56 protein-coding genes (1 of these 56 running past the window's edge) are annotated in these 57,671 nt (G+C 44.0%); 29 read left to right on the forward strand and 27 right to left on the reverse strand.

Annotation, left to right across the window (positions count from 1 at the left end; genetic code table 11):
* Positions 1-105: flagellin (locus tag R7E38_RS15195; RefSeq protein ID WP_254661342.1), on the forward strand; the 105-nt coding region annotated here is incomplete at its 5' end.
* Positions 106-221: 116 nt separating this feature from the next.
* Complete coding sequence (locus R7E38_RS15200; protein ID WP_017819971.1) at positions 222-1,346, forward strand: flagellin; 1,125 nt, start codon at positions 222-224, stop codon at positions 1,344-1,346.
* A 96-nt stretch (positions 1,347-1,442) separates the two neighbouring features.
* Here the strand turns inward: R7E38_RS15200 and crr are convergent, their stop codons facing one another.
* The 5 genes from crr to cysZ all read right to left on the reverse strand — a co-directional run bounded on the left by crr (position 1,443) and on the right by cysZ (position 6,373).
* Entirely contained in the window at positions 1,443-1,952 is a 510-nt protein-coding gene (crr, locus tag R7E38_RS15205; protein ID WP_005382041.1) for a PTS glucose transporter subunit IIA, read from the reverse strand.
* A gap of 121 nt (positions 1,953-2,073) precedes the next feature.
* A complete protein-coding gene (gene ptsI, locus R7E38_RS15210) occupies positions 2,074-3,798 on the reverse strand; it encodes a phosphoenolpyruvate-protein phosphotransferase PtsI (RefSeq protein WP_005389298.1) in 1,725 nt (574 codons plus the stop codon).
* 140 nt (positions 3,799-3,938) lie between these two features.
* Positions 3,939-4,196 (reverse strand): HPr family phosphocarrier protein, encoded by a 258-nt coding sequence (locus tag R7E38_RS15215; RefSeq protein WP_005382043.1) that lies wholly within the window; start codon positions 4,194-4,196, stop codon positions 3,939-3,941.
* Positions 4,197-4,496: 300 nt separating this feature from the next.
* Positions 4,497-5,465, reverse strand: a complete 969-nt coding sequence (gene cysK / locus R7E38_RS15220; RefSeq protein ID WP_005382045.1) for a cysteine synthase A — start codon at positions 5,463-5,465, stop codon at positions 4,497-4,499.
* Between the two features lie 164 nt (positions 5,466-5,629).
* Positions 5,630-6,373, reverse strand: a complete 744-nt coding sequence (gene cysZ, locus R7E38_RS15225) for a sulfate transporter CysZ (RefSeq protein ID WP_025767003.1) — start codon at positions 6,371-6,373, stop codon at positions 5,630-5,632.
* Between the two features lie 251 nt (positions 6,374-6,624).
* Here cysZ and zipA point away from each other — a divergent pair, with 251 nt between their 5' ends.
* From zipA to R7E38_RS15240, 3 genes are all read left to right on the forward strand, one after another.
* Positions 6,625-7,581 (forward strand): cell division protein ZipA, encoded by a 957-nt coding sequence (zipA, locus tag R7E38_RS15230; RefSeq protein WP_017819969.1) that lies wholly within the window; start codon positions 6,625-6,627, stop codon positions 7,579-7,581.
* A 90-nt stretch (positions 7,582-7,671) separates the two neighbouring features.
* The gene (ligA, locus tag R7E38_RS15235; RefSeq protein ID WP_017819968.1) at positions 7,672-9,684 is read left to right on the forward strand and encodes an NAD-dependent DNA ligase LigA; all 2,013 of its coding nucleotides are present in this window, start codon (positions 7,672-7,674) and stop codon (positions 9,682-9,684) included.
* 509 nt (positions 9,685-10,193) lie between these two features.
* A complete protein-coding gene (locus tag R7E38_RS15240; RefSeq protein WP_005382055.1) occupies positions 10,194-11,603 on the forward strand; it encodes a hypothetical protein in 1,410 nt (469 codons plus the stop codon).
* Positions 11,604-11,643: 40 nt separating this feature from the next.
* Here R7E38_RS15240 and R7E38_RS15245 read toward each other — a convergent pair whose 3' ends face one another.
* From R7E38_RS15245 to R7E38_RS15275, 7 genes are all read right to left on the reverse strand, one after another.
* Positions 11,644-11,826 carry a hypothetical protein gene (locus R7E38_RS15245; protein WP_021707681.1) on the reverse strand — a complete coding sequence of 61 codons (183 nt, stop codon included), beginning with the start codon at positions 11,824-11,826 and terminating at the stop codon, positions 11,644-11,646.
* A gap of 113 nt (positions 11,827-11,939) precedes the next feature.
* Positions 11,940-12,119: a hypothetical protein gene (locus tag R7E38_RS15250; protein ID WP_213905430.1), complete on the reverse strand. Its 180-nt coding sequence runs from the start codon at positions 12,117-12,119 to the stop codon at positions 11,940-11,942.
* A gap of 324 nt (positions 12,120-12,443) precedes the next feature.
* Complete coding sequence (locus tag R7E38_RS15255; protein WP_005382058.1) at positions 12,444-12,905, reverse strand: NfeD family protein; 462 nt, start codon at positions 12,903-12,905, stop codon at positions 12,444-12,446.
* A 3-nt stretch (positions 12,906-12,908) separates the two neighbouring features.
* Positions 12,909-13,826 carry an SPFH domain-containing protein gene (locus R7E38_RS15260; protein WP_005382060.1) on the reverse strand — a complete coding sequence of 306 codons (918 nt, stop codon included), beginning with the start codon at positions 13,824-13,826 and terminating at the stop codon, positions 12,909-12,911.
* Between the two features lie 159 nt (positions 13,827-13,985).
* Positions 13,986-14,840, reverse strand: a complete 855-nt coding sequence (locus R7E38_RS15265; protein ID WP_064376312.1) for a co-chaperone YbbN — start codon at positions 14,838-14,840, stop codon at positions 13,986-13,988.
* Positions 14,841-15,312: 472 nt separating this feature from the next.
* Entirely contained in the window at positions 15,313-16,140 is an 828-nt protein-coding gene (locus R7E38_RS15270; RefSeq protein WP_226083833.1) for an SDR family oxidoreductase, read from the reverse strand.
* 44 nt (positions 16,141-16,184) lie between these two features.
* On the reverse strand, positions 16,185-17,099 hold the full coding sequence (locus tag R7E38_RS15275) for a TIGR01777 family oxidoreductase (RefSeq protein ID WP_226083834.1): 915 nt from the start codon (positions 17,097-17,099) through the stop codon (positions 16,185-16,187).
* A 255-nt stretch (positions 17,100-17,354) separates the two neighbouring features.
* Between R7E38_RS15275 and R7E38_RS15280 the strand changes: the two genes are divergently transcribed.
* The 6 genes from R7E38_RS15280 to yfcE all read left to right on the forward strand — a co-directional run bounded on the left by R7E38_RS15280 (position 17,355) and on the right by yfcE (position 20,601).
* Positions 17,355-18,089 carry a DUF1538 domain-containing protein gene (locus tag R7E38_RS15280; protein WP_005382077.1) on the forward strand — a complete coding sequence of 245 codons (735 nt, stop codon included), beginning with the start codon at positions 17,355-17,357 and terminating at the stop codon, positions 18,087-18,089.
* The gene (locus tag R7E38_RS15285; protein ID WP_064353703.1) at positions 18,086-18,877 is read left to right on the forward strand and encodes a DUF1538 domain-containing protein; all 792 of its coding nucleotides are present in this window, start codon (positions 18,086-18,088) and stop codon (positions 18,875-18,877) included. The genes R7E38_RS15280 and R7E38_RS15285 overlap by 4 nt, the downstream gene beginning before the upstream one ends.
* Entirely contained in the window at positions 18,867-19,217 is a 351-nt protein-coding gene (locus R7E38_RS15290) for a P-II family nitrogen regulator (RefSeq protein WP_005382084.1), read from the forward strand. The genes R7E38_RS15285 and R7E38_RS15290 overlap by 11 nt, the downstream gene beginning before the upstream one ends.
* Entirely contained in the window at positions 19,214-19,621 is a 408-nt protein-coding gene (locus R7E38_RS15295; protein ID WP_005382085.1) for a CBS domain-containing protein, read from the forward strand. Before R7E38_RS15290 ends, R7E38_RS15295 begins: the two co-directional genes overlap by 4 nt.
* 149 nt (positions 19,622-19,770) lie before the next feature.
* Positions 19,771-19,980: a hypothetical protein gene (locus tag R7E38_RS15300; protein ID WP_005382086.1), complete on the forward strand. Its 210-nt coding sequence runs from the start codon at positions 19,771-19,773 to the stop codon at positions 19,978-19,980.
* Positions 19,981-20,055: 75 nt separating this feature from the next.
* Complete coding sequence (gene yfcE, locus R7E38_RS15305) at positions 20,056-20,601, forward strand: phosphodiesterase (RefSeq protein ID WP_054728933.1); 546 nt, start codon at positions 20,056-20,058, stop codon at positions 20,599-20,601.
* A gap of 38 nt (positions 20,602-20,639) precedes the next feature.
* On the opposite strand, the gene R7E38_RS15310 is transcribed toward yfcE, so the two are convergent.
* The 4 genes from R7E38_RS15310 to R7E38_RS15325 are packed head-to-tail and all read right to left on the reverse strand — an operon-like array spanning position 20,640 to position 23,146.
* Entirely contained in the window at positions 20,640-20,918 is a 279-nt protein-coding gene (locus R7E38_RS15310; RefSeq protein WP_226083835.1) for a SelT/SelW/SelH family protein, read from the reverse strand.
* Positions 20,919-20,939: 21 nt separating this feature from the next.
* Positions 20,940-21,695, reverse strand: a complete 756-nt coding sequence (locus R7E38_RS15315; RefSeq protein ID WP_054728937.1) for a sulfite exporter TauE/SafE family protein — start codon at positions 21,693-21,695, stop codon at positions 20,940-20,942.
* A gap of 45 nt (positions 21,696-21,740) precedes the next feature.
* Positions 21,741-22,256 carry a transmembrane regulator ToxS gene (gene toxS / locus R7E38_RS15320; protein ID WP_005382091.1) on the reverse strand — a complete coding sequence of 172 codons (516 nt, stop codon included), beginning with the start codon at positions 22,254-22,256 and terminating at the stop codon, positions 21,741-21,743.
* A gap of 11 nt (positions 22,257-22,267) precedes the next feature.
* Positions 22,268-23,146 carry a transcriptional regulator gene (locus R7E38_RS15325; protein ID WP_017819958.1) on the reverse strand — a complete coding sequence of 293 codons (879 nt, stop codon included), beginning with the start codon at positions 23,144-23,146 and terminating at the stop codon, positions 22,268-22,270.
* Between the two features lie 271 nt (positions 23,147-23,417).
* On the opposite strand from R7E38_RS15325, the gene htpG reads away from it, so the two are divergent.
* The 3 genes from htpG to hemH all read left to right on the forward strand — a co-directional run bounded on the left by htpG (position 23,418) and on the right by hemH (position 27,417).
* Positions 23,418-25,322: a molecular chaperone HtpG gene (htpG, locus tag R7E38_RS15330; protein WP_053303298.1), complete on the forward strand. Its 1,905-nt coding sequence runs from the start codon at positions 23,418-23,420 to the stop codon at positions 25,320-25,322.
* Positions 25,323-25,642: 320 nt separating this feature from the next.
* Positions 25,643-26,287, forward strand: coding sequence for an adenylate kinase (gene adk, locus R7E38_RS15335; protein ID WP_005382094.1), 645 nt, complete (start codon positions 25,643-25,645; stop codon positions 26,285-26,287).
* A 167-nt stretch (positions 26,288-26,454) separates the two neighbouring features.
* The gene (gene hemH, locus R7E38_RS15340) at positions 26,455-27,417 is read left to right on the forward strand and encodes a ferrochelatase (RefSeq protein WP_017819956.1); all 963 of its coding nucleotides are present in this window, start codon (positions 26,455-26,457) and stop codon (positions 27,415-27,417) included.
* A gap of 49 nt (positions 27,418-27,466) precedes the next feature.
* Here hemH and R7E38_RS15345 read toward each other — a convergent pair whose 3' ends face one another.
* Positions 27,467-28,855: a peptide MFS transporter gene (locus R7E38_RS15345; protein WP_005382097.1), complete on the reverse strand. Its 1,389-nt coding sequence runs from the start codon at positions 28,853-28,855 to the stop codon at positions 27,467-27,469.
* A gap of 333 nt (positions 28,856-29,188) precedes the next feature.
* Between R7E38_RS15345 and rfaH the strand changes: the two genes are divergently transcribed.
* Positions 29,189-29,689 (forward strand): transcription/translation regulatory transformer protein RfaH, encoded by a 501-nt coding sequence (gene rfaH, locus R7E38_RS15350; RefSeq protein WP_005382098.1) that lies wholly within the window; start codon positions 29,189-29,191, stop codon positions 29,687-29,689.
* Between the two features lie 115 nt (positions 29,690-29,804).
* Here the strand turns inward: rfaH and asnB are convergent, their stop codons facing one another.
* The 4 genes from asnB to nagA form a co-directional block, all read right to left on the reverse strand.
* On the reverse strand, positions 29,805-31,469 hold the full coding sequence (gene asnB / locus R7E38_RS15355; RefSeq protein ID WP_005382100.1) for an asparagine synthase B: 1,665 nt from the start codon (positions 31,467-31,469) through the stop codon (positions 29,805-29,807).
* A gap of 230 nt (positions 31,470-31,699) precedes the next feature.
* The gene (locus tag R7E38_RS15360) at positions 31,700-33,289 is read right to left on the reverse strand and encodes a cation:proton antiporter family protein (protein WP_005384981.1); all 1,590 of its coding nucleotides are present in this window, start codon (positions 33,287-33,289) and stop codon (positions 31,700-31,702) included.
* A gap of 81 nt (positions 33,290-33,370) precedes the next feature.
* The gene (nagC, locus tag R7E38_RS15365; RefSeq protein WP_005382105.1) at positions 33,371-34,585 is read right to left on the reverse strand and encodes a DNA-binding transcriptional regulator NagC; all 1,215 of its coding nucleotides are present in this window, start codon (positions 34,583-34,585) and stop codon (positions 33,371-33,373) included.
* 2 nt (positions 34,586-34,587) lie between these two features.
* Complete coding sequence (gene nagA / locus R7E38_RS15370; RefSeq protein ID WP_318081856.1) at positions 34,588-35,724, reverse strand: N-acetylglucosamine-6-phosphate deacetylase; 1,137 nt, start codon at positions 35,722-35,724, stop codon at positions 34,588-34,590.
* A 489-nt stretch (positions 35,725-36,213) separates the two neighbouring features.
* Between nagA and nagE the strand changes: the two genes are divergently transcribed.
* The gene (gene nagE / locus R7E38_RS15375; RefSeq protein WP_005384985.1) at positions 36,214-37,707 is read left to right on the forward strand and encodes an N-acetylglucosamine-specific PTS transporter subunit IIBC; all 1,494 of its coding nucleotides are present in this window, start codon (positions 36,214-36,216) and stop codon (positions 37,705-37,707) included.
* A 276-nt stretch (positions 37,708-37,983) separates the two neighbouring features.
* Positions 37,984-39,654, forward strand: coding sequence for a glutamine--tRNA ligase (gene glnS, locus R7E38_RS15380; protein ID WP_005382124.1), 1,671 nt, complete (start codon positions 37,984-37,986; stop codon positions 39,652-39,654).
* Positions 39,655-39,861: 207 nt separating this feature from the next.
* On the opposite strand, the gene fcrX is transcribed toward glnS, so the two are convergent.
* Positions 39,862-40,311: a ferric iron uptake transcriptional regulator FcrX gene (fcrX, locus tag R7E38_RS15385; RefSeq protein WP_005382141.1), complete on the reverse strand. Its 450-nt coding sequence runs from the start codon at positions 40,309-40,311 to the stop codon at positions 39,862-39,864.
* 200 nt (positions 40,312-40,511) lie between these two features.
* Here fcrX and R7E38_RS15390 point away from each other — a divergent pair, with 200 nt between their 5' ends.
* Positions 40,512-41,015, forward strand: a complete 504-nt coding sequence (locus R7E38_RS15390; RefSeq protein WP_005382144.1) for a DUF4442 domain-containing protein — start codon at positions 40,512-40,514, stop codon at positions 41,013-41,015.
* A gap of 52 nt (positions 41,016-41,067) precedes the next feature.
* On the opposite strand, the gene fldA is transcribed toward R7E38_RS15390, so the two are convergent.
* From fldA to R7E38_RS15405, 3 genes are all read right to left on the reverse strand, one after another.
* Complete coding sequence (fldA, locus tag R7E38_RS15395) at positions 41,068-41,601, reverse strand: flavodoxin FldA (RefSeq protein WP_005382146.1); 534 nt, start codon at positions 41,599-41,601, stop codon at positions 41,068-41,070.
* Between the two features lie 48 nt (positions 41,602-41,649).
* The gene (locus R7E38_RS15400; protein WP_005393038.1) at positions 41,650-41,871 is read right to left on the reverse strand and encodes a DUF2788 domain-containing protein; all 222 of its coding nucleotides are present in this window, start codon (positions 41,869-41,871) and stop codon (positions 41,650-41,652) included.
* Between the two features lie 112 nt (positions 41,872-41,983).
* Positions 41,984-42,751, reverse strand: coding sequence for an alpha/beta fold hydrolase (locus R7E38_RS15405; protein ID WP_017819953.1), 768 nt, complete (start codon positions 42,749-42,751; stop codon positions 41,984-41,986).
* 92 nt (positions 42,752-42,843) lie between these two features.
* On the opposite strand from R7E38_RS15405, the gene seqA reads away from it, so the two are divergent.
* Both seqA and pgm read left to right on the forward strand, forming a co-directional pair.
* Positions 42,844-43,386, forward strand: a complete 543-nt coding sequence (gene seqA / locus R7E38_RS15410) for a replication initiation negative regulator SeqA (protein ID WP_005382149.1) — start codon at positions 42,844-42,846, stop codon at positions 43,384-43,386.
* Positions 43,387-43,478: 92 nt separating this feature from the next.
* Entirely contained in the window at positions 43,479-45,125 is a 1,647-nt protein-coding gene (gene pgm, locus R7E38_RS15415; protein WP_226083836.1) for a phosphoglucomutase (alpha-D-glucose-1,6-bisphosphate-dependent), read from the forward strand.
* A gap of 61 nt (positions 45,126-45,186) precedes the next feature.
* On the opposite strand, the gene R7E38_RS15420 is transcribed toward pgm, so the two are convergent.
* Entirely contained in the window at positions 45,187-45,960 is a 774-nt protein-coding gene (locus R7E38_RS15420) for a DUF1853 family protein (RefSeq protein ID WP_047102887.1), read from the reverse strand.
* A gap of 232 nt (positions 45,961-46,192) precedes the next feature.
* Here R7E38_RS15420 and R7E38_RS15425 point away from each other — a divergent pair, with 232 nt between their 5' ends.
* Positions 46,193-46,951 carry a Nif3-like dinuclear metal center hexameric protein gene (locus tag R7E38_RS15425; protein WP_025766984.1) on the forward strand — a complete coding sequence of 253 codons (759 nt, stop codon included), beginning with the start codon at positions 46,193-46,195 and terminating at the stop codon, positions 46,949-46,951.
* A 92-nt stretch (positions 46,952-47,043) separates the two neighbouring features.
* Here the strand turns inward: R7E38_RS15425 and R7E38_RS15430 are convergent, their stop codons facing one another.
* Positions 47,044-48,333 carry a citrate synthase gene (locus R7E38_RS15430; protein ID WP_005382163.1) on the reverse strand — a complete coding sequence of 430 codons (1,290 nt, stop codon included), beginning with the start codon at positions 48,331-48,333 and terminating at the stop codon, positions 47,044-47,046.
* 396 nt (positions 48,334-48,729) lie between these two features.
* On the opposite strand from R7E38_RS15430, the gene sdhC reads away from it, so the two are divergent.
* The 8 genes from sdhC to sucD all read left to right on the forward strand — a co-directional run.
* Positions 48,730-49,122, forward strand: a complete 393-nt coding sequence (gene sdhC, locus R7E38_RS15435) for a succinate dehydrogenase cytochrome b556 subunit (RefSeq protein WP_226083837.1) — start codon at positions 48,730-48,732, stop codon at positions 49,120-49,122.
* Positions 49,116-49,460: a succinate dehydrogenase, hydrophobic membrane anchor protein gene (gene sdhD / locus R7E38_RS15440; RefSeq protein WP_005382169.1), complete on the forward strand. Its 345-nt coding sequence runs from the start codon at positions 49,116-49,118 to the stop codon at positions 49,458-49,460. Before sdhC ends, sdhD begins: the two co-directional genes overlap by 7 nt.
* The gene (sdhA, locus tag R7E38_RS15445) at positions 49,461-51,227 is read left to right on the forward strand and encodes a succinate dehydrogenase flavoprotein subunit (RefSeq protein WP_005382172.1); all 1,767 of its coding nucleotides are present in this window, start codon (positions 49,461-49,463) and stop codon (positions 51,225-51,227) included.
* Between the two features lie 15 nt (positions 51,228-51,242).
* Positions 51,243-51,953 (forward strand): succinate dehydrogenase iron-sulfur subunit, encoded by a 711-nt coding sequence (locus R7E38_RS15450; protein WP_005382174.1) that lies wholly within the window; start codon positions 51,243-51,245, stop codon positions 51,951-51,953.
* A gap of 171 nt (positions 51,954-52,124) precedes the next feature.
* Entirely contained in the window at positions 52,125-54,950 is a 2,826-nt protein-coding gene (gene sucA, locus R7E38_RS15455) for a 2-oxoglutarate dehydrogenase E1 component (protein WP_005382176.1), read from the forward strand.
* Positions 54,951-54,978: 28 nt separating this feature from the next.
* Positions 54,979-56,187, forward strand: a complete 1,209-nt coding sequence (gene odhB / locus R7E38_RS15460) for a 2-oxoglutarate dehydrogenase complex dihydrolipoyllysine-residue succinyltransferase (protein ID WP_154204757.1) — start codon at positions 54,979-54,981, stop codon at positions 56,185-56,187.
* Between the two features lie 212 nt (positions 56,188-56,399).
* The gene (sucC, locus tag R7E38_RS15465; protein WP_226083838.1) at positions 56,400-57,566 is read left to right on the forward strand and encodes an ADP-forming succinate--CoA ligase subunit beta; all 1,167 of its coding nucleotides are present in this window, start codon (positions 56,400-56,402) and stop codon (positions 57,564-57,566) included.
* A protein-coding gene (sucD, locus tag R7E38_RS15470; protein ID WP_005382181.1) for a succinate--CoA ligase subunit alpha crosses the window boundary here: on the forward strand, positions 57,566-57,671 show its 5' end (the start). The gene runs 767 nt beyond the window's last position; the window shows 106 of its 873 coding nt (coding positions 1-106); the start codon lies at positions 57,566-57,568; its stop codon lies beyond the right edge, outside the window. Before sucC ends, sucD begins: the two co-directional genes overlap by 1 nt.

Genomic DNA, 57,671 nt, shown 5'->3' on the forward strand with positions numbered 1-57,671 from the left:
GAAACGACGGCAATGACCAAATCACAAATTCTATCGCAAGCGTCAAGCTCAATCCTTGCGCAAGCGAAACAAGCGCCTAACTCAGCGCTAAGTCTGCTAGGTTAATCAATTTAACAAAGCAAGAAACCAAAGCCAGGCTCATCCCTGGCTTTTTGCTTATTGGCTATAACGATTCAGATGTGTCCTGACAGTATGTTCGATAAGGCATTCATATCGATTAGATGATCTCTTTAAATTCCAATGTTTCTGCGATGGTGGCGCAGAGACACCTGAGTCAAGCAGCTGCGCAAAATGTTGAGTCACAACGCAACCTAACTTCGGGGTTTCGAATCAACTCGGCGAGCGATGATGCGGCAGGTTTACAGATATCGAATACTCTCCATGTACAAACGAGAGGGCTTGATGTCGCCTTAAGAAATGCGCACGACGCTTTTTCTGTTGCTCAAACAGCGGAGGGAGCATTGCACGAAAGCAGTGACATATTGCAACGCTTACGCTCTCTGGGGCTTCAAGCAGCAAACGGCAGTTATGACTCAAGTGATCGGCAAAGTATTCAATATGAGGTCGTAGCGCTGCAAGATGAGCTTGATCGTGTCGCGATCACGACAACATTTGCGGATAAAAACCTGTTTGATGGATCTTACGGTTCACAAAGTTTCCATATTGGCGCGAACGCTAATTCAATCTCTTTGACGTTACGTAACATGCGTAGCCATATCCCAGAGATGGGAGGGCAGCATTATGTTGGTGATGCGGTCGATAAAGATTGGCGAGTCACTAAAGATAACCAAACCCTAAAAGTCGAATACCAAGACAGTAAAGGGCAAACCCAAACGGAATCCATTGGACTCAAATTGGGTGACCGCATAGAACAGGTCGCCACTTACATCAATGCTCAACAATCGATAGTGAATGCTTCAGTAACGGAAAACAACGAACTGCAATTCTTCGCTTCTACGATGAAGGCGCCAGAGGGTGTGGTTCTCGAAGGGAGTTTAGCGGATGAGCTTGATGTGAGCGCTGGTCAATTAGTCACAATGGATGACATCGATATGTCGACGGCAGGTAAGGCGCAGCTTTCAATTGGGGTGATTGATGCAGCAATTAAGTATGTTGATTCGCACCGGAGTGAAATTGGCAGCTTTCAGAACCGTGTAAACGGCTCGATGGATAACTTAAATACTGTGAATCGGAGTGTTACAGAATCCAAGAGTCGAATAAGAGATACAGACTTCGCAAGAGAATCTACGGAAATGGTGCGTTCTCAAGTGCTCCAAGATGCGACAACTGCATTACTCGCTCAAGCGAAGCAAAGGCAGAGTTCGGCACTTGGATTACTTAGCTGAGCGGATTTCATTGATGTAAGTCGATCAGAAACAAAATTTCAGGTAATAAAAAACGCTGCCAATGGCAGCGTTTTTTCGTGTTCGATTAAGTAAAAATTACTTAGTTACACGTAGAACTGGAGTTTCACCAACAGTTACAGAACCAGAAAGCTTGTTTAGCTCTTTGATTTCGTCCATGTTAGAGATAACAACTGGAGTTAGCGTTGACTTCGCTTTCTCTTCTAGAAGAGCTAGATCGAATTCAATTACAGTGTCGCCAGCTTTAACAGTTTGACCTTCTTCAGCGATACGCGTGAAGCCTTCGCCTTTTAGTTCAACTGTGTCGATACCGAAGTGAACGAAAAGCTCAACACCGTCGTCAGACTCGATAGAGAACGCGTGATTAGTTTCGAAGATCTTACCGATAGTACCGTTTACAGGAGCTACCATTTTGTTGCCTGCTGGCTTGATAGCAATACCGTCACCAACGATTTTCTCAGCGAAAACAACATCTGGCACGTCTTCGATGTTTACAATCTCACCAGAAAGTGGCGCGATGATTTCGATAGCACCAGCGTCAGCGCTGTCATCAGATACAAGCTTCTTAAGTTTGTCAAACAGACCCATTGTGTCATGCTCCTAAGGTTTGGTTTTATTCTGTCGAATTATAGTATACCAATATAGCTCATTAGACGACTTTTTTCGCCGTCTAATGGCCATTAAGTATTGAATTACTTGGTACTACCGATTACTGAGCTTTCTCAGCAATAAACTTTTCTACCACGGCTTCGATTTCTTCTGCTGTCGGTAGAGAAAGGGCTTCTTCAGCCATTGCTTTCACTTCTGCGAAGTTAGAGTTACGAACAACTTTCTTCACTTTAGGGATTGAAATGCCGCTCATTGAGAACTCGTCCAGACCCATACCTAGAAGTAGAAGTGTTGCACGCTCGTCACCTGCAAGTTCACCACACATACCAGTCCATTTACCTTCTGCGTGAGAAGCGTCGATAACTTGCTTGATCACTGTAAGTACAGCTGGTGATAGTGGGTTGTATAGGTGAGAAATCATCTCGTTACCACGGTCAACCGCTAGCGTGTACTGAGTTAGGTCGTTTGTACCGATAGAGAAGAAAGACACTTCCTTCGCTAAGTGGTGTGCGATCGCAGCAGCAGCAGGAGTTTCAACCATAACACCGATTTCGATGTTTTCGTCGAACGCGTGGCCTTCAGCGCGTAGCTCTTCTTTGTACTCTTCGATCGCTTTCTTAAGCTCACGGATTTCTTCGACAGAGATGATCATTGGGAACATGATACGCAGTTTGCCGTGTGCAGAAGCACGTAGGATGCCACGTAGCTGATCACGAAGGATTTCACGACGATCTAGACTGATACGTACAGCACGCCAACCTAGGAATGGGTTCATCTCTTTTGGAAGATCCATGTATGGGAGATCTTTATCGCCGCCGATATCCATAGTACGGATGATCACAGCTTGACCGTTCATTGCTTCCGCAACTTCTTTGTACGCTTGGTACTGTTCTTCTTCAGTTGGTAGCGCAGTACGGTCCATAAATAGGAATTCAGTACGGTACAGACCAACACCTTCACCGCCGTTACGAAGGATACCGTCACAGTCTTTCACTGTACCGATGTTACCGCAAACTTCTACACGGTGACCGTCAGTCGTTTCTGCGTGTAGGTCTTTCAGTTTCGCTAGCTCTTCTTTTTCAGCTAGGAATGCTGCTTTAACCGCTTTCGCTTCTTCTAGCTCAGCTTCTGATGGGTTAACAACAATCTTGTTGTTCATTGCGTCAAGAATCAGCATGTCGCCATTCTTAACTTTCTTCGTGATGTCGTTAGTACCAACGATAGCTGGAAGCTCAAGTGAGCGAGCCATGATTGAAGTGTGAGATGTACGACCGCCGATATCACAAGCAAAACCAAGCACGTAGTCTAGGTTGATTTGTGCAGTTTCAGATGGCGTTAGGTCGTAAGCAACAAGAATTACTTCTTCGTTGATATCGCTAAGCGAAACAATGTTGATGCCTAGTGCGTTCTTAACAAAACGAGAACCGATATCGCGGATGTCAGTTGCACGCTCTTTTAAGTATTCGTCGTCTAGAGACTCAAGAGCACATGCTTGCTCTTCGATCACTGAGTGGATAGCGTGATCAGCAGTCATCTTGTCGTTTTTGATAAGTGCTAGGATTTCCTCTTCTAGCTCTTCGTCTTCAAGAAGCATGATGTGACCTTCAAAGATCGCTTCTTTTTCTTCGCCAAACGTTTCAAGCGCTTTTTGCTTGATAGTTTCTAGCTGAGCTGCAGATTTGTTACGAGCGTCAAAGAAACGCTGAACTTCAGCTTCTACTTGATCGTCAGAAATAGTGTTTGTGTTTAGGACAATTTCATCTTCTTGAAGTAGTAGTGCTTTACCGATTGCAATACCAGGAGATGCTAGGATGCCTGAAATCATAGCCTTACCTTAAGTTTGGTCAACTTTATAAAACGGGAGAATAATGGGTGCGCTAACGAATAGTTTTAGCTTAGTTTTGAGCCTATTTCCAACGAAGCCATTTTGCTTTCACAAAATGGCTTCTGGAGTAGGAGACCGGATTAGTGTAGTTGGTCCATTAGAGCAACTAGGTGGTCAACTGCTTGCTGAGCTTGTGGGCCTTCAGCAGAAATAGTAACTTGAGTACCTTTTACTAGGCCTAGTGTTTGTAGTTTGAACAGGCTCTTAGCGCTAGCGCTTTTACCGTTAGAAGTCACAGTGATGTCTGCGTCGAATGCTTTTGCTTCTTTAACAAACTGTGCAGCTGGACGAGTGTGAAGGCCGTTTTCTGCTGTGATTTCTACTTGCTTCTCGTACATGTGATATACCCCAATAAATGTATTTTTTTGTTAGTTTGTGACCAGATTTTAGCTTAACTGCTTTACATCTTGTGCGCTAGCACGGGAAGAGTTCAAAGCGCGTCAGTTCTGATACTAGTCAAAAGTTTGGTAACTACGCAACTGTTTGCGTGCGTAATCACTTTGAAACCTTTTTGTGTTCTGCTTCTTTATTTTGAAGCTAGAAATAAAACACCCTGATATTACCAAAGGTAGGGCAGGGATCAACAAAAAAGCCCCTAAACGGGGCTTTTTTAAACTAAAAATTGATTTGAACACATATTATTGTTGGTTCTCTTTTTCGGTAAAGATACCTGCAAAGAGTGCTGTACTTAGGTAACGCTCACCGGAACTTGGTAGGACAGTTACAATTGTTTTTCCTTCAAATTCAGGTAGTTCTGCAAGTCGGTTCGCTGCAACAACCGCTGCGCCAGATGAGATACCAGCTAGGATACCTTCCTCTTCCATTAGGCGACGAGCCATCTCAATCGCTTCTTCTGAGGTAACTTGCTCAACACGGTCAATAATGTCTAAATCGAGGTTACCAGGGATGAAACCAGCACCGATACCTTGAATTTTGTGTGGGGCAGGTTGGATTTCTTCGCCAGCAAGTGCTTGTGCAATAACCGGAGACTCTGCTGGCTCAACTGCAACAGAAGTGATGGCTTTGCCTTTTTCACCTTTGATGTAACGGCTTGTACCTGTGATAGTACCGCCCGTACCAACACCAGCAACGAATACGTCGATTTCACCGTCTGTCGCTTCCCAAATCTCAGGGCCCGTAGTCTTTTCGTGGATTTCTGGGTTCGCTGGGTTGTCAAATTGTTGAAGAAGTAGGTACTTCTCAGGGTTGCTTGCTACGATTTCTTCTGCTTTAGCAATCGCCCCTTTCATGCCTTTCGCCGCTTCAGTCAGCTCAAGGTTCGCGCCTAGTGCTTTTAGTAGCTTACGGCGTTCTAGGCTCATTGATTCAGGCATGGTCAATGTTAGCTTGTAACCGCGAGCAGCCGCTACGAATGCTAGAGCAACACCTGTGTTACCACTGGTAGGTTCTACAAGCTCTACACCTGGCTTAAGAAGGCCCGCTTTCTCTGCTTCCCAAATCATGTTTGCACCGATACGGCACTTAACACTGAAGCTAGGGTTACGCGCTTCAATTTTCGCGAGAACTTTGCCTTTACTTACTTTGTTTAGACGAACGAGAGGTGTATTACCAATAGTAAGAGAGTTATCTTCGTAGATTTTGCTCATAGTGATGTTCCTTCATTACACGTTGTGTGAATATGGATAGAAGAATATGCGGTATGAAAAAAAGGGAAAAGGATTAAAAAGTTATATCTTATTAGGTTGGCCCAGAACTTGATAAAAGAAAAGGGAAAAGCTGGCGCTGATCCCTTTCCTTAATCTCTAATCGACTATCGTTGGTGCTTAAACTCCGCGACCCACATAGCGGTTGCACCACATATTGCTACAGGCATGACAATGAGGTTCAAAATTGGGATCGTCGTAAATACAGACACCAATACCCCAAAGCCATAGGCCTTACCTTGCTTTTGTTTCAATTTGTAACGCATGTCGTTAAATGGGATTTTATGGTTATCAAACGGGTAGTCACAATATTGAATCGCGAGCATCCAGGCGGTAAAGATAAACCATAAAAATGGGCCTACTGTTTGTCCAAGGGCAGGGATGAGCAATAACAGGAATAGGCCTATTGCTTTAGGTAAAATGTAAAGGAGCTTTCTCCACTCACGAGCTAAAACGCGAGGAACATCTTTCAGGACGGCAGTGAAACCATCATCATTTACTTTTTGTCCCGTTAAGTACTCTTCCACTTTTTCAGCCAAGAGGCCATTGAATGGCGCGGCGATAAAGTTCGCGAGCGTGCTGAAAAAATAGGAGAAGGTAGCGAGTATCGTTAGAGCGAGTAAAGGCCAAAGAATGTAAGTTAACCAGGATAAAAACTCAGGCAGCTGCCCAATCCAGCCTTCTATCCATATATTAAGGTTTGAAAATAGATAGAAGATGGCACCACCTACAAGCAAGATATTTGCAAGTAGAGGTAAGATGACAAAGCGCCTGATTTTAGGGGCTAGTGCCAATTGTATCCCGTATAGAAAATAACCGAACCCGGTTCTCTGCTGATTGTTTTTCTTCATGTCTATTTTGGCTTCGTGTAAATGAAAACTCATTGTACCTGTGAGGACTTTTCTTTCAAAGCCCTGACAAATGACGTCTTGTTAAGTGGAATCGTGGCAAGAATCACAACAAAAAACGGAACTTCTTGCATTAAGTTGTTCTAAATCTACATATAGTTTTGGTAAAGTAAACGTATCATTCAGATTTATTGCACTTGGGTTGCTGCTCAAGGAACTGCGAGTAGTAAAAACAAGTATATTGAGAGTAAATAATGCAGGAATTGCGATTCGTACTCATTGTTGTTGGCGCATTAGCCATCGCGGCATTACTGTTTCATGGTTTATGGAGCAGTAAAAAAGAAGGCAAAGCAAAGTTTGGTAACAAGCCACTTGGTAAGCTGGATGTTGACCAAGAAGACAAAAATGATCTTGTTGAGAAAGAACGAGACTTCGCTCCCGCTCCTGAAGATGACTTTGAGATCATTCGCAAAGATCGCAAAGAACCAGATTTTGGGATGGCGAGTTCTTTCGACAACAAGTTTGAATCTGACCCGTTATTCGGTGGTCCATCTGAAGTCAAACAGACGCAGCAGGAGCCGGATGACATCCCTTCATTTGTTGCAGAAAAAGATAAAGAAGAGGACGTTGAGCCTGTTGTTCAAGCAACAGTAGCTGAAGAGCCATTCCAGCCTGCTGTGGAAGAAGAAGTTATTCCCGCCGCGTTTGATATTACGGAGAAAGAACAGCAAGTCGAAACGGTTAGTGAGCCTGTCGTTGCAGAGCCTAAGGAAGAGCCAAAGCCAGAACCTGAAATGCAAGTGATTGTATTGAATGTGCACTGTGCTGGTGAAGAGCCATTTGTTGGTACTGCTTTATTTGAAAGTATGCAACAAAACGGTCTAATTTATGGCGAGATGGATATTTTCCATCGTCATGTTGACTTGTCCGGTAACGGCAAAGTGCTGTTTAGCGTCGCTAATATGATGCACCCTGGTACGTTTGAGCATGCTGATCCTGCTGAGTTTACAACGAAGGGTATTTCATTCTTCATGACATTGCCTTGTTATGGCGAGGCTGAACAGAACTTCAACTTAATGCTCCGAACTGCGCAGCAAATTGCTGATGACTTAGGTGGTAACGTACTTGATGACCAGCGCAACTTAATGACGCCAGATCGTTTAGCATCTTATCGACGTCAAATAGTTGAGTTTAATGCCGCTAACGCATAATCTTAACAGCAAATAATAATAGGGCTCCGGATGGAGCCCTTTTTCTTGGATTTCCCAACCTCACCGATTGAAAAAACACGGGGCTTTACTATGTCTGAATCAGTACTTCAGCGATTAGAAGAACTAAAAGAGTCGTTGCATTACCACGCTGTGCGTTACTACGTGGAAGATAACCCAGAGATCCCTGATGCCGAGTACGACCGCTTAATGCGAGAGCTCCTGGATATTGAAGCTGAGAACCCTGATTTAATTACCGTAGATTCACCAAGTCAACGTGTCGGTGGACAACCTCTCTCTGCGTTTAGCCAAGTGACACATGAAGTACCGATGCTTTCGCTTGATAATGCGTTTGATGACAGCGAACTTGATAGTTTCCATAAGCGAGCACAAGAGCGGGTGGGCAGTCAGAGTGTGAAAGAATACTGTTGTGAGCCGAAACTGGATGGACTCGCAGTTAGTTTACTGTATGAGAACGGTGTGTTAGTTCAGGCGGCAACACGAGGTGATGGCACTACTGGCGAGAACATCACAGAAAATGTACGTACGATTAAAGCCATTCCTTTAAAACTCAGGGGTAATGACTGGCCAAATCGTCTTGAAGTTCGTGGTGAAGTCTTTATGCCGAAAGCTGGGTTTGAAAAGCTCAATGAATTAGCAAGGAAGAAAGGCGAGAAAATCTTTGTTAATCCACGTAATGCTGCGGCAGGTAGCTTACGACAATTGGATTCACGCATTACGGCTTCTCGTCCGCTTAGCTTCTATGCATACAGTGTAGGCGTGGTGCAAGGCGCTGAATTGGCGGCAAGCCACTACGAACGCTTTTTGCAAATCAAATCTTGGGGATTACCAATGTGCCCGGAGACCAAGCGAGTTGAAAGCTTGGCGGATGTAAAAGCTTACTACCAAGATATATTGCAGCGTCGTGATGCCCTTCCTTATGAGATCGATGGTGTCGTCATTAAAATTGACGATATTGCCGTGCAAGAGCGTCTGGGGTTTGTTGCTCGCGCTCCACGTTGGGCGATTGCCTACAAATTCCCAGCACAGGAAGAAATGACGACACTGAATGAAGTGGAGTTCCAAGTCGGTCGCACTGGTGCGATTACACCTGTTGCTAAACTAGAGCCTGTATTTGTTGGCGGGGTAACGGTAAGTAATGCGACGCTTCATAACGCAGATGAGATAGAACGTCTGCAAGTCAAGATTGGTGATCACGTTGTGATCCGCCGTGCTGGCGATGTTATTCCGCAAGTCGTATCTGTCATCAAAGAGCGTCGACCAGAAACAGCTCGAGATATTGTTTTCCCAACTCAGTGTCCTGTTTGTGGTTCGCATGTTGAGCGGATCGAAGGAGAAGCGGTAACACGTTGTATGGGGGGCTTAGTTTGCCAAGCCCAACGCAAACAAGCGCTAAAACACTTTGTTTCTCGTAAAGCGTTAGACGTTGACGGTTTAGGCGATAAAGTGATCGAGCAGCTTGTTGATCGTGAGATGGTGAAAACTCCTGCTGACTTATTTAAGTTATCAGCGGGGATTTTAACCGTACTAGATCGCATGGGGCCAAAGTCTGCGCAGAATATTGTAAATGCGTTAGAAAAATCCAAAGAAACAACTTTACCTCGGTTTTTGTATTCACTGGGGATCCGTGAAGTTGGCGAGGCAACCGCAGCAAACTTAGCAATGCACTTTAAAACGTTGGGAGCGATCCAAAATGCTACTGAAGAGCAGTTGATTGAAGTGCAAGACATCGGTGCTGTGGTTGCTCAACATATTACGACTTTCTTTAGTGAAGAACAGAACCAAGCGGTGGTTAAAGATTTGCTTGAACAAGGAATTCATTGGCCAGAGATTAATACTACTGAGCAGGTGGGGGAATTACCATTAGAAGGTAAAACAGTAGTATTAACGGGAACACTTTCTCAACTGGGGCGTACAGAAGCCAAAGAAGCCCTCCAAGCACTGGGGGCTAAAGTGACGGGTAGTGTTTCTAAGAAAACCGATATTTTGTTTGCTGGTGAAAATGCAGGCTCGAAGCTCGCAAAGGCACAAGAACTGGGTATCGAAATTAAAACAGAACAAGACTTACTCGAACTGATGAATTAAGTCTTCTCAAAAAAGCTAAAAAATAACTAAAAGCCCCGTATGGTAAGCATGCGGGGCTTTTTATTGTTCATAATTAAGTGTTTTTTTATTGAGTAATTGATGCCTTTGTTCTTTTCAGTGATCAAGATCGAACCTTGGGTTATTGGTTTTTTTGGCTTTTTTAGTCTGCGAGTGACTTCAAGTTGATACTTTTAAGTTCAATTTAAGTGTTTGATTTTAAAAGATAATTTATTGTTTTGTGTTGATGTTGTTAAAAATAAGATCTGGATCAATAAGTTATATGGAACTTTGGAGTGGCTCATATTTTTTTAGAAAAAAAATAAGTTCCATTTGGATGTTTTTAGCTGCGAAGTTAGTCTTAATCACGTGGATACACGGTGTGTATGCAGGAACTAAAAAAGCCAAATTAGAAATAATGAGGTTTGATCAGGAATTTACTTCTCTCCTTCGGCGGCCAACTAAAGGTGAGATAGAAAAATACAGCTATATCCATTTTTAGGAGTTTTTCCATGGACAAATTTTTTAAGGTTTCAGCGTTAACCGCAGCAATGTTTGGTGTTGTTGCTGTCGCTCCAGCTACAGCGTCTACTGAAAGTGCAGCAGGTGGCGAGTACGTAGAGAAAGTGAACGAATTTATGCAAGACTCAAGTCTGAATGCATTATTCATAGTTGATACTCGTTCACGAACTCGTACAACAGGTAAGCCCGGCGGTGAAAATGGTGACCGTTGGAGTCGTCTAAACTACTCTTCTTACAACGCAATTTTAGACTTCACTTCTGGCTACCACGATGGTTGGGTGGGCGCAGATGTTGCGGCTTACTACTCTGGCGATCTTTACAACGATAGTCTTTACAATTCAAACGAAGGCTACCTATGTAACGAAATCTCAACTTGTAACAACCTAGACTGGGGTGCAGGTGATGGTCAGCAGCTTAAAGTTTACAAAGCAGCGCTGAAATTCAAAGCAAACGAAAACTTTAATGCTCGTTTCGGTATGTTACAGGCTGGTGGTAACGGTACAATCGGTAACGTTTGGAGCTTTGTACCTGGTACTTACCGTGGTTTCGAACTGAACGCTAAACTTGGTGATTTCAACCTAAGCTACTTTGGCGCAGACCAATTTACAGCACCTTGGCTGCTTCACGAAGATGATTACGCACCAGCGCTTTGGTCTGACACTTCATGGAGCTACCTACACTCTCTAGGCCTAAACGGTAACCTAACTGACAGCTTGTTTATGCAACTTGGTTTGGGTCAAGCTACTGGCGTTCAATATGCAAATGGTGTTGACTGGGGTGCAGGTCAAGTAACTAGCTACCACAACGAAACTGACAACACTTCTTACAAGGCTTACTTGAAGTACACTGTTAGTGACCGTACAACTCTAGCATTTGATTTCTACGGTGTTGACGATGATGTGAAATACGATGGTCTAGGTTTCCACACTGGTCTATCTTTGAATCAATCTTTCGGCAAGCTAGCTTGGATGTCTGAGTTGCGCTACACAGACACAGATAACCGTGCGGACTTCGTTCCTCGTACTATTCATACATATGGTATGAACAATGGTACTTGGTCTCAGTGGTGGGACGCGCTGTCTGACTGGAACAAAGCGGGTGAGCTAGCATGGTACAACCGTCTATCTTACAACCAAGGTAACGGCTGGAACTACTACCTAGGCTTTGGTTACGGTACTGGCGCTGACTCTGCAGCAAGCGGAGCATCAGGTGACTGGGATTACGAAAGCGAATACGCAGTTAACGCAACAGTATCTTACTCACTACAAAGTGGCGCGCTTAAAGGTTCTACCATTCGTTTACACGGTACAATCCTAGAACGTGATGAGTACGCAGGTGCTGGCGATGCGGATGAAACAGACTTACGTCTACAAGTTCTTATCCCTTACAGCTTCCACTAATACTTAATGAAATAATAAAAGGAGCCGCTAGGCTCCTTTTCTATTTCACTTCTCGGCCGTCGTATATTTTGCAATATAACGGTGGCAACATATGTACATTACCGTTTGGCAACTCACACTTTATCTCTGGGCCTAACGTACGACCACCGGATGCACCATTAGCATGAGTGGTTAACGGAATTATGGCAAAAGATATTACTAATAGACCAGATAAAAATCTCATAATAATCACCTTAATATAAACTTTAAATATCTACGTACTGATATAAACCGTGACTACGCAGAAAGGCAAGGTTGAATAGGGCTCTTATATCAAACTAAGCTCTTACTTCTTTACTATTCCCATTCACCACCTCTAAATCGACACATTTCACTTGGAATATTCGTAACGTCGCCACTTGGCATCTTACATTCGACTATAGGTCCCAAATTAGTTGTACCGCCGTTTCCGTTGTTGTAGGCAAAGGAAGAAAAAGAAAGAATACCGCACAACATTAAAAAGAGAAGCTTATTCATAGTACATCCTCTTACTTACCAAATAAAAAGCACTCAACTTAAATGCTTATGCGTTAAGTATGTATCCGAGGATAAAAAGATCAAAAAATAATTCAATAAAGTTTTATTTTTTAAAATAAATTTAGATCGATAATTTACCTAGATATATTTCTATCTTATTGATTGTCGTGTGTTGAATAATTAAATAATAGGAAATGTGAGGTAGGGTATTAATAATATTACTAATACTTATTTTTTTCTCGATTTTAATTAAGGTAATGAAATGAAAGCAGTTGTTTAGATTAAAGTAATGGAGCATGATTTGCCCCATTACTTTGGCATAAATTAATTAGAATCAGGCTCAATGATTAAAATAATACCTTCAACATCGGTGATTCTTACGCGGGTACCGGCTGGAAGTGCTTGATCCGATTGTGCGGACCATGTGGTATCGGCTACCTTGATGCGATTGAGTCCGACGGAAAAGTCTTCTTCAAGGATAAGAGTACGCCCAATTAACTGCTTGTACTTTTGGTTCAGATCTCTTTCTTGGTCTTCTTGCTTGTCTTTAGACCATTGTCGTCGCCACCAAAGCCAGGTGGTGATTAAGCTGAAGCTTGCAAAGCAAAGCCATTGCAATTGCCAGCTCATTGGCAAAACGGTCATGATTGCTCCAACGATAAGTGCAGACATCCCGAGCCAGAGAAAATACCCAGCGGTACCAAGTAGCTCAACTGCTAAAAGAGCAAAGCCAAACGCTAGCCAATGCCAGAAAGAGATACCTTCCAACAAACTAAAAAAGTCCATAAATTATTCTTTATCTTGTTGTTTAAACATCTCTGCTATCCCTGCAACCGAGCCCATTAGTCCGGTTGCTTCTAATGGAAGCATAATGATTTTACCATTTTCGGCTTGACCAATGCTCTTGATCGCTTCGGTATAACCCTGTGCAATGAAGTAATTGACGGCTTGCATGTCACCTTTTGCAATGGCTTCGGAAACCATGTAAGTCGCTTTTGCTTCTGCTTGCGCGGCACGCTCACGTGCTTCTGCATGGAGAATAGCAGACTGCTTTTCGCCTTCAGCTTTTAATATCTCTGATTGTTTATGACCTTCGGCCTTTAATATCTCAGCTTGGCGAACCCCTTCTGCTTCAAGAATTTCCGCACGCTTATTACGCTCGGCTTTCATTTGCGCATTCATTGCAGCGGTCAGATCGGCTGGTGGCTGGACATCTTTAATCTCAATTCGTGTGACTTTTACGCCCCAAGGGTTTGTTGCTTGGTCAACAATCGCCAACAGCTTAGAGTTGATCATGTCGCGTTGGCTCAGCATTTCGTCCAGTTCCATTGAACCTAAAACGGTACGAATGTTGGTAAGGGTCAAGTTTCTAATAGCGTGTTCTAAATCGTTGACTTCATAAGCCGCTTTTGCAGCATCGATCACTTGAACAAATCCGACAGCGTCAATAACCACGTTAGCGTTATCTTTTGAAATGACCTCTTGCGCAGGAATATCGAGAACGCGCTCCATCATATTTACTTTTTGACCAACTTTATCAACGAATGGAATGATCAAGTTTAAACCCGGCTTTAATGTGTGGGTGTAGCGTCCGAAGCGTTCAACTGTCCAGTTGTTTCCTTGCGGAACCGTTTTAATGGCTGAAGATAAGATAACGACAGCAAGAACGACGAAAATACCGATGGTGATCAGTGAATCAATTGGCATGAGTTATTCCCTTAAGTGCATAATGTTCGATCCATTTTTACCTATTTATAGACAATAGACAATTGAAGTTCTGAGACCTTTGAGAGGTTATTGGTTTTTTATATGACAAAGGCCGGAAACACCGGCCTTTGTTGTCTTATTCCTAGAAGAATGCGGCGCTTAGTACAAAATTGAGTAAAGCTGGCGACGATATTTGCTTGCTAATGCGTTACCTTGACCTAGCGCACTGAGAATATCCATAAAAGTCTTCTTCACTTCACCGTCTTGGGCGCCCAAGTCTTTTTTAAGAATATTCCACAGCAGTTCCAACGCTTCTTCATCCCGACCAACTTGGTTGTATTGTACCGCCAATTCACAAGCGAGTTCGAAGTTTGCCATGTCTGCTGCGTATGCTTGTTCTAGTCGCTGTAACTCAGGGCTATCTGCAGCCTGCAAATGCAGCTCGAGCTTGGCTATTAGGCTCTTGTAGTAGTTATCTTGATACTCGAGAGGGATAGCGTTCAGTAGTTCTTGGGCAATATCAAATTGTTTGGTTTCTAGCAAACAATCAGCCATCGCGAGTTTCACATCACCACGCTCTTGCAGCTCTGCCGGCAAAGTGTGGATGATGCTCAAAGCCTGAGCATGCTCACCTTGCTGAAGAAGTTCACTGACTTGTTTTAATAGTTGTTCATCTGGGCTTGGCAAATGCTTTTGTAGCATGGTGGCAATGGCATCAATTGGCTGGGGGCCTCCCAGACCATCGACGGCTTGACCATTTATAAACAGCGCGATAGTTGGCAATACTTGCACGCCAAATTGAGACGCTAAAGCGGGCTGATCTTCACAATTTAGTAGAGCAAGCGTAAATGCACCGTTGTACTGTTGAGCAAGAGATTGCAACTCAGGGAGTATCTGTGCGCTTTCTGGCTGAGCGTTGGCCCAAAAGTGGATCAAAACGGGCGTGTTCATTGATCCTTCAAGCGTTTCGCGAAAGTTCTGTTCTGTTATCTCAACGATAAATGGGGATTGCATCAGAGTATCCTTGCGTTGTGTCTTGTCGTTGATATTAGATATGGAGTTGATTTAGGTGAAATTCAAGCGACATTCACCATCAATAATGAATCATTCTATTTTGAGAAAACGTGAGGTAATAGAGTGAGGTTATTGCTGCTCAGGTGTTAGATAAAAAGAAAACGCTGCCGAAGCAGCGCAATTCTAATGCTATTTGTTAGTGCGGTATCAAAATAGGATGAACATGGTCAACACTACACCCACACTAAGCCAGTTAAGCTGATTTAATGTCATTGTTGCCTCGCAGTAGTATAAACATTGCTACAAAACGTAATGGGTGGCGATACCAAATCTAAGCAACTCAATCACTTTGGGCGAAAGAATCCCCGCTGAATTGCGTAGAAATTGATTCGTTTAGTTGAGGTTTTTTTAACCTGCATGTTCATAATGACATCACATTGTTACGATGAAATTACATTTCGACAAAACTTTTTTATGCAGCCTGTCGCAAAATTTTATCAAGTGCACGGGTTGGTAATAGTCTTTTCAAGACTGCGAATAATTTAGTCGGTGTAGTAATTCGATAACGAATTTTCGGTGAAACGCTAGTTAATGCATGAAGAACTGGTGCGATGCAAGACTCTGCAGGTAAAACAAATCGATTATTAGACTTGTCGTTGTTGAGTCGCTCTCTTTGTCCTTCATAAGCATGACGATGGGGGCTAGATTCAATATCAACCCACTTCTCAAAGGCTCGTAATGCATTGTTTCTAAATTGAGTTTCGATCGGTCCTGGTTCTATCAATGCCACTTTGATATTCGTATCCGCAAGCTCTAGCCTGAGCGTATCTGTCCAGCCTTCTAAGGCAAATTTTGATGCATTATAGGCACCACGGTATTTCATTGCGGCAAAACCAAGAACAGAGCTGTTTTGTATGATGCGTCCTTCGCCTTGCTGGCGCATATGAGGAAGCACCTCTCTGACCAACTGGTGCCAACCAAAAAAGTTGGTCTGAAATTGATCTTGAAGAGCCTCGGTGGGTAAGTCTTCCAGTGCTCCGGGCTGACCATAGGCACCATTATTGAACACTGCGTAAAGCTTACCTTCTGCTAACTCTAGCGCTTGCTTCACGCCCGAAGAAATGCTTTCTGGGCTATTTAGGTCTAGATTGATGCAGGTTAGCCCTTCATTAATTAGGCGCTGGACATCTTGTTCTTTCCTACAAGATGCAATGACATTAAATCCCTTGTTTTGTAGGGCGTGAGCGCACACGTAACCGATGCCGGTTGAACAACCCGTAATAAGAATCGACTCTTTCATAATTTAATTTAGGACTCAGAAACATTGATTAGAGCCATCATTCATCAGCTCCGGTCATGAAGCAAGTGCTTGAGTGCTGGCTCTATTCTGGAGTAGCTAAATTTAAAGCCCAGTTCGGTGAGTTTTTTGGGTTTGGCTCTCATGCTATCGAACAATAAGCAGGAAGATTCTCCCATTAGGAGTTCAATCGCCCATTTAGGCGTGAACAAGATATGCGGACGTTTGAGCGTTTTAGCTAGTGTACCGCTGAATATACGATTAGTCACAGGATGGGGGGCGCACATATTGAATGCACCGTGGGCATGTGGTGTTTCAAGCAAGTACATGATGGCGCGGACCATATCTAGGATGTGAATCCAAGGCATGTACTGATTACCGTTCCCAAGTGGGCCGCCTACGCCAAGCTTGTAAGGTAATAGCATCTTTGCCAACGCACCACCATTGAGGCCGAGTACCACGCCAGTTCTCAGTAGACAAACCCGTGTTTGTTCCGACTCTGCGCGCTTGGCTATTTGCTCCCACTTTGCACAAACCTCGTGAGGAAAGTCGTCGCTATTAACATGTAAGCACTCATCAAACGGATGGTCTTGTTGATCACCATAGTAGCCAACTGCCGAGCCACTAATAAAAACAGAGGGAGGTTCGGTACTTGCGTGGATCAGCTCAACAATTTGCTCGGTAATTTTCCAACGACTTTTGCAGACTTTTTCTTTTTGCTCGCTGGTCCACCTTTTATCCGCAATAGGCTCACCTGCAAGATTAATGACGGCATCAACGTGGTTGAGATCGGCGAACGACTCGAGCGAGTCAAGGTATTCGATATTACCCAGATCAGCATGCTGTAGGCGTTGTTTTGCTCGCTCTGGAGAGCGTGTAAGTAGCATAACCTGGTGAGTTGATAGCAGCTTGAGCAACTCCGAGCCAATAAACCCAGTGCCACCTGTGAGTAATATCTTCATGTTATCTCTTTGAATGTACACGTATTAGAACATTATAGTCGTTTTGTGCTTAGCTTGATCATCTCAACACCATTATTTCTGGGATAGTGACAAGCTGGCAGAGAGGCTATTAACTTCACATATTAGAAAATATGTAACTAAATGTTATAGATGGCGCTAGTGCATTCACGGTAGAAGAGTGAAATCTATGCCAAACTAGAAGTTATCGCTCATTGGAACGAGCGTAATCAGTTTGCACAATCAAGGAGGATAGGCATGGAAGCATTTGTTGCGCTTTTTCGAGCGCTCCTCAATAGTGCTCGTGACTTATTACCCATCATCATTGTTATCACTTTTTTCCAATTAGTCGTTTTGCAAGAGCCGCTGCCCAACCTGGTCTCCATTCTTTTTGGCTTGTTGCTTGTCGTTTTAGGATTAACCTTTTTTATCTTTGGCCTAGAACTTGGTCTTTTTCCTATCGGAGAGAGTATGGCTCAAGCCTTTGCAAAAAAAGGCAGCGTGTTTTGGTTATTAGTCTTTGCGTTTTGTTTGGGGTTTGGCACCACGATAGCTGAACCTGCATTGACCGCGGTAGCGGAAGAAGCCTCAGAAGTTGCGGCAGAGGGCGGAATGATCGCTAACTCAGAGCAGTCCATGCAGGATTACGGAGAAGGACTTCGAGTAACAGTAGCTCTCTCTGTGGGGATAGCCATCGTTATCGGCGTTTTGCGTATCTTAAAAGGGTGGCCGATTCATTACATGATAATTGGTGGCTATGTAGGCGTTGTAATACTGACGTGGTTTGCACCTGAAGCCATTATTGGCGTCGCTTACGATTCAGGAGGTGTAACAACGTCCACCATAACAGTACCTTTGGTCACTGCACTGGGCGTCGGTTTAGCGTCTTCTATTAAAGGGCGCAACCCTATGGTGGATGGCTTTGGTTTAATCGCTTTTGCCTCGCTGTTACCGATGATGTTTGTGATGGTTTACGGAATGGTCGTAACATGATTTCAATTGATCATTTCCTAGACACTTTATTATCGACCGTTCGAGACGTCGTTCCCATCGCCAGCATTATTTTTGGTTTTCAGTTAGCGGTGTTAAGGCGTCCTGTTAGCAACCTTAAGAAAGTTTTGCTTGGGTTCGTTTATGTGATTCTCGGGCTAGCTCTTTTTTTACTTGGATTAGAAATGGCGTTGTTTCCACTTGGGGAGACGATGGCTGTGCAATTAACGGAGCCGGAGTTTTTACAAGAGTTCAAAGTATCTGTAGGGAAAGCCTTAATGTGGGTCGACTACTATTGGGTTTACACCTTCGCCTTTTTTATAGGCTTTAGTACCACGATTGCAGAGCCTTCTTTAATCGCTGTAGCGATAAAAGCAAACCAAGTCTCTGGAGGCAGTATCAGTATTAACGGCTTGCGCGTAGCCGTTGCGTTTGGGGTGGCAATTGGTATTGCATTAGGGAGTTACCGGATTGTCGTGGGCGATCCCATTCATTATTACATCATCGCGGGTTACATCGTCGTTGTGATTCAAACGTTTTACGCTCCTAAGCTTATTGTTCCACTCGCCTACGATTCTGGAGGCGTAACAACTTCTACCGTCACTGTCCCACTTGTAACTGCATTAGGGTTAGGGCTTGCTTCGACCGTCCCTGGAAGAAACCCAATGATTGATGGCTTTGGCTTGATCGCGTTTGCCAGTCTATTTCCTATGATCTCTGTGATGGGCTATGCGCAAATAACCCAGTGGCTGAATAAAAACGTCTCGGAGGAAGAAGAAAATGCGCTTTAAATTGATACTTGCGTTTGTTGAAGACAGCAAAACAGACAAGGTGTTGGACGCTGCACGCGATGCTGGTGCGACCGGTGCAACAGTGATTAACAATGCTCGCGGGCAAGGTTTAAATCAAAAGCGAACGTTTTTTGGTTTAACGCTAGAAGTGCAAAAAGATGTGCTGCTGTTTGTGGTCGAGGAACATCTCTCTCGACACATATTAGAAACCATTAATGAGGTTGGTGAATTTGACAGAGAGTCGGGACAGGGGATTGCTATTCAGATCGATATTGAAGATGCAGTCGGTGTCGCGCATCAAGTCGAGACATTGACCAAAGTAGTCGAGGATGAATTATGAGTGATCAAACGATAATTAGAGTTCGAGATGTTATGGCGGCAACGTATGTAATGGTTGATGGACTGATGACCGTATACGAAGGCATAACGCTAGCGAAAAAATACCAAGTCAAAGCGCTGGTGGTGAAAAAGCGAGATGATAATGATGAATATGGCATCGTGTTGATGAATGATATCGCCAAAAAGGTGCTGGCGAATAATCGTTCTCCTCAGCGCACAAATATTTATGAAATCATGACCAAGCCCGCTTTGTGTGTCGAACCAGATATGAACGTAAAATATTGTGCCCGTTTGTTTGAGCGATTTGGCATAAGCAGAGCGCCGGTCATTGAAAGTGGCGAGGTCATTGGGATGGTGAGTTATAACAATATTGTCATCAATGGTATGGTGCGAGAAGAAGTGTAATAGGTTGATATAAATGAAAAATCAACGAATTTTTTCTCAAGTCAGCGACTGTTACAAAGAACTAAAATATTTAATATATGTTAGGTTGCATATGTGTTAATTCACCATTATTCTTTGCGCCCTAAGCCTAATGTCGAGGAATCTGTATCATGCCTTTAGTCTCTTGCCCCGTGTGTGAGAAACAAATCTCAAAACGCGCTCATGCATGTCCAGGATGCGGAGAGCCCGATCCGCTGCACCATCTAGCCAAATCAAAATTTATGTCGATGGTGTTTTGGATACTGGTGTTGGTTGGAACAGCGTATGCAGCATGGTTCTATGTTTTGCCTATGGTCATTGAATCATTGCGCTATCAGTAGTATTCAAACCGTCGTAGGTTGAGCTGCTAAAAAAATGCCGTAGAATGACCTCATACTTTTTGAGGAGACGATGTCGTGAAACTATTTTTTGCCTCAGACCTGCATGGCTCTTTGCCAGCAACTAAAGAAACCATTGATCTATTTTTGGCTTCTGGTGCGCACCACCTGATTTTGCTAGGAGATACGCTAAACCATGGGCCGCGAAACCCTATTCCGGAAGGCTACAACCCTCCACAGGTAGTAGACTTATTGAACCAATACAGTGATCAAATTATTTCTGTACGTGGCAACTGTGATAGTGAAGTAGACCAAATGCTATTGAAGTTTCCAATGATGATGGATTACTCATGGGTGCTACTTGAATCTGGCAAGAGAATCTTTTTGACTCATGGTCACTTGTACAACTCTGAAAAACGGCCGCCACTGCGTGAAGGTGATATCATCGCCCACGGTCATACACATGTTCCCGTCGCAGAGATGCAAGATGGAGCCATTATATTCAACCCAGGCTCGATGACATTCCCACGTAATGGCTTACCGAGAAGCTTTGGTACTCTAGAAGGCAATAAGCTAACGGTAAAAACGCCAGAAGGCGAAGTATTAGCACAAACCATGATTTAACGGTTTTACTAAGTAAAAAATAGGGAGCGAATTGCTCCCTATTTTGTGTCTGAATGTCCTAAATCGCGTTCTGGGTCGATAATGTCTCTTACGCGCTGTTTTAGCACCTTGGCTTCAGGAAAGCCGCTGTCTTTTTTCCGTTCCCAAATTTGCTGGCCATTACAGAAAATTTCGAAGCGACCACCTGTGTCCAGGTGTAAGCTGATTGTTTCTATTTCTTCGCTAAAAGTATGCAGTAATTCTTGCGATAGCCAAGTTGAACGCAACATCCAGTTGCACTGGCGGCAGTAATAAATATCAATGATTGCTTTATCCATGAAACTTTCCTTTTAATCTTTTTAAACCAGCAACTTGATGCCCACGGCAAACGTGAGAATTTCGAATGCAACTTTAATCACTCTGTTACTGTATCGAGTCGCGGCCCATGCGCCTAAACTGCCGCCTAGAAAAGAGCTTAACAATAAAACAGGTAACCAAGCCCAGTGAATAGGCGCCCCTGCCTGTACGACGGCAATGCCTCCAATGCCATTCCAAAACAGGCCGACACAAATCATGGTGTAAGCAACGGCTTGTTTGTAGTCGTAACCAAACCAGCGCACCAAAAATAGTGTCACGAGCAAACCAGAACCTGCGGTAAGAGATCCGTTAATGATGCCGATAAACAGTAAGCCAATTCCACCAATAACCCAACCGATAGGATGACGGTTACGTATTACTTCAGCTTGGCCTAGCGATGTCTTAAATCGCGAGTAGATACCTAGCGCTAGGATCATCGTACCGAGCATCTTTTCCGCGATACCATCAGGGATCTGTACAATTAAGTTAGCCCCTAAAATCACGCCAATACTACCGGACAAGATAAGGTAGAGCGCGATTTTCCATTTAATAGTGCCTGATATTAAATGCGTGCTTGCTGCGCCTAAGCCTAAAGCGACCGAAGCCACCTTATGTGTGCCTAGCGCAACGGAGAACGGTAAGCCGAGAAAGATGAGTAAAGGGAATTGAAGCAAGCCTGCTCCGCCACCGGAAAGTGAAGCCAGCGTGTTGGCGATTAGTGAACCGAAAAAGAGAGTAGTGGTATCTAGCCAATCCATAAGCAAAACAAAGGGGGCGTCTGCCCCCTTATCATCCAATCAAAATTAGTTTTTAAACAGTACCGAAGAACCGTGGTTCAAGCTAGTGAGCAAGAGTGTTTTTTCGTTCACGACGTCAATACGACGACTTTGCTCCGCATCTAGCTTAAAAATTTGAGTAATCAAACGTAGCTGTGCTTCGGAAAAGTCTTTTGATTGAGAAGATGAAATATCTTTAAACTCCGAAGGCGAGACCAACAAATAGTTGTCACTTACTTCCCAGCGGCCTTTTTCCGAGATATTTATCGTTGATTCTGCGGTTGAACCTTGAGCAAATAGTTTTATATTTGCTACGCGAATATAGTCACCATTAGGGAGATATTTCACGTTTGATTCAACATTAACTCGGCGTAGTGGGCCGACAGTATCGTCAGGCAAGCTGTCTGTAATGACTGTCACCATGGTCGACTGCCATTCGTTTGCTGTGAGGAGCTGCTCCACTTTTAGGTCACTTCCCCAATACAACCAACTGCTGAAAAGAACGGATACGGCCAAAACCGCAGATGCTAATTTAATCTTCATATTGGCCTCCTTTATTTGCAGATGTCTGTTGGATCGTTTTGACCTGCGAAAATACGCAGTGTTACGTTCTCGTAAGAGTGGTTACTGTCATGAATATAGTTCAGAATCAGCTGGTTATTTTGTCCACCAGTGGCAATCACTTCCACTGGCAACGAGTCTTCTGCATGGTGCTTCACGTAGCGCTCAATGCATTGCTCTATTGAAGGCAACCAGTTGTTGATTTGAGGGTGATTTACAGGTGTCATCACTGGTACATTTTGATACTCACCAATCTGACGGAATTGGGATTCCGCAGGGTTCGTGAATAACAATACGCAAACAGGAAGCAGCAGAGACAAAAAGATAATGACACGCGGTAGCCAGTTAATCGTGTTAGATGCTGGCTTCGGCTGAGTTTTAGTCGGCTCTACTTGAGGCTCAAGATCAGCAGTAGTATCGGTCACTATCTCTGTTGGTGGTGTATCGCTCGCTTCTAACTCCACTGCTGGCGCTTCGTGTTCAGAAGCGGTTTCTTCAACGTCAGTGTTAGAGTCAGTAGAAAATGGGCTCAAGCGTTCCACTGAACAAATGAGTTGGTAGCCACGTTTAGGTACCGTTTTAACAAACTCTGGAGATTTTGTTGAATCCTTCAACATCTTACGCAGAGTAGAAATCGCTTGAGTCAGGCTTGAGTCATCCACCTCAAAACCTTGCTCACGCCAAACAAACTCGTGAAGCTCGTTACGGGTTAAAACTTCGTTTGGTCTCTCTGCCAACATCAGAAGTATACGGCTTTCGTTGCTTCCTAATCGTACAACGTCGTTGCCGTTTTGTTGGTCAGCGAGCGAATTACTATTTGGATCAAAGGTGAACCTTTGAGCAAGTAGAAATTTGGTGCCAATGTTAGTCATTTAGTTCTTCTTAGATGGATGATGTTGTAATTATGGTGATTTATGTCACAAAATTACCGAGGCGCTTGGAGTGCGCACGACATTTTAGATGCTTTTAGACGGGTAGGATAATTAAAATTTTCTAAAAAAACACCGTTTTTAGCAATATTGACCTTGAATTTACATTTGTCAGCCACATGTTAAATGACATCTCGGTAAGGTGATTTCAAGGGGAAAGTCACAAACTTGTCCCTATGAAAAAGCCAATTAGTTTAGATGTTATGGAGCACACATGAGCGAAACCGTATCTCAAAATAAAGAAACTCGTGGTTTTCAATCAGAAGTAAAACAACTACTGCATTTAATGATCCATTCTCTTTATTCAAATAAAGAGATCTTTTTGCGCGAGCTGATCTCTAACGCATCAGATGCATCAGACAAACTGCGCTTTCAGGCGTTATCTAACCCAGATCTATACGAAGGTAATGCAGACCTTTGCGTGAAGCTGTCGTTTGATGAAAGCGCAAATACCTTAACCATTTCTGATAACGGTATCGGTATGAGCCGTGATGATGTGATTGAGCACTTAGGAACAATCGCAAAATCTGGAACAGCCGAGTTTTTCTCAAAGCTATCTGAAGAGCAGAGCAAAGACTCTCAGCTTATTGGTCAGTTTGGTGTTGGTTTCTACTCGGCATTTATCGTTGCTGACGCCGTTACCGTGCGCACTCGCGCTGCGGGTCTAGCCGCTGATGAAGCGGTACAATGGCACTCAGCGGGTGAAGGTGAGTACACCATCGAAAACATTACCAAAGAGTCACGTGGTACCGACATCATTCTTCATATGCGTGAAGAGGGTAAAGAGTTTTTGAATGAGTGGCGTCTACGTGACGTTATCAGTAAGTACTCTGATCACATCGGCATTCCTGTTTCAATCCAAACTGTCGTTCGTGATGACGAAGGCAAGGAAACAGATGAGAAAAAGTGGGAGCAAATCAACAAAGCCCAGGCACTGTGGACGCGTAACAAATCTGATATTTCAGAAGAAGAGTATCAAGAGTTCTACAAGCACGTATCACATGACTTTGCCGATCCCTTGGTCTGGAGTCATAACCGTGTAGAAGGTAAAAACGACTACACGAGCTTACTATACATCCCATCGAAAGCACCTTGGGATATGATGAACCGCGACCACAAATCAGGCTTGAAACTGTACGTACAGCGCGTATTCATTATGGACGATGCAGAGCAATTTATGCCGTCATACTTACGCTTCGTACGTGGTTTAATAGACTCAAACGATTTACCGCTAAACGTATCGCGTGAGATCTTACAAGACAATAAAGTGACTCAGTCTCTACGTAATGCTTGTACTAAGCGCGTGCTAACGATGCTTGAACGTATGGCCAAGAATGACGAAGAGAAATACCAATCATTCTGGAAAGAGTTTGGTCTTGTGATGAAAGAGGGCCCTGCGGAGGACTTTGCAAACAAAGAGAAAGTTGCAGGTTTATTGCGCTTTGCCTCAACTGAAGTGGACTCTTCTGAGCAAACTGTGGGCTTGGCGTCTTACGTTGAGCGCATGAAAGAAGGTCAAGATAAGATCTACTACTTGACGGCAGACAGCTATGCAGCTGCGAAAAACAGCCCTCACTTAGAACAGTTCAAAGCGAAAGGCATTGAAGTTATTTTGATGTACGACCGCATTGATGAGTGGCTGATGAACTACTTAACTGAGTTTGATGGTAAACAGTTCCAGTCAATCACTAAAGCTGGGCTTGATCTAAGTCAGTTTGAAGATGAAGCAGAAAAAGAGAAGCAAAAAGAAACCGAAGAAGAGTTCAAGTCGGTTGTAGAGCGCACGAAGTCTTACCTAGGCGATCGTGTGAAAGAAGTTCGTACCACCTTCAAACTCGCATCTACGCCTGCTGTTGTGGTAACGGACGATTACGAAATGGGTACTCAAATGGCGAAGCTTCTTGCGGCAGCTGGTCAAGCTGTGCCGGAAGTGAAATACATCTTTGAGCTAAACCCTGAGCACAAATTGGTTAAGCGTATGGCTGACGAAGCCGATGAAGAAGCGTTTGGTCGCTGGGTTGAAGTTCTGCTTGGTCAGGCAATGCTAGCGGAGCGAGGCTCTATTGAGGATCCAACAGAGTTCTTAGGAGCCGTTAATCAACTTTTGACTAAGGTGTAATAACCTCTGCAAATCAAAAAGCTCGCATTTCGCGAGCTTTTTGTTTGTTGTCGCAAAATTTTGCATCTCAAGTGCTGAGTTAATAATCAATAGGGCGTGAAAGAGGGTACTGTTAACATTCTTTAGTCTTAATACACTCTTTGCTCAGAGAACCTGTGATAGAATCTGCGACTTGAATGTGAGTAATAAGGCGTGTATTTTTGCTCGCCTATATACGTTATACCGAAACTTATCGTTGCAGGTGCTTCTCAGGTTTGATGTCTAAGAGGTCAGCTATTGTGAGCTTCGGTATAAATCTTAAATATTAAAGAGGATAAATCATGCGCATCATTCTTCTAGGTGCTCCAGGTGCAGGTAAAGGCACACAAGCAAACTTCATCATGGAAAAATACGGTATTCCACAAATCTCTACTGGTGATATGCTTCGTGCTGCTATCAAAGCAGGTACAGAGCTTGGTAAACAAGCTAAAGCTGTTATTGACGCTGGTCAGCTAGTTTCTGATGAAATCATCCTTGGTCTTATCAAAGAGCGCATCGCTCAAGAAGACTGTGCAAACGGTTTCCTACTAGATGGTTTCCCACGTACTATCCCTCAAGCTGACGGCCTAAAAGAAATGGGCGTAGACGTAGACTACGTTATCGAATTTGACGTTGCAGACGATGTAATTGTTGAGCGTATGGCTGGTCGTCGTGCTCACCTTCCTTCTGGTCGTACTTACCACGTGGTTTACAACCCGCCTAAAGTGGAAGGTAAAGATGATGTAACTGGTGAAGATCTTGTTGTTCGTGATGACGACAAAGAAGAAACAGTACGTGCTCGTCTAGGTGTTTACCACGAGCAAACTGCGCCGCTAATCAACTACTACGGCAAAGAAGCTGAAGCAGGCAAGACTAAGTACCTTAAGTTTGATGGTACTAAGCAAGTAGCTGAAGTTAGTGCGGATATCGAGAAAGCACTATCTTAATTTGCTGAAGTCAAAAATTTAATATTTTGATATATTGAAAGCGGCCCAAGTGGTCGCTTTTTTTAGTTTACTCGTAAACATATATCTAATTAACTTCAGCTCGGCTATTCGTTACTTCGAGGTTACTTAAATATATGAACCAAGCCGTTTACCATGAATAGGATGTTATGAAAGAGAATAATAAACAGGGTGTACTCCTAGTTAACCTGGGAACTCCTGACGCACCAACCGCTCCTGCCGTAAAGCGCTTTTTAAGTCAGTTTCTTCATGATCACCGAGTGGTAGACATGACTCGATGGCTTTGGTGTCCACTATTGCACGGCGTTATCCTTCCTATCCGAGCTCCTAAAGTTGCCAAACTCTATCAATCAGTATGGATGGAAGAGGGCTCGCCGTTGATGGTGTACTCTAAACGCCAAACTGAAAAGTTAGCACAAAAGCTTGATATACCTGTAGAGCTTGGTATGACGTATGGTAACCCAAGTTTACAATCAGGCTTTGAAGCCCTATTGGCGCAAGGCGTTGATGAAGTCATTGTTTTACCTTTGTATCCGCAATACTCGGGCACAACAACGGCAGCGGTTTCTGACGGAATCACTAAAGCATTTAAAAACCTGCCTGTGATGCCGGGCTTTAGCTTTATTCGTGATTATTACAATCACCCGAAATATATTGAAGCGTTAGCGCATTCAGTTCGTGAACATTGGCAAAAGAATGGCCAGGGAGATTACCTGCTGTGTTCTTATCATGGTATTCCAAAACGCTATGCTGACAATGGTGATGTTTACCCACAGCATTGTGAAGAGACGACTCGCTTGCTTGGGGAAGCGTTAGGTTTAAGCGAACAACAAATTGGCATGACGTATCAGTCCCGATTTGGGAGAGAAGAGTGGCTTCAACCTTATACCGATAAGACCCTAGAAGCACTTCCTGCAAAGGGTGTGAAAAATATTAATGTTGTGACCCCTGCATTTTCGTCAGATTGTTTAGAGACGTTGGAAGAGATCTCGGAAGAGTGTAAAGAGATTTTCCTTGAAGCTGGTGGCGAAAACTTTACCTACATCCCTTGTTTGAACGATAGTGAACTTCATATCGAGATGATGGTTGAGTTAGTTCAATCTAAACTTTAGATACAAAAAAGGGTCGCAATAGCGACCCTTTCTACGTTTAGTTGAGCGATCAAGCAACTTGTACTTGCTGCTCTTCTACTTGCTCTGCCGTGCTGTGCGTATTTTCAGCGCCATGCATCCAGCGAACGAGTGTATTAGAGAATAGGAGCAAAATTACGCCACTTACGGTTGCGCTGACCGCAATACCACTAAAGATAGCCATAGCGCCTAACTCGCCTACGTGAGAGCCCACATAGCCCGCAACATAGTTAGCAATCGCATTACAGCCAAACCATGCACCCATCATAAGTGAAGCTAAGCGAAGCGGTGCTAATTTAGTTACCAATGAAAGACCAATTGGTGATAAACACAGCTCGCCTAATGTGTGGAAGAAGAAAGCGCCGACCAACCATAACATCGATGTTTTTACTGTTGTATCTCCACCTTGTTCTAGCACTGCGCCAACCATACAAAGGAAACCAATCGCCAAGAAAAATAGTGCCATCGCAAATTTCACTGGCGAAGTAGGTTCACGTTTACCCAATTTTACCCAAAGGACAGCCAGAACTGGCGCTAGAGTAATAATGAAAAATGGGTTTAGTGATTGGAACCACGCAGCAGGAACTTCGAAACCACCAATCATGCGATCAGTATATTGTTGAGTGTAGATGTTCATCAGACCACCAGCTTGTTCAAAGCCTGCCCAGAAGACAATAGTGAATAAGCTCATGACCAGAATTACTTTTAGTCGATTCACTTCTTCTTTGGTGAGTGGCTGCTTCGTGGTGGCGTTTTTGTTGTTTAGATCTCGTTTCGCCGCTGGTTCACGACCAATATCACCAAGCCATGATTGAGCCAGTACCATTTGCATCACTAGGCTAACCAGCATACCCACACCAGCGGCAACAAAGCCTGCTTTCCAACCGTAAGAGGTTGTCACAGAGCCAGAAACGACGCCGGCAAGTAATGCACCTAAGTTGATACCCATATAAAAGATAGTGAATGCGCCGTCACGACGGTTGTCACCTTCTTGATAAAGGTCGCCAACCATGGTTGAGATATTTGGCTTAAAGAGACCGTTACCAGTGATAAGTAGGCCAAGACCTAAATAGAAACTGTGTAGCGAACCAATACCTAAAGCATCAGCAGGAAGTGCAAGAGTAAACTGGCCGATGGCCATTAACGCGCCACCAAGCAAAATTGAGCGACGTTGACCTAAATAGTTATCTGCTAGGTAACCACCGATAAGAGGCGTGATATACACAAGCCCTGTGTATATGCCGTATAGGTCTAATGCGTCTTTGGTTGACCAGCCAAGGCCGCCATTCATTGTTGTATCGGTGAGGTAAAGCACGAGAATGGCACGCATTGCGTAGTAAGAAAAGCGTTCCCACAGTTCAGTACCGAACAATAAGAACAGGCCACGTGGATGACCAAAATATTGATGTTGGTTTGACATAAGCTCTTCTAATAATAGTTATTACATTTTTTAACGACTTCTACGTATACAATGCAATTCAACGAGTGACAAATAATAAAATTTTGCCATTCAACTATTTTTGTTTGTTAAGTGGCTGTTTTTGATTGGATTTGCAGATTATATGATGGTGTATTGGTTGTGTTACAAACTTAATTTCCATTTTTGCCTATGGACTTCTTTATCGTAAGTTGCTGAAAAATGTCGTTAATGCGAGCGATGTATAATCATACTTTTATAGATAAACTGAATATCAATGACTCAACTTTGGCTTAATGCTAGGATAAAAACAAAATAGAATTGGCTAGTAAAAAGATGAAACGTTGGTATCTACTTTATTGTAAACGTGGGGAGCAGGTTAGGGCGAAACAACACCTTGAAAATCAAGGTGTAGAGTGCTTTTATCCAACTGTAGAAGTTGAGAAGATTTTGCGCGGTAAAAGACAAAAAGTCGAGGAACCGCTGTTTCCTTGTTACGTATTCGCTTACTTTGATTATGAGCAAGGGCCAAACTTCACCTCAGTCCGCTCTACTCGAGGTGTTGTTGACTTTGTGCGTTTTGGTGCTCAACCGAAAGAAGTTCAAGGTGACTTGGTCTTCGAATTGATGCAGCTAGAAAAGTGTTGTAATGACAATACCGTTTCTGAATGTATGCCAAAACCAGGCGATCAAATTAGAGTTAAAAGCGGTCAATTTGCGGGCATAGATGCCATCTTCCAAGAACAAGATGGTGAGAAACGCTCAATTATGCTAGTTCAGATGATCACCAAGCGTGTGCCTGTCAGCATAGACAATAGTGATTTAGATTTAAAATAGCCTAATTCCATCAAACATAAAAAGAGGTGCAAAAGCACCTCTTTTTGATCGTATCTAATTTTTTGTCTGTTTTAAAAGGGTTGGACGAACCAACCCTTATCTTTATCGTAGAGAATTAGTATGAGTCGTTGTGAACGGTCTGTACTGCACGACCTGATGGGTCAACACAGTTTTGGAACGATTCATCCCATTCAATCGCCTTCGCTGAAGAACACGCTACTGAAGGGCCTCCTGGTACACACTCTGCTGCTGATGGAAGTGGGAATAACTCTTCAAAGATTTCACGGTACACGTAGCCTTCTTTTGTCGTTGGCGTGTTGTATGGGAATCGATATTGAGCTGTTTCCATCTGCTGGTCTGTCACTTTCTGTTCTGCTACTTCTTTCAGCGTATCGATCCAGCTGTAGCCAACGCCATCAGAGAACTGCTCTTTTTGACGCCATGCGATCGATTCTGGCAGGTAGTGCTCGAAGCACTCACGAAGGATGTGTTTCTCCATTTTACCGTTGCCACACATCTTGTCTGCTGGGTTCAAGCGCATTGCTACATCAATGAACTCTTTATCTAGGAAAGGTACGCGTCCTTCAACTCCCCATGCTGCCAGCGACTTGTTAGCACGAGCACAGTCGAACATGTTCAGAGCAAGCAGTTTACGCACAGTCTCCTCGTGGAACTCTTTCGCGTTTGGCGCTTTGTGGAAGTAAAGGTAGCCACCAAAGATTTCGTCAGCGCCCTCACCAGACAATACCATCTTGATACCCATCGCTTTGATCTTACGACCCATTAAGAACATAGGTGTTGATGCGCGGATAGTCGTCACGTCATACGTTTCAATGTGGTAAATCACGTCACGAATCGCGTCCAAACCTTCTTGAATCGTGTACGTCATTTCGTGGTGAACGGTACCAATTTGGTCGGCAACTTCGCGAGCTGCTTTCAGGTCAGGCGCGCCTTCTAGGCCAACAGCAAAAGAGTGCAGTTGAGGCCACCAAGCTTCAGACTTTTCATCATCTTCAATACGCATCGCTGCAAAGCGTTTTGCTACCGCAGATGTAATAGAAGAATCTAGACCACCTGAAAGAAGCACACCGTAAGGCACGTCAGTCATTAGTTGGCGTTTAACAGCCGCTTCTAGCGCTTCCGTCAATTCTTCTTTGCTAGTGCTGTTACCTTGTACTGCTGCGTACTCGTTCCAGTCACGAACATAGTAACGTGTTGGCTGAGTATCTTTAGAGCTGTAGTAGCTACCAGGAGGGAATTCACTTACTGTTTTACATACTGGAACAAGAGCCTTCATCTCTGATGCCACATAGTAGTTACCATGCTCATCGTGACCTTGATAAAGAGGGATAATACCAATATGGTCACGGCCGACTAAATACTCATCTTTTTCTTCGTCGTAGAGCACAAAAGCGAAAATACCGTTTAGTTCTTCAAGGAGATCTGCACCCATATCTTGGTAAAGTGCAAGAATGACTTCACAGTCTGAATCGGTTTGAAATTCGTACTTTCCTTCGTAACGAGCACGAATTTCTTTATGGTTGTAGATTTCACCATTGACGGCAAGGATGAGCTTCTTATCAGGGCTGTATAGCGGCTGTGCACCACTATTTAGACCAACAATCGCCAAGCGCTCGTGCGCTAAAATAGCACGCTCTGAAGAGTAAATCCCAGACCAGTCTGGGCCACGGTGACGAAGTTTTTTCGACATCTCTAATGCGATAGGGCGCAATGCGGCTGCATCGCTTTTAATGTCTAAAATGCCAAATACTGAACACATACTACATCCTTACTAAACTAAACAATTTCTAATCGGTATGGTTTAAATTTGCCATTACTAATAAAAAAAGCAACGTTTTGTGATTAAAAAAATGATAAAAGGCCTTGTTGTATGGAAAATATTTAACTCAACCGTTGTTTTGGTGAATGAGATCAAGGTTTGGTATAAAAACTATACAAAAAAGGCTTTCTATTAATAGAAAGCCTTTCAAAAAATATCAGTGCTGTTGCTTATTTAATTGGTGTGAATTTAGGCTGAAGTTGTTTACAGACGTGTCGAGCAAAACCGCTACCAGCTTCACTATATATATTGAATGCTGCGTCAACGCCATTTTCAAGTAAGCCTTCCAATTGATCTGGGTATTCGGCGATAGCGGCAATTTGCCCCTTATATTTTCTGCGTTTAAGCTGCTCAAGTGCTGTTTGGTTACCTTGATGATGTGGCATTGCAAGCAGAACCAGTTTTACATGACCTGTATCTAAAATTCGCTCCCAGAAATCCGGGTCGGTGGCATCACCAGAAATCACATTTCTTCCTTCTGAACGATGATGATGTGCAGCGTCTTCACGAATTTCTATACCCAATGAAATTTTGCCATAGCGTGAGCGTAGCTCATCATAAGCGCCCGTTCCAATACGCCCCATACCTAAGATCAATACTTGGGCATGACCTGGGTTGATGAGTTGGTCGCGTTGATTGAGCTTTTCTACCGCTGTCTCTTGCAGCCACTTACCTGAATGTTGATAAATTTTATGGCTAAGGCGGTTAAGTGGCGCGGAAATTACAAAGGATACCGACACCGCAACCGCAATCGCAGCAAGCATATCACTTGGCATCCAGCCCATTTTATAGGCCAACCCTGCAACAATAAGACCAAACTCACTGTAGTTAAATAGTGATAAAGAGGCGAGCAAAGAGGTACGTACTCGAAACTTAAAATGATTAATAGTGACGAAGTACAAGAGTCCTTTGATTGGTAGCAGTAAGATAAATAGCAGGGCGAGAACGACGCCATTCACGCTCAATGAGGCGGATAAACCAATGTTTAAAAAGAAGCAGACTAAAAAGAGCTCCTTCATATTGAATAATGACTTGGATAGTTCTGAGGCTTTTGGGTGACCTGCGAGTAGCATGCCTAAAATTAGCGCGCCCAAGTCTGGTTTCATCCCGACCAACTCGAATAGCCCAGCACCGACAACAAGCGCGAAGAAAATACCGAATAGCACCAGCATTTCGCCGTGGCCAACTTTATCGAGCAGCTTATAGAATAGGGGACGAAGGAAAGGCAGTGCGAACAAACCGATGGCATACCATTCTGGGACTTTTCCGGTTGAAGCAGTCAGGAATACTACGGCAAAAATATCTTGCATAACCAAGATACCGATCGCGAGTGTGCCGTAGGTCGCGTTCATTTCGCCTTTTTCTTGCAATGCTTTTACGGCAAAAACGGTACTAGAGAACGATAGTGCAAAAGCTAAAAGCAGGATTTGGCTGCCGTCCATACTGGCTAGCGAAGTCAAGCCCAGTAGTTTTAAGCCGGATAACGCTAGGGCAAAAAAAGCGGTAGAGAGTATGTTGTGGGCGGTTGCCCCTCCCCATATTTCTTTGGACAGCAGGGTTTTTACATCGAGTTTGAGTCCAATAGTAAACAGAAGAAGAGTAACACCAAGATCTGCGAGAGTGACGATAACGTCATTGCTTTGGTAACCAAATGCATGCAAGCCAAATCCAGCTAGTAGAAAACCAACGAGGGGAGGGAGGCTGCATTTAAGCGCAATAAAACCAGCTAAAAAAGCGGCTGTAATTAGAATAATTTCCATACTGTTAAGCTGTATTCCTGATATACAAAAACGGGCTGTGAAAACACAGCCCGAGATTGTAACTCAATTGGTTGTATAAACTTAGTCTTCCAGTAACTTTTGTAACAAAACTCCGTTTAGCATAGCGCGTTTAATCATCGCAAATGCGCCCATCGTTGGCTGCTTATCAATGTGAGAAGCCACGATAGGGAGGTCGTTATGGAAAGTTTTAAGAGATTGATTCTCTACGTTGCGTTGAATTGCAGGGAAAACAATATCTTGTGCTGCAGTAATATCGCCAGCAATTACAATTTTCTGTGGATTAAATAAGTTAACCGTAATCGCAATCGCTTTACCTAGCTGGTTGCCCACTCGCACTAAACTCTGTTTCGCAAGTTCATCACCATTCATTGCGTGCTGACATACCGCTTCAATTGTGATGTTTTCAAGGTCGGTTAAGCTTGATTCGTATCCTTGAGTAATCAGTTGCTTCACTCGTTGAATAATCGCTGGGTTTGCAGCTACGGTTTCTAAACAGCCAAAGTTTCCACATTGGCATTGCTCACCAAGCGGGTCAATTTGGATATGACCAATTTCACCGACGTTGCGGTTAAAACCAAGAAAAACCTGGCCGTTAACGATAATACCTGCGCCAGTACCGCGGTGGACGCTAACCAAAATAGAATCCTGGCAGTCTTGGCTTGCTCCAAAGTAGTGCTCAGCCAACGCCATGCCACGTACGTCGTTGCCAACAAAGCATGCTGTATTAAACTTCTCTCCAACAATTTCACCGAGAGCAAGATTATCGATATCGGTATTAGGCATGTATTCGACCACGCCAGTTGTTGGGTTAACAAGGCCCGGTAAAGTGATGCCGATAGCGATGAGTTGATCAATTTTGTCTTCGCATCGGCTTACGAAATCTTTTAATAAATCGATAAGTCCTGCGATTAAGTCTGCTTGGTTAGTGTAGTGCAGTTCATGCTGATCTTCTGCCAGCGCGGTACCACCTAAATCGTATAAACTGAACTGTACGTAATCTCGACCTAAGCGAACGGCAATCGAATGAAAAGGTTTGACTTCAGTAGTCAAAGAGATCGCACGACGACCACCAGTTGAAGCTTGTTGGGCGACCTCCTTAATAAGGCCGCGCTCTAAAAGTTGGCGGGTTATTTTGGTAACACTAGCAGGCGCGAGCTGACTCACGTCCGCGACTTGAATACGGGAGATAGGACCTTGCTGATCAATCAGCCTATATACCGCAGCGCTGTTAAGCTGTTTTACTAAATCTACATTACCAATCTGTCCGCCATTCATGCTTAATTTTGCTCGTATTGTCCGTTAACAACCGTCGCTTTTACTTTAAAGTCACGATCGAAAATAGTCAGGTTTGCAACCATCCCTTTTCGAACTCGGCCAAGGCGATCCTCAACACCAATTGCTGTTGCTGGGTATAACGTGGCCATTCGTAGAGCTTCGTCTAAAGCGATCCCCGCGTGCTCAACTGAATTCTGAACTGCTTCAATCATTGTCAAAGCTGAGCCGCCTAGCGTGCCATTTTCATCAACACACTTACCATCTCGGTAATATACTTTCTTACCGACAAAAATAAAGTGATCAATGTTAGCACCTGCTGGAGCTGTGGCATCCGTCACCAAAACAAGCTTTTCACCTTTGATTTTATGAGCAATTCGGATGTTTGCGTAGTCGACGTGAAAACCATCAGCAATAATGCCAGCATAAACGTCAGGAGTATCGTAAATTGCACCAACAACTCCTGGTTCACGACCAACCATTGGTGTCATTGCATTAAAGAGGTGTGTAGCAAAAGTAATGCCTGCTTCAAAGCTTTTACGTGCTTCGGCGTAGGTTGCATTTGTGTGGCCAATTGAAACCACGATGCCAGCAGCCTTTAATCGCGCAATATGCTCTGGGTCGTTATGCTCAGGTGCTAGTGTTACTTTCGCTACGATATCGGCGTTTGCGCAGATAAGGTCGATCATGCTTTCGTCTGATGGGCGAATAAAATCGACGTTATGGATGCCTTTTTTCGCGACGTTAAGGTAAGGACCTTCGAGGTGTAAACCAAGCGATTGATTTTGATATTTGTTGTGGTACTCACGAGCTGCGGCAATTGCAGTTCGCATATCTTCATCAGATGATGTAATGAGTGTTGGCAGGAAGCTAGTACAGCCAGATTTGAGGTTTGCCTGGTGCATGATTTGCATGGTTTCAGGGGTAATTGCATCGTTTAGCATTACACCGCCACAACCGTTCAACTGCAGATCGATAAAGCCTGGACTTAGATTAGCGCCTGCAAGGTCTTTTACTTCGATGCTTTGAGGTAGCTCAGAAACCGGCACAATAGATTGAATAAGATCGTTTTTGATGATGACCGCATGATCGGTAAGAACATCACTACCGGTATAAATTTTACAGTTACTTAGCGCGTACATAGTCAGCTAGTCCTTATAGATGAGAATTCAATTTCTATATCGTTATCTAAGTAGAGACTGCTTCAGTCATATGGGTACTTAGTTTGTATCACTGAATTAGATAACGAGTCACATACAGCAAGTCGCGTTTTATCGATGTTATTGTCATAGTAACTAACTGAAAAGTAATAATTGTATGGTTTTTTATGATTCTTTTTCAGAGCAAAGTTACAGTGATTTACCCGCCTAGATACCAAAATAACACTGATTCTGCCTTGCATAAAGTGCGAGAATATTATCTTTAAAACGCCATTTTTTCGTATAATAAAATAAGTTTTATGATCTCGCTAGCAAAAACCTTCCGAAAGGGCAAATTGTGGTGATTATGATCACAAACGGTGAGCTTTTAATTTGCGGAGCAAAATTAATATCATAAACTTAGGATGACTAAATTGGACGGCTGAAATAAGTCATTCAACATAACATCTAATCCTATAGGGGGAACTTAAGGTGAACATTCTCGGATACTTCCAGAAGGTGGGTAAGGCGCTTATGGTGCCGGTTGCCACACTTCCTGCAGCAGCAATACTCATGGGTATTGGCTACTGGATCGACCCAAATGGCTGGGGCGCAAACAGTGCACTTGCTGCATTTCTTATTAAAGCTGGTGCAGCGATCATTGACAACATGTCAGTATTGTTCGCTGTTGGTGTTGCTTATGGAATGTCTAAAGACAAAGATGGCGCCGCTGCACTTTCAGGCTTCGTGGGCTTCTTAGTTGTCACAACGCTTTTGGCCCCTGGTGCAGTATCACAAATTCAAGGCATTGACCCAAGTGAAGTACCTGCTGCATTTGGTAAAATCAATAACCAGTTCGTCGGTATCTTGGTTGGTATTGTTTCTGCTGAGTTGTACAACCGTTTTTCTCACGTAGAGCTGCACAAAGCACTGGCGTTTTTCTCTGGCAAGCGTCTTGTACCTATCCTAACGTCTTTTGCTGGTATCGTTATTGCGTTCATCCTGATGTACGTTTGGCCATCAGTTTACGGCGGTCTGGTAAGTTTTGGTGAAAGCATTCAAGGTATGGGTGAAGCAGGTGCAGGTGTTTACGCATTCTTCAACCGTCTTCTAATTCCTGTTGGTCTGCACCATGCACTAAACTCAGTGTTCTGGTTTGATGTCGCTGGTATTAATGACATTCCAAACTTCCTTGGCGGTGCGAAATCATTAGCTGAAGGCACGGCAACGGTAGGTGTTACGGGGATGTACCAAGCGGGCTTCTTCCCAATCATGATGTTTGGTTTACCAGGCGCTGCTCTAGCGATGTACCATACTGCGAAATCAAAGAATAAAGAGAAAGTGGCATCTATCATGATTGCAGCTGCGTTTGCTTCATTCTTTACAGGTGTAACAGAACCACTTGAATTTGCATTCATGTTCCTTGCTCCAGGACTGTACGTTCTTCACGCAGCGCTGACTGGTCTATCAGTTTATATCGCGGCATCAATGCAGTGGATTGCAGGTTTCGGTTTCTCTGCTGGTTTAGTCGACTTAGTATTGTCGACTCGTAACCCGCTAGCGGTAAACTGGTACATGCTCATTGTACAAGGTCTTGGTTTCTTTGCGGTTTACTACTTCGTGTTCCGTACCGTGATTGTTAAGTTTGGCCTTAAAACACCGGGACGTGAAGATGATGAAGAAGCTTCATCTAACGTGGCTGGATCAAGCAATTCTTCAGAGCTTGCTCGTCAGTACTTGAAAGCACTTGGCGGTCATGACAACCTAAGTTCTATCGATGCCTGTATTACTCGTTTGCGCCTTTCTGTGAAAGATATGAGCGTTATCAATGAGAAAACTCTGAAAGATCTTGGAGCTATGGGAGTTGTGAAGCTAGGTACAAACAACCTACAAGTTATTCTTGGTCCACTAGCAGAGATTGTTGCTGGTGAGATGAAGAATGTATCTAAAGATGAAGACTTAAGTGGTGTTCAGCTACCAGCTTAACTGTTTAATAGTGGTGTGATTGTTTGTTATTGGTATTGCAAACAATTGATACTACAACATCGCAAAAGGCCTCCGCAGGAGGCCTTTTTTCGTTTAGGCCCTTTGAATCTGCTTTGCTTTCACGCTAACTCGATAAATATTGTCGTTTTAGAGCGAGTTCTTGTTGTCTAATTGCTTAGAATTGTGGATCATTAGGAACAATGTACTCTGTGAAACCATACTTGGATACAGGGTTCCGTTTTCTCTGACAATACTAATATTTTTGAGGTGCTATAGATGAGTGAAGCTGATGCTCGTCCATCAAACTTTATTCGCCAGATCATTGATAAAGATCTAGCGGATGGTAAACACACTAGCGTGCATACTCGATTCCCGCCGGAGCCAAATGGCTACCTGCATATCGGTCATGCTAAGTCTATCTGTTTGAACTTCGGTATTGCTCAGGACTACCAGGGTCAATGTAATCTGCGTTTCGACGATACAAACCCTGAAAAAGAAGACATCGAATACGTTGAGTCTATCAAGAAAGATGTAAACTGGTTGGGCTTTGAGTGGAGTGGTGAAGTATGTTACTCATCAAACTACTTCGATAAGCTTTACGAATATGCAATTGAATTGATTAACAAAGGCTTAGCGTACGTAGATGAGCTAAGTCCAGAGCAAATTCGTGAATACCGCGGCACACTAAAGGCGCCAGGTAAACCAAGTCCATACCGTGACCGTTCTGTTGAAGAGAACTTGGCGTTGTTTGAAAAAATGCGCGCTGGTGAATTTGAAGAAGGTAAAGCGTGTCTTCGTGCTAAAATCGACATGGGTTCTTCATTCATGGTCATGCGCGATCCAGTTTTATACCGTGTGCGTTTTGCTACGCACCACCAAACTGGTGATAAGTGGTGCATTTACCCAATGTACGACTTTACGCACTGTATTTCTGATGCATTAGAAGGCATTACGCACTCTATTTGTACGCTTGAATTCATGGATAACCGTCGTCTGTACGATTGGGTTCTAGACAACATCACGATCGAAAGCCGTCCACATCAATACGAGTTCAGTCGTTTAAACCTTGAATACACAGTGATGTCTAAGCGTAAGCTTAACCAGCTAGTTACTGAAAAACTGGTTAATGGTTGGGATGATCCACGTATGCCGACTGTCTCAGGTCTGCGTCGTCGTGGCTTCACACCTGCATCTATTCGTGAGTTTTGTAAGCGTATTGGTGTAACGAAGCAAGAAAATATGATCGAGTTTAGTTCATTAGAATCTTGTATTCGTGATGACCTAAACGAGAACGCTCCGCGTGCAATGGCTGTACTGGATCCTGTTAAAGTTGTTATCGAAAACTTTGAAGCAGGCGCAGTAGAAAACTTGACAGTTGCCAACCACCCAAATAAACCTGAAATGGGCGTGCGTGAAGTGCCATTCACGCGTGAATTGTGGATTGAGCGTGAAGACTTCCGTGAAGAAGCGAACAAAAAGTACAAGCGTTTAGTGCTAGGTAAAGAAGTTCGTTTACGTGGTGCTTACGTGATCAAAGCTGAGCGCGTTGAAAAAGATGCCGAAGGCAACATCACAACGATCTTCTGTTCTTACGATGCAGATACGCTAGGTAAAAACCCAGCAGATGGTCGTAAAGTGAAAGGCGTTATTCATTGGGTGTCAGCTGATAAAGCTCTTCCAGCGGAAATTCGTCTGTACGATCGTTTATTTACGGTGCCAAACCCAGGCGCAGCGGAAGATTTTGCTTCTACTATCAACCCTGAATCATTAGTTGTGATCAATGGCTTCGTCGAGCCTAGCCTAGCTTCTGCAGAAGCAGAAAAAGGTTACCAGTTTGAACGTATGGGTTACTTCTGTGCAGACTCGAAAGACTCTTCAGCAGATAATCTAGTATTCAACCGCACGGTTGGTCTACGTGATACCTGGGCAAAAATTGAGAATCAATAATCTCAATTAATGCTGAGAACGATGAAAAAATGCCAGCAAACGCTGGCATTTTTTATACCTAATCCCACAGAGTGCTATATAGATGTGCAAAACTGTGGAGAAAAAAGATGGGTGTTTAGTAGCTTTTGTTCTGTAACCAAAGTACTGACTTCTAGAAACAAAAAACGCCAGCATGTGCTGACGTTTACTTTTTAAATTAACAAACCCTTATTTTTTCGGTTTGTGTGCATCTGGATTGTCTTTACAACCACCATCGCTACACTTGCCGTACAAGTATAAGCTGTGGTTTGTTAGTGTGACATTGTACTTAGCTGCAATCTCTTTTTGACGTTCTTCAATAAGATCGTCAGAAAATTCAATTACCTCACCACAGTCTAGGCACACTAGGTGGTCGTGGTGATGTTGAGTCGATAATTCGAAGACTGACTTTCCACCTTCAAAGTGGTGACGAGTTACAATACCAGCATCGTCGAACTGGTTTAGAACTCGGTAAACAGTTGCTAGGCCAATTTCTTCACCTAGATCAATCAACTTTTTGTACAAATCTTCAGCACTGATGTGCTGGCAGTCTGGCTGCTGAAGTACTTCTAGAATTTTTAGCCTCGGAAGGGTTACTTTTAAACCCGCATCCTTCAGCGCCTGATTATTATCTGACATATACTTTCCCGTTGGATCATCTGCAGCGATTTAACAGAATTCAATCTTCCTACCATTATAGGATAAGCGTTCGGAACATTAAACCACGAACTTCAAAGGGTTAATAGAATCTTTTTGTAAATTAGAAACAGGTCCATTATATTACAGCTCTGACCAGTTACAATTGTGTAACATTAAGCTTGGAGAGGGCAGGGATAGCGATGAATAGGCGACTAGCGAAGATATACAAACCAGGAATTGTAAAGTTCGCACTCAATATTTGGCCTCCTTTTTGGGGGGCGGGTATTAAAATCTTACATATTTCTCAAGACTTCCGTACTGTAAAGGTACGTTTAAAGCTTCGCTGGTGGAATAAAAATGCCAATCGCACCCAATATGGCGGCAGTATTTTCTCTTTAACTGATCCTATTTACTCGTTGATGCTGATGGGGATTCTACGAGAGGAATATTATGTGTGGGATAAAGAGGCAAGCATTAACTTTATTAAGCCGGGGCAAAGTGATTTGTTTGCAGAATTTGAGGTCACTGAAGGGATGCTGGAAAACATTTATCAAATGACACGGAATGGAGAAAAGTGCTTTCCTGAGTTTATTACTCATGTAAAAGATAAACAGGGGAATGTGGTTTCAGAGGTTCAACGCAAGCTTTATGTAAGAAAGAAACCTCAGTATCGCGAAGAGGAAGTACTTACCGATGCTGTGTGACAATACATACAAAAAGACCTCCAAGTGGAGGTCTTTGCATCATTCAATTTGATTAGCCTTCTAGCTCAGCTAAACACATCTCTTCATAGATCTGTTTAACCCAGCTTTCAACACGCTCGTCAGTCAATTCTGGTTGGCGGTCTTCATCAATACATAGACCTACGAATTGGCTTTCGTCACCTTCAACAAGTGCTTTAGACGCTTCAAATTCGTAGCCTTCTGTCGAGGTATGGCCAAGAATTGTGCCGCCTTTAGATTCAACGATATCACGGACTGTGCCCATCGCGTCACAGAAGTATTCTGCGTAGTCTTCTTGGTCGCCACAGCCAAAGATAGCCACTAGCTTAGTAGAGAAGTCGATTTGCTCAAGTTCAGGGAAGAAGTCATCCCAATCACATTGTGCTTCGCCGTAGTACCAAGTTGGGATACCTAGAAGAAGAAGATCGAAGTTATCAATGTCTTCTTTGCTGCTTTTCGCGATGTCTTGAACGTGAACTAGATGTTTACCTAGTTGCTTTTGAATCATCTTTGCAACGGCTTCAGTATTACCTGTGTCGCTACCGAAGAAGATACCTACACTTGCCATAGAGTCTATACCTTTACATTGTTTGTTATTGGCGATGCTACTAAGGGTTTAACCTAACCCTGAGCCTTCCCAAGTTAGCTGAATTACACCTTTTGCAATAAAGCCAGCACAGCCTAGGAAAAGGACTAACCACACAATACGACGACCAAAAACAGGTACATTGCCTTGCTTTAGCACATCTTTTATCGCCATCCCGATGAAAAAAAAGATAGCAGCAAAAAGAAGATCGAGCCCAATAGACTCGAGCATATCCATATAGTCGTAAAGCATTTTAGCCCTTCATGCCGAAAAATCTTGGGCGCACTATACCACTGTTAAACGGTAAAGTTAATGCACTACAAGAAGGGTTATTTCAATAATCTAGTGTTGCTTTTCGAATTTGTTAACTGGAAATGTATTTTCGAATGACTCTCATTACTTCTGTCGGTTTCTCGGCGTGTAACCAGTGACCAGTGCCAGCGATAATGTGTGCTTTAGCATGGTTAAATTGTCGCTTCACTGCCGGCTGATGTTCTGGCATTAAGTAGTCAGAGTCGCCGCCTTTGATAAATAAAGTTGGGATATCTGTTGGTGTGATTTCTTGCCAGCCAATAATTTGGTCATAATTCTCAAAAAGGCTCGGTACGTTAAACCGCCAATCCATCTTATCGCCATTTTTGTACAGTGATTTAGAGAGAAATTGTCTTACACCATCGAGTTCAATATGTTGAGCTAGGATATCCATGGCTTGCTGTCGATTTGCTGGTTTTTCATTAATAACAGCATGTAAGCCGTTAAAAACATTATCGTGACGGTTCGTAGTGTAGGCTACAGGCGCCATGTCGAGAACGACTAACTGCTTGACTACATTTGGAGCAATGTCCACAAGAGCCATCGCGACTTTTCCGCCCATGGAGTGACCAATAACAATAGATGGCTCAACGTTTAAGTGCTGAAGGAGCTGAGCCACATCTTTTGCCATATCGGTATAGTTATGGACTTCGGAGTGGAAAGAGAGGCCGTGATTTCTCAGATCAATACTGATCACCGTGTGATCTTTAATAAGATCGCGGGCGAGTAGACCCAGATTACTTAAACTACCAAACAATCCGTGAATCAAAACAACTGTTTGGCCTTGGCCTTCCTGCTTATAGTTGAGTAATGCTGACATTTTATCTTATTCGTGATGGGTTTAACGTGGAGTATCCGCGTGGATCTCGTTATAATCCCCCAGAGTTTAAACATTGAGAATGTGAAAAGCGAATGAAAACAATTGAGGTTGATGAGGATCTATACCGTTATATAGCTAGTCAAACTAAGCATATCGGTGAAAGCGCCTCGGATATTTTGCGACGCCTTTTAAACCTTGATGGTCAGTTGCAGGAAGCTAAAGCCGCGCCTGTAGTAGAGAAGCCACAAGGGATTGTAGTAAGTAAAGATGCGGGTAAAACGGAATCTGTTGATGTAGTGAAAGAAATGCGTTCGCTGCTTATTTCTGATGAGTTTGCCGGTCTAAAAAAAGCGATTGATCGCTTTATGTTGGTATTATCGACCTTACATAAATTGAATCCAGAAGGTTTCGCCCAGGCTACGAATGTAAAAGGACGCAAACGCGTGTACTTTGCAGATAATGAAGAAACCTTGCTAGCAAACGGTAATACGACCAAGCCAAAAGCCATTCCTGGCACACCGTTTTGGGTTATCACGAATAACAATACAAGTCGTAAAAGACAGATGGTTGAACAAGTGATGGCACACATGGGGTTCCAACCTGACTTAATAGAAAAAGTAACAGGTTCAATCTAAGAAACCTGATAGAAGCCTCATAATGCGTCGCAGTGAGCGGATATTATGAGGCTTTTTTAATTTTATTTGTATTGAAAGAAAGGATGTCAAACATGGCTATGCACCCTCGTGCTGGGCAAAAAGCGCAGCAGGAAGATCTTCACAATATCCCAGCACTCGTTGCTAACTACTTCTTACTTCAACCAGACGCGGCAAACGCAGAACACAAAGTTCAATTTGGTACTTCTGGCCACCGCGGTACTGCAGACAAGCACACTTTTAACGAAAACCACATTTTAGCGATCGCTCAAGCGGTAGCAGAAGTTCGTGCTGAGCAAGGCACAACTGGCCCGTTGTTTGTGGGTAAAGACACGCATGCGCTATCTGAGCCTGCTTTTTCAAGTGTGATTGAAGTATTGATTGCAAATGGTGTGAAAGTGATTGTCCAGCAAGACAACGGTTACACGCCAACACCGGGTATTTCACACGCGATTCTGACTTACAACATCAAACACGATGAAAAAGCAGACGGTATCGTTATTACCCCATCACATAACCCACCACAAGACGGCGGAATCAAATACAATCCGACACATGGTGGTCCTGCAGAAGCTGAGTTGACTCAAGCTATCGAAGATCGTGCGAACGAATTGATTGCTGAAGGTTTACAAGGTGTTAAACGCCTACCACTAGCAGAAGCAAAAGCATCGGATCTGTTTGTAGAGATGGACTTGGTGAAGCCATACATTGATGACCTGGTGAACGTTATCGATATGGAAGCAATCCAAAAAGCGAACCTGAAGATTGGTGTAGATCCATTGGGTGGCAGCGGTATCGATTACTGGCGTCAAATTGGTCAGGCATACAACCTAGACCTAACGCTAGTAAGTGAATCGATCGATCCTTCTTTCCAATTCATGTCGCTAGATAAAGACGGCGTTGTGCGTATGGACTGTTCTTCTCCTTACGCAATGGCGGGTCTATTGGCACTGAAAGACGAATACGATTTAGCATTTGGTAACGATCCTGACTACGACCGTCACGGTATCGTTACGCCAAAAGGTTTGATGAACCCGAACCACTTCTTAGCCGTTTGTATTGACTACTTGTACCGTCATCGTGACGCGTGGGGTAAAGATGTCGCTGTTGGTAAAACACTAGTTTCAAGTGCGCTGATTGACCGTGTTGTTGCGGATCTAGGTCGTGAGCTATGTGAAGTGCCTGTTGGTTTCAAATGGTTTGTAGACGGTCTGTACACTGGTAAGTTTGGTTTCGGCGGCGAAGAAAGTGCTGGTGCGTCTTTCCTTCGTAAAGATGGCACGCCTTGGTCAACAGACAAAGATGGCATCTTGCTATGCCTTCTAGCAGCAGAGATCACTGCGGTAACGGGTAAGAACCCACAAGATTACTATGAAGAGCTAGCGGCGAAGCACGGTGAGTCGAAGTACAACCGTATTCAAGCTGTAGCAAATGGCCCACAAAAAGACGTATTGAAGAAGTTGTCACCAGAAATGGTTGCGGCTGAAACTCTAGCAGGTGATGAGATCACTGCTCGTCTAACGCATGCACCAGGCAATGGTGCTGCGATTGGTGGCCTTAAAGTAACGACAGCTAACGGTTGGTTCGCTGCTCGTCCATCAGGCACAGAGGACATCTACAAGATTTACTGTGAAAGCTTCAAAGGTGAAGAGCACCTAAAACAAATCGAAGCAGAAGCACAAGAGATCGTTAATCAAGTGTTTGCAGCCGCTGGTTTGTAAAACATCCAATGGTCAATGTATCTAGCAAAGGGTTGATGTGAAAACATCAACCCTTTCATGTTTAAGTGCCCCGAACAGCTTTATCTCCGGGCCATGAATCTGGTACCACAAACCAGAATTGACCGTCTTCCGTTTGTGCGTGTATGAATCGATCTAAAGGCTTTTCAATAGGTTGAGAGAAATCGTCTGTACCGGTCGCCCAGCATGGTTTATGTAAATGATAAAGGGGTTTACTAATTAAATCCCATTGACTTTGATAGCACCAGTAACCACTAATCTGACTTGGATTTAATTCATAACCCAAGCACTCCTTAGGAGTTGGCTCTGGAGTAAACGGATTAATATAGAGTCGTCCTTGCATCATTAGGCGCTCTTCTGGAGAGTCGTTTAAAGGAATTATTTTTTGAAATTCCGGGCGATCGCTCATTTTCAGTTGATGCGTGAGCATTCTATCCAATTTCGCATGTAACTGGTCGTGAGCATTCGGGCCATACCAAATGCCGTTGTAAAGAAGATAAAACTTAATCGCCACTTCCCAATGTTCTATCTGATTTGATTCTGTATTCCGCAACACCAAATCTATAGCACCAATGGTCTTACCTTCGATGTCGTTTAACTGAACCTCTTCCGCGATAACCTGATATCGTTCTGAACTAGAGAGAACTGCAGTGCATAAGTGCTGATATAAAAAGCCCAATCTTGGATTACCATTGTATTGCTCAGTGTTCTTTAAAGGCGTTACCGTAAGATCCTCTAAGGTTGCAAACGGAGGGCGTAACTTGAAAAGAGGAGGTGAAGTGGCGATCCATTGGTAAAAGCGTTGCAGTTGGTTCATCCGTATCCCTAAATGTATGGTGAGGCGACAAGCTTTGTTATTGTAACTAAATTTGCTTTTGAGGGTAGGGTGGCTAGCATCGATATTAGGGTTCGAGATACACTTTAAATACCTAAATGATATCAAGGTGCCAGATGTCAAAACGTTGTTGTATCAACTAGGTTGCACACTCTCGGTCTGATTTCATCGAGAGGTTATTTAGGTTTACATGCGCTAGAAATTGGAAGTAATAATGAATAACTTAAAGCTAGAACAGATTCTTAATGACAAACTGTCACCGCAGTTAATTAAAGATTACGCACCAAACGGGTTACAGGTAGAAGGGACGCCAGCCGTAAAGCGTATTATCACTGGCGTAACCGCCTCTCAAGCCTTAATCGATAAAGCGATTGAGCTTAATGCAGACGCATTACTCGTTCATCACGGTTATTTTTGGAAAGGTGAACCTGAGCCAATTCGTGGTATGAAAGGTAAACGAATTCGTAGCCTGATCAAAAATGATATCAACTTATATGGTTATCACCTTCCTCTGGATATTCACCCAGAGCTAGGCAACAACGCTGAATTAGCTCGCTTACTTGAAATCGAAGTAGAAGGTGGGCTTGAAGGGCACCCTCAGTCAGTTGCTATGTTTGGGCGCTTGAAAAAGCCGATGTCTGGTGTTGAATTTGCGAGTAAGATCAACCAAGTTCTTGAAAGAGAGCCTCTGCATATCGCTCCAGAGAATACTGATAAGATGATTGAGACAGTCGGCTGGTGTACTGGTGGAGGGCAGGATTTCATTGAACTTGCTGTACAGCACGGGCTGGATGCATTTATCTCTGGAGAAATTTCAGAGCGCACCACTTATACTGCTCGTGAAATGGACATTCATTACTTTGCTGCAGGTCATCATGCTACTGAGCGTTATGGTGTTCAGGCCTTAGGCAAATGGCTAGCGGATGAATATGGCCTACATGTGGAGTTTATCGATATTGATAATCCGGTTTAGCGTTCTCCATTAATAACGTTAAACGCAAAAAAGAAAAAAGGGTTGAGACGAAAATCTCAACCCTTTTGTTTGTCTATCTTCGTACTAAAAGATCATTCACGTTCGTGAAGTGGAGAAAACTCACGTTGTGTTTCGCCAGTGTATAGCTGACGAGGACGACCGATGCGGTTCAGTGGATCGCTGTGCATTTCGTTCCAGTGAGCAATCCAGCCGATGGTACGAGAAATCGCGAAGATAACCGTAAACATAGAAACTGGAATACCAATCGCTTTAAGAATGATACCTGAGTAGAAGTCTACGTTCGGGTACAGCTTCTTAGACACGAAGTACTCATCAGAAAGTGCAATGCGCTCAAGTTCCATTGCAACGTCTAGCAGAGGGTCTTGAATGTTTAGCTCTTTGAGAACTTCATGACACGTTTCGCGCATTACTGTCGCACGTGGGTCGTAGTTCTTGTAAACGCGGTGACCAAAGCCCATTAAGCGGAATGGGTCATCTTTGTCTTTCGCGCGGTCTACATATTCAGGGATGTTATCGACGCTGCCAATCTCTTCTAGCATTCTCAAGCAGGCTTCGTTTGCGCCACCGTGAGCAGGCCCCCAAAGGGATGCAATACCAGCGGCAATACATGCAAATGGGTTCGCACCAGAAGAGCCAGCTAGGCGAACAGTTGATGTCGACGCATTCTGTTCGTGATCCGCGTGTAGAGTGAAAATCTTATCCATCGCACGGGCAACCACAGGATTTACTTCATACTCTTCGCAAGGGTTTGCGAACATCATATGCAAGAAGTTCTCTGCGTAGCTAAGGTCGTTACGAGGGTAAATAAATGGCTGACCGATAGAGTATTTGTAACACATCGCCGCCAGTGTTGGCATTTTTGACAGCAGACGGTACGCTGCAATTTCGCGGTGTTCGTCGTTGTTAATGTCAAGAGAGTCGTGATAGAAGGCTGCAAGTGCTCCAACTACACCACACATTACCGCCATTGGATGAGCATCGCGTCGGAAGCCATGGAAAAAGCTTGCGATTTGCTCGTGTACCATTGTGTGACGAGTAACGGTCGTTTTGAATTGCTCGTATTGTTCTCGGGTAGGGGCTTCACCATAAAGAAGGATGTAACATACTTCTAAGTAATCTGCGTTATTGGCTAATTGATCAATCGGGAAACCGCGGTGCAAAAGAATACCTTTGCCGCCATCGATGTACGTGATTGATGATTCACAAGATGCAGTGGCAAGAAAACCTGGGTCAAAAGTAAAGTAACCATTGGCTCCCAGCTTACGAACGTCAATTACAGGTGTACCTAGCGTACCGTCCATAATTGGCAGTTCGATTGGCGCTTGACCTTCAACATGAAGGGTCGCTTTCTTATCCGCCATAACAATCTCCTTTGTTTATTATTTAATCCGTCCAGGATGTTTATGTGCCATTTTTGTACTGTTGTTAAAGCTTAAAGTCAATTTTTCTCCATCTTTGTGTGCACTTGTTATGATTTTTCTCATGAAAATCGTTAAAAATCTGTTCTATGTAGCATAATTTGTTACACCAATTGTATTAGAATGTTGCTCGCCGTATATTGGCAAAGAAAATTTTAGTTAAATCCTTATAAATTCGGGGCTAGAAACAAAGAGTGAGGTTTGTTGCTGGATTCCGTTTGTTAACAACTTGTTTACAATTGTCTGAGTGGTTACTCGCGATATTTGTTAAATAGATGTTAACTTTTGTACGTTTGGAAGCTGAAATTGGTTATAACAATAAATGCTCAATGGAGCTGAGTGAGCAAGCCCGTGAAAGAAAGAAAGTCAAGACCTGTTAATTTAGATTTACAGACCATCCACTTTCCTATCACAGCAATCGCATCCATCCTACACCGTGTGTCTGGGGTAATTACGTTTGTTGCGGTGGGTATATTACTGTGGTTACTATCCATTTCTCTGTCATCCCCAATGGGTTTTATGGAAGCCGCTGACATCGTCGATAGCTTCTTCGTAAAATTCATCCTGTGGGGAATTCTTACTGCACTTGCCTACCACATCGCAGGTGGTATCCGTCACTTATTGATGGATCTAGGTCACTTTGAAGAACTAGATTCAGGCACGATCAGCGCTAAAGTCGCGTTTGGTGCAACAGCAGTATTATCATTATTGGCGGGGATCTTGGTATGGTAAAACACGTATCTTCATTTGGTCGTAATGGTGTACACGATTTCCTACTAATTCGTGCAACTGCAATCATTATGACGCTATACACGATTTATCTGATTAGCTTCTGTGCATTTTCAGATATCTCTTACGCATCTTGGACCCAATTCTTTGGTGGTACCTTCACTAAAGTATTCACCATGTTGGCACTTGTCTCGATCCTGATTCACGCTTGGGTTGGTTTGTGGCAAGTATTAACTGATTACATTAAGTGCGCGAAACTACGTGGCGCACTACAACTTGGTGTTATTGCCGTGCTATTCGGCTATGTCTTCTCTGGTCTATTTATTCTGTGGGGTGCGTAAGTGTCTATTCCAGTTCGTGAGTTTGATGCCGTAGTAATCGGCGCTGGTGGTGCAGGTATGCGCGCTGCACTACAAATTTCAGAGCAAGGCCTATCATGTGCTTTGTTGTCAAAAGTATTTCCAACACGTTCTCATACTGTGTCTGCACAGGGCGGCATTACCGTTGCTCTGGGTAACTCGCACAAAGACGATTGGCAATGGCACATGTACGATACCGTTAAAGGTTCCGACTACATCGGTGACCAGAACGCGATTGAATACATGTGTAAAAATGGTCCTGAGTCAGTTATCGAGCTTGAAAAAATGGGTCTTCCATTCTCTCGTTTTGATAACGGTACCATATACCAACGTCCATTCGGTGGCCAATCTAAAGAGTTTGGTGGTGAGCAGGCTGCTCGTACAGCCGCTGCTGCAGACCGTACTGGTCACGCACTTCTTCACACGCTTTACCAGCAAAACGTAAAACACAAAACAACCATCTTCTCGGAGTGGTACGCTTTGGATCTTGTGAAAAACCAAGACGGCGCAATCATGGGTTGTACTGCGATTTGTATGGAAACGGGTGAAATCTGTTACTTCAAATCGAAAGCAACCATTCTAGCTACAGGTGGTGCAGGTCGTATTTACGCATCGACCACTAACGCGCACATCAACACGGGTGATGGCGTTGGTATGGCACTTCGCGCAGGCGTTCCAATGCAAGACATGGAAATGTGGCAGTTCCACCCAACAGGTATTGCTGGCGCGGGTGTTCTAGTGACGGAAGGTTGTCGTGGTGAAGGTGGTTACCTTCTAAATAAAGATGGTGAACGCTTCATGGAGCGCTACGCACCAAACGCGAAAGACCTTGCTGGTCGTGACGTGGTTGCTCGTTCAATGATGATTGAAATTCGTGAAGGCCGCGGCTGTGATGGTCCTTGGGGTCCACATATCAAGTTGAAACTTGATCACCTTGGTAAAGAAGTACTTGAATCACGTCTACCAGGTATCTGTGAACTGTCTCGTACATTTGCACACGTTGACCCAGTGAAAGAGCCAATTCCAGTAATTCCAACTTGTCACTACATGATGGGTGGTGTACCTACTCAAGTCTCTGGCCAAGCAATTAAGCAGAAGGCCGACGGTAGCGAGATGGAAGTACAAGGCCTTTACGCATGTGGTGAGATTGCTTCTGTATCGGTACACGGTGCTAACCGTCTGGGCGGCAACTCATTACTAGACTTGGTCGTATTTGGTCGTGCTACTGGCTTGCACCTTGGCGAAACGCTAGCAGCGCAAGCAGAAGCTCGTCCTGCAACAGAATCTGATATTGAAGCGTCTCTAGCGCGTACTATGCGTTGGGAAAACAGCACTGGTGGTGAAGATCCAGTTCAGATTCGTAAAGACCTACAAGCATGCATGCAAAACAGCTTCTCGGTATTCCGTGAAGGCGATGCGATGGCAACCGGTCTAGAAGAGTTGAAAGTGATTCGCGAACGTTTGAAAGATGCGCATCTAGCGGACAAGTCTTCAGAGTTCAACACGCAGCGTATTGAGTGTCTAGAACTTGATAACCTGATGGAAACCGCGTTTTCAACTGCCGTTGCAGCAAACTACCGTACAGAGAGTCGTGGCGCACATGCTCGTTTCGATTTCCCTGAGCGTGATGATGAGAACTGGCTATGCCACTCTATCTACAATCCGGAAACAGAAGCGATGACTAAGCGTGATGTGAACATGACGCCAACGCATCGTGAAGCTTTCCCGCCGAAAGTACGTACATACTAAAGGGAGGATACGACTATGAAATTAAACTTCTCTTTATACCGTTACAATCCGGATGTGGATACCAAGCCTTACATGAAAGAGTATACCCTTGAGGTAGACGAAGGCTCAGACATGATGGTGCTTGATGCATTGATTCTGCTAAAAGAGCAAGATCCAAGCATCGCGTTCCGTCGCTCATGCCGTGAAGGGGTATGTGGTTCTGATGGTTTGAATATGAATGGTAAAAACGGCCTAGCGTGTATCACACCGTTATCTGCTCTACAAGGCGATAAGATAGTTATTCGTCCACTACCAGGGTTACCTGTCGTGCGCGATCTTATCGTTGACATGACGCAGTTCTATGATAACTATGCGAAAGTTAAACCATTCTTGATTGATGATGGTGCATTACCACCATCACGTGAGAATCTACAATCGCCTGATGATCGTGCGCATTTAGATGGATTGTACGAATGTATCATGTGTGCATGTTGTACAACGTCTTGCCCATCATTCTGGTGGAACCCTGATAAATTCATCGGCCCAGCTGGTCTTCTTGCAGCGTACCGTTGGCTAATTGATAGCCGCGATACGGCAACAGATGAACGTTTGTCTGATCTTGATGATGCATTTAGCGTTTTTCGTTGCCATGGCATCATGAATTGTGTAAGTGTTTGTCCTAAGGGATTAAATCCGACGAAAGCCATCGGTCACATTAAGTCGATGTTGGTTAATCGTTCGGTTTAATTTACTCGCTCTTAGTAATGTCGCAGTGTTGCGGATCACCCGATATGACCGCTTCACTGCTTCAGTAATATTCGAGTAAAGAATACAAAAATTGCCGACCGTATTTTTAGTCGGCTCTTATAGCTCGGCAAAGACCGAAGCAAACGTGAAAACTACTGGTTAAGGGAAAATATGCACAACGGCGTGATGAAGGCATGGCTCGAGTCTTCACACTTGGCTGGCGCCAATGCAACGTATGTAGAGGACCTCTACGAACTGTATCTAAGTGATCCCGATCTGGTAAGTGAGGAGTGGAAACGTGTTTTTGAAGGCTTGCCTAAGCCATCAGAAGAAGTGGCAGAACAACCACATTCACGTGTCCGTGACTACTTCCGACGACTCGCTAGAGAAACAAAGCATTACAATGTCCAAGTTAGTGACCCAGATGTCGATGCAAAACAAGTAAAAGTTCTACAGCTAATCAACGCATACCGTTTCCGCGGACATGAAGCTGCAGAATTAGACCCACTAGGTCTATGGCAACGCCCAACCGTGGCGGAGTTAGACCCTGCTTTTCATAATCTTACCGAAGATGACTTCGAAGAAACTTTCAACGTAGGTTCTTTTGCTGTTGGGCAAGAAACCATGAAGTTGAAAGATATCTATGAAGCCCTCAACAAAACTTATTGCGGTTCCATCGGTGCTGAATACATGCACATGACTGACACAGAGCAAAAGCGTTGGATTCAGCAACGCCTTGAGTCTGTCGTAGGCCAGCCATCATTCAACAAAGATGAGAAGCGCACATTCCTAGAAGAGCTAACAGCCGCTGAAGGTTTGGAGCGTTACCTCGGGGCGAAATTCCCAGGTGCAAAACGTTTCTCTTTAGAAGGTGGTGATGCGCTGATTCCGATGACGAAAGAGTTGATCCGTCATGCGGGTACAAGTGGAATGCGTGAAGTGGTTATCGGTATGGCTCACCGCGGTCGTTTGAACATGCTGGTGAACGTACTTGGTAAGAAACCTCAAGACCTGTTTGATGAGTTCGCCGGTAAACACGACGAAACTTGGGGTACGGGTGATGTGAAATATCACCAAGGTTTCTCTGCTGATTTTGCGACTCCAGGCGGTGATGTTCACTTAGCGCTTGCATTTAACCCATCGCACCTAGAAATCGTAAACCCGGTAGTCATGGGCTCAGTTCGAGCACGTCAAGACCGCTTGGGTGATAATCAAGGTAGCAAAGTGCTTCCTATCACCATCCACGGTGATTCTGCAATCGCTGGTCAGGGTGTGGTTGCCGAAACGTTCAACATGTCTCTTGCTCGTGGGTTCCAAGTTGGTGGTACGGTACGTATCGTCATCAACAACCAAGTAGGCTTTACGACGTCTAATCCTCGTGACACGCGTTCTACGATGTACTGTACCGATATCGCGAAGATGGTGCAGGCGCCAATTTTCCATGTAAATGCAGATGACCCAGAAGCAGTTGCTTTTGTTACTCGCATTGCATTGGATTACCGTAATGAGTTCAAGCGCGATGTCGTGATCGATCTTGTATGTTACCGTCGCCACGGCCACAATGAGGCGGATGAGCCAAATGCGACTCAGCCTTTGATGTACCAGAAAATCAAAAAGCATCCTACACCACGCAAATTGTATGCAGATGTTCTGATCGATAAAAATGAATCAGATATCGAGACAGCGACTCAGTTAGTCAATGAGTATCGCGATGCATTAGATCGCGGTGAAGTGGTTGTTAAAGAATGGCGTCCAATGGCGTTGCACTCTGTAGACTGGTCCCCTTACTTAGGGCACGAATGGGATATGGAGTGGGATTCAAAATACGACAAGACACGCCTTATTGAGCTAGGCAATCGTCTGTGTCAGTACCCAGAAAGCCATAAACTGCAAAGCCGTGTTAATAAGCTATACAACGATCGTCTAGCAATGATGACCGGTGAAAAAGCTATTGACTGGGGTATGGCTGAAACATTGGCGTATGCTACATTGGTTGACGATGGCAAGCGTATTCGTCTTTCTGGTCAGGACTCGGGTCGTGGTACTTTCTTCCACCGTCACTCGGTTCTTCATAACCAAACCGATGCAAGCACTTACATTCCATTAGCGAATATTCATGACAACCAAGGGCCATTCCAAGTCTTTGACTCAGTATTGTCAGAAGAAGCTGTGTTGGCGTTTGAATACGGTTACGCAACAGCCGAACCAGGTGGTTTAACTATCTGGGAAGCACAGTTTGGTGATTTTGCCAACGGTGCACAAGTTGTTATCGACCAGTTTATCTCGTCAGGCGAGCAAAAGTGGGCGCGTTTGTGCGGTCTTACTATGCTTCTACCTCATGGTTATGAAGGTCAAGGTCCTGAGCACTCATCTGCACGTTTAGAGCGTTACCTTCAGCTTTGTGCTGAGCAAAATATGCAGGTTGTGGTTCCTTCAACACCGGCTCAGGTGTACCACATGATTCGTCGTCAGGTTGTACGCCCAATGCGTCGACCTCTCATTGTAATGTCGCCGAAATCTTTGCTGCGCCACCCTCTATGTACTTCAACGATTGAAGACTTGGCGGATGGTACATTCCAATCTGCAATTCCAGAAGTAGATGATTTAGAACCAAGCAAAGTGAAACGTGTCGTGTTCTGTGCTGGTAAGGTTTACTTTGACCTACTAGAGCAGCGCCGTAACAACGAGCAAGACGATGTTGCTATCGTGCGTATTGAACAGCTTTACCCATTCCCAATGGAAGAAGTACAAGCAGCAATTGCTCAATACACTAACGTTGAAGACTTCGTGTGGTGTCAGGAAGAACCTCAGAACCAAGGTGCTTGGTACTGTAGCCAACATAACTTCCGTGCCGCTATTCCTGCAGGTGCAAATCTTAAATACGCAGGTCGCCCAGCTTCTGCTTCGCCAGCAGTTGGCTACATGTCGGTGCACTTGAAACAACAAAAAGCGTTGGTTGAAGACGCTCTGAACGTGAACTCAAAAACTTCGAATTAAGAACTAGAAGTTAAAGGAAGAAACAGATATGACAATTGAAATTCTGGTTCCAGATTTACCTGAATCAGTTGCTGATGCAACCGTAGCGACATGGCACAAACAACCAGGCGACGCAGTAGAGCGTGACGAGGTTTTGGTTGACATCGAAACAGACAAAGTTGTGCTAGAAGTTCCAGCTCCGGAAGCTGGCGTTTTAGAAGCTATTGTTGAAGCAGAAGGTGCGACAGTACTTTCTAAACAAATTATTGCTAAATTGAAGCCAGGCGCAGTTGCAGGTGAACCAACTGCAGACAAAACAGAAGGTACTGAAGCATCTCCTGATAAGCGTCACAAAGCTGCGCTTAGCGAAGAAAGTAATGACGCACTAAGCCCAGCAGTGCGCCGTTTATTGGCTGAACATGGCTTAGAAGCAAGCCAAGTGAAAGGCACTGGTGTTGGTGGTCGTATTACGCGCGAAGATATTGAAGCGCATCTTGCGAACGCTAAATCTACGTCAAAAGAAGACTCGCCAGCAGTGGTTGACGTGCCAGCAGCAGCTCGCAGTCAGAAACGTGTTCCAATGACTCGCCTTCGTAAGACAGTTGCTAACCGTCTGCTAGAAGCGAAGAACAACACGGCAATGCTAACGACGTTTAACGAAGTGAACATGAAACCAATCATGGACCTTCGTAAGCAGTACAAAGATCAGTTCGAAGAGCGTCACGGTATTCGTTTGGGCTTCATGTCTTTCTACGTGAAAGCAGTAACAGAAGCGCTTAAGCGTTACCCAGAAGTAAATGCTTCGATTGATGGCGATGACATTGTTTACCACAACTACTTCGACATTAGCATGGCGGTATCAACGCCACGTGGTCTAGTTACACCTGTCCTAAAAGACTGTGACAAGCTTGGTTTTGCTGATGTTGAAAAAGGCATCAAAGAGCTGGCTATTAAAGGTCGTGATGGCAAGCTAACGGTAGACGAGCTAATGGGCGGTAACTTCACTATCACAAACGGTGGTGTGTTCGGTTCACTAATGTCTACACCAATCATCAACCCACCTCAATCAGCGATTCTTGGTATGCATAAGATCCAAGAGCGTCCGATGGCAGTGGATGGCAAAGTTGAAATCTTGCCGATGATGTACCTAGCGCTATCTTACGATCACCGCCTAATTGATGGTCGTGAATCAGTTGGCTTCCTAGTAACGATTAAAGAGTTACTAGAGGACCCAGCACGTCTCCTATTAGACGTTTAATATCGCTAAAACGTCTAGTTATCGTAGGTAGCTAGACGTTAAAAATTTCAATGGCTAGACTAGCTCAACGTTTGGCCTTCATTTGAATCCTTCAGTATGAGAACTCATATGAAGGATTGATTTGAGAAGACCCTACAGACGTACAAGCAGCCAAGACTGCAGCGTTATGGAAATAATAAATCCCTTAAGGGAAAAACAAACGGAATATCGAAATGAATTTGCATGAATACCAAGCCAAACAGCTGTTTGCAGAATTCGGTTTGCCTGTGCCAGAAGGCTACGCGTGTGATACACCACAAGAAGCTTTTGAAGCCGCAGGCCGTATTAGTACAGCCAAGAAAGTAGTTAAATGTCAGGTTCACGCTGGTGGCCGTGGTAAAGCGGGTGGCGTAGAGCTACACGATACAAAAGAAGGCGTTAAAGAGTTTGCACAGAAGTGGTTAGGTAAAAACCTAGTAACTTACCAAACTGACGCTAACGGTCAGCCAGTAACAAAAATCCTTGTTGAAGAAGCTTCAAATATTGCGAACGAACTATACCTAGGTGCGGTAGTTGACCGTGCTAGCCGTAAGATCGTTTTCATGGCTTCTACCGAAGGTGGTGTGGAAATTGAAAAAGTTGCGGAAGAAACGCCGGAACTCATCCACAAAGCAGCAATTGACCCACTAGTAGGTCCACAAGCTTACCAAGGTCGTGAGCTAGCGTTCAAACTTGGTCTTGAAGGCGACCAAATCAAACAATTCGTTAAGATCTTTATGGGTCTTGGCACTATGTTCTCTCAGTACGATCTTGCTCTGCTAGAGATCAACCCACTTGTGGTTACTGGCGAAGGCAACTTGCTATGTCTTGACGGTAAGATCAACATCGACTCAAACGCACTGTATCGTCAGCCTAAGCTTCGTGAAATGCACGATCCTTCACAAGAAGATGAGCGTGAAGCACACGCAGCTCAGTGGGAGCTGAACTACGTAGCACTAGACGGTAACGTTGGCTGTATGGTTAACGGTGCAGGCCTAGCAATGGGTACGATGGATATCGTAAACCTACACGGCGGCAAACCAGCTAACTTCTTAGATGTAGGTGGCGGCGCGACGAAAGAGCGTGTTGCTGAAGCTTTCAAGATCATTCTATCTGATGACAATGTGAAAGCGGTACTTGTTAACATCTTCGGTGGTATTGTACGTTGTGACATGATTGCAGAAGGTATTATCGGTGCGGTTAAAGAGGTTGGCGTAAGCGTACCTGTTGTTGTTCGTCTTGAAGGTACTAACGCTGACCTAGGTCGCGAAGTTCTTGCTAATTCTGATGTTGATATCATTGCTGCTGAGTCGCTAACTGATGCTGCTCAGAAAGTTGTTGCTGCTGCGGAGGCTAAATAATGTCTGTATTAATTAACAAAGACACTAAAGTAATCTGTCAGGGGTTCACTGGTGGTCAAGGTACTTTCCACTCAGAGCAAGCTATCGCATACGGTACGCAAATGG

Source organism: Vibrio sp. Vb2131 (assembly GCF_033338535.1).
In the GTDB taxonomy this organism is placed as follows: Bacteria; Pseudomonadota; Gammaproteobacteria; order Enterobacterales; family Vibrionaceae; genus Vibrio; species Vibrio alginolyticus.

What these genes read in the sequence shown, in the direction of transcription:
- fcrX (WP_005382141.1), bottom strand. Translation starts at nt 40,311, where the DNA reads ATGTCAGATAATAATCAGGCGCTGAAGGATGCGGGTTTAAAAGTAACC.
- sdhD (WP_005382169.1), top strand. Translation starts at nt 49,116, where the DNA reads ATGGTAAAACACGTATCTTCATTTGGTCGTAATGGTGTACACGATTTC.
- R7E38_RS15280 (WP_005382077.1), top strand. Translation starts at nt 17,355, where the DNA reads ATGGAAGCATTTGTTGCGCTTTTTCGAGCGCTCCTCAATAGTGCTCGT.
- R7E38_RS15345 (WP_005382097.1), bottom strand. Translation starts at nt 28,855, where the DNA reads ATGTCAAACCAACATCAATATTTTGGTCATCCACGTGGCCTGTTCTTA.
- asnB (WP_005382100.1), bottom strand. Translation starts at nt 31,469, where the DNA reads ATGTGTTCAGTATTTGGCATTTTAGACATTAAAAGCGATGCAGCCGCA.
- cysZ (WP_025767003.1), bottom strand. Translation starts at nt 6,373, where the DNA reads ATGAAGAAAAACAATCAGCAGAGAACCGGGTTCGGTTATTTTCTATAC.
- R7E38_RS15245 (WP_021707681.1), bottom strand. Translation starts at nt 11,826, where the DNA reads ATGAGATTTTTATCTGGTCTATTAGTAATATCTTTTGCCATAATTCCG.
- R7E38_RS15275 (WP_226083834.1), bottom strand. Translation starts at nt 17,099, where the DNA reads ATGAAGATATTACTCACAGGTGGCACTGGGTTTATTGGCTCGGAGTTG.
- R7E38_RS15250 (WP_213905430.1), bottom strand. Translation starts at nt 12,119, where the DNA reads ATGAATAAGCTTCTCTTTTTAATGTTGTGCGGTATTCTTTCTTTTTCT.
- R7E38_RS15390 (WP_005382144.1), top strand. Translation starts at nt 40,512, where the DNA reads ATGAATAGGCGACTAGCGAAGATATACAAACCAGGAATTGTAAAGTTC.
- R7E38_RS15420 (WP_047102887.1), bottom strand. Translation starts at nt 45,960, where the DNA reads ATGAACCAACTGCAACGCTTTTACCAATGGATCGCCACTTCACCTCCT.
- hemH (WP_017819956.1), top strand. Translation starts at nt 26,455, where the DNA reads ATGAAAGAGAATAATAAACAGGGTGTACTCCTAGTTAACCTGGGAACT.
- nagC (WP_005382105.1), bottom strand. Translation starts at nt 34,585, where the DNA reads ATGAATGGCGGACAGATTGGTAATGTAGATTTAGTAAAACAGCTTAAC.
- odhB (WP_154204757.1), top strand. Translation starts at nt 54,979, where the DNA reads ATGACAATTGAAATTCTGGTTCCAGATTTACCTGAATCAGTTGCTGAT.
- R7E38_RS15325 (WP_017819958.1), bottom strand. Translation starts at nt 23,146, where the DNA reads ATGACTAACATTGGCACCAAATTTCTACTTGCTCAAAGGTTCACCTTT.
- R7E38_RS15300 (WP_005382086.1), top strand. Translation starts at nt 19,771, where the DNA reads ATGCCTTTAGTCTCTTGCCCCGTGTGTGAGAAACAAATCTCAAAACGC.
- R7E38_RS15425 (WP_025766984.1), top strand. Translation starts at nt 46,193, where the DNA reads ATGAATAACTTAAAGCTAGAACAGATTCTTAATGACAAACTGTCACCG.
- seqA (WP_005382149.1), top strand. Translation starts at nt 42,844, where the DNA reads ATGAAAACAATTGAGGTTGATGAGGATCTATACCGTTATATAGCTAGT.
- pgm (WP_226083836.1), top strand. Translation starts at nt 43,479, where the DNA reads ATGGCTATGCACCCTCGTGCTGGGCAAAAAGCGCAGCAGGAAGATCTT.
- R7E38_RS15405 (WP_017819953.1), bottom strand. Translation starts at nt 42,751, where the DNA reads ATGTCAGCATTACTCAACTATAAGCAGGAAGGCCAAGGCCAAACAGTT.
- R7E38_RS15400 (WP_005393038.1), bottom strand. Translation starts at nt 41,871, where the DNA reads ATGCTTTACGACTATATGGATATGCTCGAGTCTATTGGGCTCGATCTT.
- zipA (WP_017819969.1), top strand. Translation starts at nt 6,625, where the DNA reads ATGCAGGAATTGCGATTCGTACTCATTGTTGTTGGCGCATTAGCCATC.
- R7E38_RS15240 (WP_005382055.1), top strand. Translation starts at nt 10,194, where the DNA reads ATGGACAAATTTTTTAAGGTTTCAGCGTTAACCGCAGCAATGTTTGGT.
- cysK (WP_005382045.1), bottom strand. Translation starts at nt 5,465, where the DNA reads ATGAGCAAAATCTACGAAGATAACTCTCTTACTATTGGTAATACACCT.
- R7E38_RS15285 (WP_064353703.1), top strand. Translation starts at nt 18,086, where the DNA reads ATGATTTCAATTGATCATTTCCTAGACACTTTATTATCGACCGTTCGA.
- nagA (WP_318081856.1), bottom strand. Translation starts at nt 35,724, where the DNA reads ATGTACGCGCTAAGTAACTGTAAAATTTATACCGGTAGTGATGTTCTT.
- fldA (WP_005382146.1), bottom strand. Translation starts at nt 41,601, where the DNA reads ATGGCAAGTGTAGGTATCTTCTTCGGTAGCGACACAGGTAATACTGAA.
- htpG (WP_053303298.1), top strand. Translation starts at nt 23,418, where the DNA reads ATGAGCGAAACCGTATCTCAAAATAAAGAAACTCGTGGTTTTCAATCA.
- R7E38_RS15430 (WP_005382163.1), bottom strand. Translation starts at nt 48,333, where the DNA reads ATGGCGGATAAGAAAGCGACCCTTCATGTTGAAGGTCAAGCGCCAATC.
- R7E38_RS15200 (WP_017819971.1), top strand. Translation starts at nt 222, where the DNA reads ATGATCTCTTTAAATTCCAATGTTTCTGCGATGGTGGCGCAGAGACAC.
- ligA (WP_017819968.1), top strand. Translation starts at nt 7,672, where the DNA reads ATGTCTGAATCAGTACTTCAGCGATTAGAAGAACTAAAAGAGTCGTTG.
- rfaH (WP_005382098.1), top strand. Translation starts at nt 29,189, where the DNA reads ATGAAACGTTGGTATCTACTTTATTGTAAACGTGGGGAGCAGGTTAGG.
- R7E38_RS15215 (WP_005382043.1), bottom strand. Translation starts at nt 4,196, where the DNA reads ATGTACGAGAAGCAAGTAGAAATCACAGCAGAAAACGGCCTTCACACT.
- glnS (WP_005382124.1), top strand. Translation starts at nt 37,984, where the DNA reads ATGAGTGAAGCTGATGCTCGTCCATCAAACTTTATTCGCCAGATCATT.
- toxS (WP_005382091.1), bottom strand. Translation starts at nt 22,256, where the DNA reads ATGAAGATTAAATTAGCATCTGCGGTTTTGGCCGTATCCGTTCTTTTC.
- sucA (WP_005382176.1), top strand. Translation starts at nt 52,125, where the DNA reads ATGCACAACGGCGTGATGAAGGCATGGCTCGAGTCTTCACACTTGGCT.
- R7E38_RS15290 (WP_005382084.1), top strand. Translation starts at nt 18,867, where the DNA reads ATGCGCTTTAAATTGATACTTGCGTTTGTTGAAGACAGCAAAACAGAC.
- R7E38_RS15295 (WP_005382085.1), top strand. Translation starts at nt 19,214, where the DNA reads ATGAGTGATCAAACGATAATTAGAGTTCGAGATGTTATGGCGGCAACG.
- R7E38_RS15255 (WP_005382058.1), bottom strand. Translation starts at nt 12,905, where the DNA reads ATGGACTTTTTTAGTTTGTTGGAAGGTATCTCTTTCTGGCATTGGCTA.
- adk (WP_005382094.1), top strand. Translation starts at nt 25,643, where the DNA reads ATGCGCATCATTCTTCTAGGTGCTCCAGGTGCAGGTAAAGGCACACAA.
- crr (WP_005382041.1), bottom strand. Translation starts at nt 1,952, where the DNA reads ATGGGTCTGTTTGACAAACTTAAGAAGCTTGTATCTGATGACAGCGCT.
- R7E38_RS15265 (WP_064376312.1), bottom strand. Translation starts at nt 14,840, where the DNA reads ATGCAATCCCCATTTATCGTTGAGATAACAGAACAGAACTTTCGCGAA.
- R7E38_RS15450 (WP_005382174.1), top strand. Translation starts at nt 51,243, where the DNA reads ATGAAATTAAACTTCTCTTTATACCGTTACAATCCGGATGTGGATACC.
- sucC (WP_226083838.1), top strand. Translation starts at nt 56,400, where the DNA reads ATGAATTTGCATGAATACCAAGCCAAACAGCTGTTTGCAGAATTCGGT.
- R7E38_RS15315 (WP_054728937.1), bottom strand. Translation starts at nt 21,695, where the DNA reads ATGGATTGGCTAGATACCACTACTCTCTTTTTCGGTTCACTAATCGCC.
- R7E38_RS15260 (WP_005382060.1), bottom strand. Translation starts at nt 13,826, where the DNA reads ATGCCAATTGATTCACTGATCACCATCGGTATTTTCGTCGTTCTTGCT.
- R7E38_RS15360 (WP_005384981.1), bottom strand. Translation starts at nt 33,289, where the DNA reads ATGGAAATTATTCTAATTACAGCCGCTTTTTTAGCTGGTTTTATTGCG.
- R7E38_RS15270 (WP_226083833.1), bottom strand. Translation starts at nt 16,140, where the DNA reads ATGAAAGAGTCGATTCTTATTACGGGTTGTTCAACCGGCATCGGTTAC.
- ptsI (WP_005389298.1), bottom strand. Translation starts at nt 3,798, where the DNA reads ATGATTTCAGGCATCCTAGCATCTCCTGGTATTGCAATCGGTAAAGCA.
- R7E38_RS15310 (WP_226083835.1), bottom strand. Translation starts at nt 20,918, where the DNA reads ATGGATAAAGCAATCATTGATATTTATTACTGCCGCCAGTGCAACTGG.